The sequence below is a fragment of the Flavobacterium psychrolimnae genome (assembly GCF_003312425.1).
Taxonomy (GTDB): Bacteria; Bacteroidota; Bacteroidia; order Flavobacteriales; family Flavobacteriaceae; genus Flavobacterium; species Flavobacterium psychrolimnae.
This window is the reverse complement of sequence record NZ_QNUX01000006.1, coordinates 173,015-227,682: the sequence shown is the minus strand read 5'-3', so window position 1 is coordinate 227,682 and position 54,668 is coordinate 173,015. Positions and strand designations below refer to the sequence as shown.

Below are 54,668 nucleotides of genomic sequence, written 5' to 3'. Positions count from 1 at the left end.
GAATAAAACTGAATTTAAAAGGAATGAGCCCGATACAATATCGAGCTCATTATTATCAAAATTAATTATAAATTTGTCTAAACTTTTGGGGGCAGTCTATTTACTAGCGTTTCCCTTTTTCTATTTAAAACCATTTACAAATCAAAAACAGACGTCCGTTTTGCTCTTATCAAATCCTTTAATCGTATCCAGAAAGCAAGTGTTAAATAAACTGCAAACCATAATCCAGCCGTAACAAACGATAAATAAATAAAAAAAAGTCGGACACTACTAGCACGCATTCCCAAAGTATCTGCTAAACGGGAGGAAACATGGAAACCGTGTTTTTCAAAAAAAAACTTGAGCTTGATAATTGCTGACATTTTATAAGTTTTAAATGATAAGCGAAATTACAAAATTATCTAATTGACACCTTAGCTAAACCACTAATTGTTTTTTTGAGTAATTCTATTCCTACGCTGCACTCCAAACATTTACTTTTGTTACAATATTCATTCTTGAGTTGAAGCAATGATTGCGTCTCAAACGCACTTTTAGAAACAATTCCAAAAGAATGAAACTTATCAATAATTGCATTTTTTTCTGGTGAAACTTCATTTAAGAGTTGAATCAAATCCTCGGAGATTTCTTTTCCCTGACTTTTTGCGAAAGCAAACTGTAGCGGAATTATAGTATTTATAAGAATCAAATCTACAAATGATCTAGAAAGCGCTTTCTTTTTTTTGGGACTTTCTTTATCAAATTGATAATGATTCAGCCAATATTCAGAAGTTGAAACTTGAAACAAATCATAGGTGCTTTTTAGAGAATTAAGCGTAGTGATTTTCGAAAATAGATTTTGATGCGTATGATATAAATTAGCTAATTGAGAAAGCCGAATCGTTGGAAAATTGTCTGGACGATGCTTGAAAAACTGAACCGGTTCAATGCAACTTTTTTCTTGCTGATATTTATGCAATAAATATAAATACCTGAATTTTAAATCTTTAAAATAATTATCTTCTTTCTCCGAATCCAATAATCCAGCAGTTCCAAAAATTAAAGCTTCCAGATTCTCAACCTCAAAACTTTCTTTTCTTACAACAGAAAAAGGAATGCTTTTTGCGATTTTCAAAAAGATTTCACCGTTAGTATTTAATCCAAAATTCCTCGCCAAAAGACAAAATAAAACCGCTTCCCAATCTTGATTAGTTTGTTCTAATAAATCAAATATCGGTTTTGATTTTCTTTCCAAGCGTTCAAAAAATAAGCGCTCCTGCCAATTTTTGAATACAAATTCATCAACATGTTTGATTTGTTTTTCGCAGAAAATCCAAGATTTTGGAGCCATTAAAGATTGGTAGTTCTCAACGGTACTTTTATCAACGTATTTTTTAAGTTCTAAAACCGGTATTTCAGTATTGTTTTTTCTAAAAATTTCCGCGTCGTGTTCCCATACCACATGAAGAATCACGTTTTCATAGGCTTCATCTCTTTCGTGATGATGCACATACCAATCTGAAGATTTAAGATGAATTTCTACATTTCCAGCCCATTTTTGATTCCCAATAGTTATTTGGGCATTAAAAAAATCAGGTCCGGCAAGTTCTAAATATTGACCAACATTAATGATTGTGATTTCCTCTCCATTGAAGGTTTTCAAATTCAAGGAATCAAATTTCTTGAATTTCCACAGGTAATGAAGGAAATCTTCTTTCATATTGGACATATTATATTGAATACTAATGTAGTAAAAAAAGAAACAGTAAATTATCTAAAATAAAAAATTCAGAAATTTCCCTAAAAAAAATTAGGACAATTGATGAAATCTAAGTGTTTTTATTTCATCAGATACAATTTGGCGCAAGCCCGAGCATCCGATAAAGCTTCATGATGATTTAAAGAGATGTTCATTTCTCGGCAACAATCACTCAATTTGGTTGGCTTCAATCCTTTAGCTTTATAAATTTTGACGGTACATTCCCAACGAGAAGCGATATTCAAATCAGCGTAATCCAGATTATAAAGCGCCATTGATTTCGCCAAAACATTCCTGTCAAAACTTTCATTGTGCGCCACTAATACTCTATTTTGGAGTCTTTTTTGAATTTCAGGATACACTTGAGCAAATGATTTAGCATTCACTGTATCGCGAGGATATATCCCATGCACTTGAATGGTAAAAGGAGAGTATAAATTGTTTGGCGGTTTTATTAAGGTAACAAACTCGTCGACAATTATTCCGTTTTCTACGGTTACGATACCTACGGAACAGGGATGATATCCAATTGCGGTTTCAAAATCTATAGCAGTAAAGGTCAATTTGATTCAGGACTAAAGGTTAACGGTTTAGATAATAGATTTACAAAAGTACTATCAATTACAAAAGTTCAAAGCATTCGATAACTTTCTTTTTATTTCTTGTTGCAAATTTTAGTCTCCAAAATTTTTACAGCAACAAACTAATTAAAAAAAATCCTGCAAGGTTAAAAAACCTTGCAGGAGTATAATTAAAAAATAAATTTTTGTTTTAAATTTATTTTATAGAACCAATAATATCATATTTGGTAATAATATGGTGACTTCCATTTTCTAATTCCACTAAAACAGCTTCATTTTCTTTAGTAAATAATTTAGAAACTTCTTCAATGGGTGTTCCGTGTTTCACAATTGGAAAAGGTTTCCCCATTACGTCTTTAATTGGTTTATCGGCTACATCTTTGTCAGCTACGTAACTTTGAAACAAATCACTTTCATCAACAGAACCTACAAATCCTGTGATATCAATCACCGGAATTTGAGAAATCTTGTATTTACGCATTCTCTCAATAGCATGCGAAACTAATTCTTCTGTACGAACCACAATCAATGGTTTATCTATATGATCTTTGATGACATCTTCAGCCTTTGTGATTTCTTCTTCCAGAAAACCACGTTCACGCATCCAGTCATCATTGAACATTTTACCTACATAACGGCTTCCTGAATCATGGAAAAGTACCACAACAACATCTTCGGGTTTGAAATGTTCTTTAAGTTGCAATAATCCTTTTATTGCTGCTCCAGCTGAATTACCTACAAATATTCCTTCTTCGAGCGCAATTTTACGAGTATAAACCGCAGCATCTTTATCGGTTACTTTTGTGAAACCATCAATTAGAGAAAAGTCTACATTTTTTGGTAATATATCTTCTCCGATTCCTTCAGTAATATACGAATAGATTTCATTTTCGTCAAAAATTCCAGTTTCATGGTACTTTTTGAACACAGAACCATAGGTATCTATTCCCCAGATTTTAATATTAGGATTTTTCTCTTTCAAATATTTAGCTACTCCTGAAATTGTTCCTCCAGTCCCGACACCAACAACAAAATGAGTGATTTTACCTTCCGTTTGCTCCCAAATTTCAGGACCAGTTTGCTCGTAGTGCGCTATTGCATTTGAAGGATTATCGTATTGATTTACATACCAGGAATTAGGTGTTTCTTCTGCCAATCGTTTAGAAACCGAATAATAGGAACGCGGATCAGTTGGTTCTACATCCGTGGGACAAACCACAACTTTGGCTCCAACGGCACGAAGAATATCCATTTTTTCTTTGGACTGTTTGTCTGAAATCACACAAATCAGTTTGTATCCTTTAATAATGGCTACTAAAGCCAATCCCATTCCGGTATTCCCCGAGGTCCCTTCGATAATGGTTCCACCTGGCTTTAAACGTCCATCAGCCTCAGCATCTGCAATCATTTTTACGGCCATTCTGTCTTTAACAGAATTTCCAGGATTGAAGGTTTCGACTTTTGCAAGTACCAAAGCCTCTACTTCGGCAGTTACTTTATTGATTTTTACTAATGGTGTATTGCCTATTGTTCCTAATATATTTTCTGCGTAGCGCATTATAGTTTTATTTTAAGATTGTGATTTGTTGTAAATACTGCTGCAAAGATAGTATTTTGTTATAAAATATTATGATTTACGGGATTTTGCGTTCGTGATAAAAGCGACATCCTTTCTTTGCTTCCTTTAAGCAAGCGGCAGCTATAGCGGATAGCACGATAAAAAGCCCCAGAAAACATTATTGGCACCCTATAATTCTAAGAAGAAATTAATTGAAGAAGTTCCAAATCAAACCAAATCGAATCGTGAAATCACGAGATGGATTGTTGGGAGAAGCATAAAAATTGTTTCCAGTTAATGCCGAATTAAAATGTTCTACTTTAAAATAAATCCTTGTTCGCTGCACTTTTGCATTGATGAAAAAATCCAGGTTCGGATGATTACCAATTTGTTTATCATTTTGCACAAAAAACTCTCCTATTACAGGATTATAATCATTTGTATAATACTTGGAAAAATAATTCAGTGAAATCCCGGTTTGAAGAAATAGCGCATTTTTGAACAAATAATTGGAATAATAAAACGTGTTTCGGGTGACAATTTCAGGAACGTTTAAAACAGCTTCGTCTTGCTCCGTTTTTTGATATAAAATTGTATTATCCAAAGCAAAATTTCCAAATTTTAATTCTCTGCTGATTTTAACCGATAAATAATTGATAGTTCCATCGTATTGCGTTGGTGCCAAAATTTGTGTTTTGGCAAGGATTTGCTCTGAGTTTGAAATGTTACTAAAATACAAATGATCATTTAAAACTGAAAACTGTACCTCGGCATCAACCCAAGGGGAAATGGCATTTGCTTTTATTGTATTGATTTTTTCATTTTTGAAGTCATTTGACCAATTGTATTGTACAAAACTGCTTTGATGCAAATTATAATTATTATTGGGTAGTTTATTAATATTTTGATACTGAAAAGCAAGTTGAATTTCATCATTCAGCTCGTATTGTAATTTAGCATCTAAATTAGACAGCGATTGTGCTGTTACCGATCTGGAGTATAAAAATTTACCATTCCACTTATTGCGTCGATATTCATATTGTCCACCAGCGCTATTGATTTGCTGACTGAAAGAACTAGGTATCGTTCGATTGTCAAAAATAAGGATTTGATTATAATAATAATTTGATCTGAAATCATCTACAAAAAACTGGAAAGTTCCCAAAGTAGTATTCTCATATATAAGTCCAACTTTGTTATACATTTTGTTATATCGAGTTTGATCATTTATACCACTGTCCAAAAATGATTCTCCAAAACGGAAGACTGTCTCCGAACCTACTATTGATGGAACCGTTGCCTGATTGTATTCAAAAAACTTATTCTCGTAGTTAAATTGATGTGTCAAGTACAAATTATTATCACCCTTTTTAGGATTAATTCTAAAATTGTGATCCAGAAAAATCCTTTTGCCTTTTAAAAATGATTTGGCGTCATTAAAATAGACTTCAAAACGTTGTCGGTTGTTGTAATTTGGATCCTCGCTTTCAAAATCTTCAATAGTTGTGATTCCGCCATTTTCCTCATTCAAAATATCTTGAAAAGTGTAATGTGCTTTCGCAAAATAGCGTTTGTTTTTAGTGTTGTAATTTGTGGTGAATCTAAAATTACCGGTACTAGACAATTGATTGATATACTCACCCTCTGAACGCAATCCTTTGTAGGCTATCGAAAAATTAAGATTTTCAGAAGTATTTAATGTAATAAAAGCATCTACAGACTGCCCTTTTCTGACAGTAGTTTTAAAGTATAATTCGGTAACGGGTGTAGCAACGGAATAATAGCGTATTTGATTTGCTTCTAAAAAATTAAAATGTTTTGCTTTAAAACCAAATTCCGGATACGGTGAAAAATCAGTTAAACTATACTGCAGCGTATTGTAGGTTTGCCCATCATTTGCAAAAGGCAAAAGTCCAAAAATGTCTTTTCGCAAATAGTTGTGGCTGTATTCTTTTTGAATGCTAAGAGAAGTATCAATATAAGTTGTGTCGTTTTCAATAGTGATAACCTTATAGAGATCGATGGGAGCTATTTTAAATTTTGTTGTAGTAGTTTGTGATTTTTTGATAGTATGACCATCTACTGGGCTTTTAACAAAATTATTGTTAGGTACATTATTTATAAGAGGTTTTCTTTGTGCGAAACAAAAGATCGAAGAGAGAAGAACCACAAAATATAAAAAAAATTTGAGCATTACTTAATTTTAGTCGTCAAAGGTAAGCTTTTTTTGAACAAATGGACAACAAAAAATATGTCTCCCGGTAGATAAAATTTCACTACAACTATATGAAATCAAACAGAAGTGTACCCTTCTTTTAAATATCAACAATAGACAAAAAAAACGGTTATCGAATAACTACGATAACCGCTTATTACTAAACAACAGATTTATTTCTTAATGAACTTTTTAACGATAATTCCATCGCTTGTAGAAAATCTAATAAAATAAAGTCCACTATTCAATTTAGATACATCAATAGATTTTTGACTTAAATCTGAAATTCTATCAATTACCTTTCCGCTAATGTCCAAAATTTCAACACTTGTAATTTCATTGAAATTACTACTATCAATACTTAATTTAGAATCCGTAGGGTTAGGAAAAATGCTACTTACATCTTTGTCAGCTGCAAAATCTAGAGCAGAAAGTGTTACGGGTGGTCCAGACACAATTAATGAATACTTCTGTTTACCTCCGCCTCCTAGGACACCTTTATGACTTACTGTAATCGTGTAGGTCCCATTCGGATTATCTATTTGGACTTTTTCGTAATTATCACGAAAGTTATCAGAACTACGAACGGCTGGATCGGTAGGAACAATAGGATTTAATGTCCATGGATAAAAAATTTCTTCACCTTTAGTAACTCTAACATCTAAATCGTTCACTAAATCCAATTTTGTCGGATCTACAACAGAATTATTAGCACTCCCAAACCTATCAGTCCATGAAATTGATATTAAGAGTGGGCTTGAGCCTGAGGCAGCAATGGTTTTTGTATAAGTTTCTCCTTCTACCAACTCTAACTCTTCAATCGCAGCTACTGCTTCATTATCCGACTTTATTAAAGAAGCTGCTCTTTCTGCATTTACTAAACCCCATCCAAACGCATAATCTGGACCCTCAAAATCTCCTGCCTCATCAGTAGTGTGAAGCATCAAACCTTTCAGAGTAGCAGCCCTCATAAATTCATTATTTAATGAATAATAATATTGCTGTAATAGAAGTGCCACCCCTGCAATACCAGGTGATGCCATGGATGATCCTGATAAAATTCTATTAGATTCATCAGTCTGAACTGTTGTGGATCTTACATTTTGTCCTTTAGTTACTAAATCAGGTTTAATTCTACCATCATCCGTAGGCCCAAAACTACTAAACGCGGTCATAGTAACATTGCCAGCAGAACTATAATTTGATACTTGATTAACTGCACCTACAGTTAAAATGTTCTTAGCATTTGCCATTCCTTTTATCAAGTTATAACCACCTTTTTCTTCTAAATAGGGCCTAAGATCATCATCAAAAAATTCGTTCCTATCATTACCAGCTGCAGCAACAGCAAGGTAATAAGGAGCTGCAGAAGCTATATTATCAAACGATCTAGCAGTTGAATTATAGGCACCTAGAAGATATCTAGGATTCTCTCCAGGCCCATACGAATGATTAGACACTAGCATACCATTAGCAGCTTCAGTAGCCATTTCATTTAAGTCATCATCCCATTTATAAGAAACACCACTGGCATCAAAAGCAATACCTCTTAAACCAGCGTCAATTCCCTGAGCAACAATCGTACCCATCACATGACCAGCGTGCTCCAATTGCGTCGAGCCGTCGGCATTAATTACTTTCCCATTTGGATACTCTTTATGCGTAGTCCTAGCAGAACCACCATCCCAAACGTAAGCTACCATTCCTTGACCTTGCAAATTCAAACCTAAATTACCGCCGGAATACAAGGCGGTTGCTCTAGCGGTTGTAGCAGCACCATCATTATAGGTCTTGTAGTATGCAATTTCCCCGACTGGAGAAATATCATAAATCTCTTCAAGAACGCCATCACTACTATTTCTAGGTACTACTTGAGGATTTCTAAGTAAAAATCTATCAACTCTTTCTTGCCGAGCTAAAAATGCAACGTGAAATTGCTCAGACAACTGCTTTAATGTAGGGATATCAGATTTTTCAATTACAGCTTTTCTCTGTTCTATAGACTGAGAGTAAGAAAAAACCGAATAAAAAATAAATAAGTAAAAGTATTTATTCATAATATAATTGTTAATAAACAAATCTAAATTAAATATTCTAAAACGAAATCAAACAACTATAAAAATAATGTTAAATATTAGAATGAATAGAAAAAGAAGTCGTGTAATTAAAAAAAACCGTTTCATTACTGAAACGGTTTTTAAAATTTGAAAATAATATTTATGTTCTGGCGAATATCTCATTATACCCAGCCGCACGATATGTTTGGTTAGTATTAGGAAGCCAGTACTCAATCCATAAAGAAATTCTACCAGTGCAACCGTCTATTGAAGAGAAATTTGAACCTGAAGTAGGAACACGAATGGAAACAGGTCCATTACCAAAGTTAATACCTAAGGCTTTTGGAACGAAAGTTACTCTATTGTTACTAGGATCATAAGTAATCGTAAGATCTGGACTCGTAGCACCCTCAAAGAAATTACGAATGATAAAAGTGTTAGGTTGTGGACCAGCAACAACTTGATAAACTGTAGATATACCATCGTTATAAAAATTAGCTGAACTAAAATTACCAGGGAAATTTACCGAATTGACTGGGCAAACCTCAACAATATTAATTACAACTTTATCGTTATCAAAGCTTTCGTTAGCTCCAAAACCAGATATTTTCAGCGTTAGTTTTTTAATAGTGGAATTAATTAAATTGTTATCTGTTCCGGTAATAGTTAACGTTCCTGTATAGCTATCCGCAGGAATAGTGAAAGTTGCAGGGAAAGAATACGTTGCACTATTGGCATCAGTTTGTGCTGCGATTGCTGCAACATTGTATGTACGGGCTACGTTAGATTTATTACTAGCACGCAATACTAAGTCTACGCTACTTGTGGAATTGATAGGCACTTTCAAATCGACTGCACTACTAACAAAACCAACATAAGCTAAATCGTCCTGATAAGTAGCTTGCTCATCGGCACTACAGCCCGCAAGAACCGCTATAACAACGAGAGATAAAATAAATTTTTTCATTTGTATAAATATTAATTATTGATTATACCCAGGGTTTTGCTGGATTGTAGGATTAGCAAAAATCTCGGTTTGTGGGATTGGAAGAGTAAATCTATAATCCGTTGGACTTAATGCTACGTCAGCAGCAAAAGAAGCAGCGTCACTCGGATCTCTGTTAATTCCGACATTTATCTCAGCACCAATTCTCTTGATATCAAGGTATCTATGCCCTTCAAAAGCAAACTCTTTTCTTCTTTCTAACAATATATCGGTTAATGCGGCATTTAAATTAGCATAAACTGGTAATGGAACAGTGGGAGCAATTCTCAACACTCTCAAATCCCTAACATCCGCTGCAGCACCAGTTAAATCGCCATTTCTAGCCTTACACTCCGCTAAAATTAACTTAATTTCCGAAGTTCTAAAAACTTTAATATCATTAAGAAGGTTCGTACTAGTACCTTTTCCTTTATATTTATTAAGTTGATAACTACCCGCGTTGACATTTACAGCTCTGTAGTTAACGGAACGACGAACGTCCGCTGCATCATACAAATTGTACAATTGTCTAGAACCCTCGAATATTGGCGTCGTAGGGCCTGCGTTAAAGTAATACAACGAACCTATAGTATTGTTTCCTGCCAATCGTGAAAGCGTGAAAAAAGATTCACCGTCAGCGGTATCTAAAAACATATTTGGATACGCAGTTTTAATGGTCAAAGCAGGTACGCCAGGTGCAGTGATAAGTGTCTGCGCAAGCGTTTGTGCAATAGGATATTGTCCTTTTAGTAATGCAATTTTTAATTTAATGAAATTGACTGCATTAACCCCTAAATAAAACTTACCTGTATAAGCCGTTGAAGTTGGATTAAATAAAGTCAAAGCTTCATTCAAATCAGCAGATACAAAATCTAAAATCTCACTAACAGTATTACGTGGATATACCAACGCATAATTTGCAGGAACAAAATCCATTTTGATTACAGATAATCCATCTGGGTTTTGATATTCCGGAGTAAAGTACTGAAAGAGATCAAAATGACACAAAGCTCTCAAAGCTAACAAATTTGCTTTAGTATGAGCTGCAGCATTTTTGTCTGCAACTGTAGAAAGAGTTGGAAAAATGCGATCATATGCCGCAAGAGTACGGTTAATTCTATTTATAGCAGCATATCTATTACCCCAAATCTGCGTAGGCGTAGCTGAATTTGGCTGTATAAGCCACTGATATGTTTCTGTACCACCACCAGTGTTACTGGCCCCACGTATCATGTTGTCAGTGAAAAGATCGTTGAATAAAATTGAGCCATTTCCTGCATCAGGGCTGTAAGCAGCATAAGCTCCATTAAGGCCCGTATTTAAATCTTTTAATGTGATGTATGCATCTTCTTCAAATATGATCCCCTCCTGAACTATATCAGTAGCATCATTACAAGAAAACATTGTAGCGAACAATAGTAAATAAACTATTTTACTTATTTTTTTCATAATTGTGTATTAAAAATTAATTACTGTACCAAAAGTTACAATTCTAGGCGTTGGATAATTCCCTCTATCTGTTCCTCTAAATCCAGCTTCAGGATCCCAACCTCTCCATTTTGAAAAGGTTACTAAATTTTCTGCTTGTACATAAAATTTCAATCCTTTTAGAAAAGAAATATCTGCCAACGTTTTCTTATCAAAAGCATAAGAAAAACTTACGTTTCTCAATCTTAAATAAGATGCATCATCTAAATATCTGTCAGTACTGTTGATATAACTGATCTCGTTTAAACCGTTACCAATTCTTGGCATTGATGTAATTTGACCTGGAGTAGTCCACGCGTTTTGAATAGAAACAGCACGGTTACCACCATCTGCAATATTTGTAACATTCTCTAATGTTGCTAAATCTAAGTTATTTCTAGCAAGATCTGCAACGAAACTCCATTGTGTATAAAGGTTAAATCCTTTGTAAGAGACACTAGAAGTAAAACCACCTTGCCAAATAGGATAAAGTTGCTCACCATTGAAAACTCTATTTGCATCTGCTAAAATTTCGGTTAATCCACCATTTGCTGTTTTGAATAAAGGATTACCGTTTGCAGGATTTACCCCTGCATATTCATTCACATAATATGCGCCAACTGGCTGACCCTCAGCGATTGCTGTAGACCCACCTGCAAAAATTAGTCCATTAGCAGATTCTGGCAACTCAAGAATTTTGTTTTTGTTGTAAGACACATTACCTCCTACACCAATTTTCCAAGAATCTTTACTATATACATCGTAGTTAAGAGCCAATTCGACTCCTCTGTTTTCTAAAGACCCTACGTTAGCATCAATTGATGATGTACCTTGGACAGGAGAAACCGGATTACTTTGATATAGATCTTCAGTAAGTTTTCTGTACACATCTAGACTTCCGCTAACTTTAGAATTAAATAATGCAAAATCAAGACCAATGTTAGCCTGAGAAATTTCTTCCCATCTTACATCAGGATTAGCGATTTGCGACAATACTGTTGAAGCTGTACCGTTATAACCTGTTCCTACTGCATAAGTTGTATATGGTAATAAAAGTGCACTATACTGTGCATTATTCACACGTTGATTACCAGAAGTACCATAAGAAGCACGTAATTTCAAGGCACTAAAAACTTTAGAATCCTCTAAAAACTCCTCTTTGGATAAATTCCAACGACCTCCAACTGACCAAAAAGTACCCCACTTATTATCCTCAACGAATCTAAAAGAAGCATCTCTTCTTACAGTTAAACTTAAACCATAAGTACTATCGTAGTCGTAATTGATTGCACCAAAATAAGAAAATAAACCTTCCTGAACTTTAAAAGAACCAACAGTAGGAATATACTGGGTTGCAACCGCATCAACAGCAGGCTCTATTACAGGAGTAATAAAAGCTGCACCTGTACCTAACGCTCTTGGATCTAAACCACGCTTTTGGTAGTTAAATCCGTTAAAATGAGCTTTGTAATACTCTAAATATAGACCCGCATCAAAAGTGTGTTTATCAGCAAAAGTTTTGCTATATTTAAGGTAAGTATTACTGTTAAATCTAAAGTCACGTGAATATGACTCTCCAAAGATACCACCATACTGTGCATTAATATTCACTTGGTATGGACCAAGGAAACTTCTTGGGTCAGTAACACTAAGAGTAGTAAATGATGAATAATCAACACCTAAGTTAATTCCAGCAGTAAGATTTTTTGTAATTTTATAATCGGCAGTGAAATTTGCTAATATCTTAAGCTCATCATCAAAATTGTCATTAAAAGCAAGTGAATTTAAAAGAATCAATGGAGCATTATCAACAATCGGAGCTCCTGTTAAAGTTAACGCGGTAGACGGATCTAAGTAAGGTAAACCTCTAATTGCAGCAGTAAACGGTTGGAAAAAGGTAGAATTTCCACCAGCACCAGCAACGTTGTTACTTCTTGTAAAGTTTGCACTTAATCCTGAAGAGTAATTAAATTTACCATTACTACTTTTCCCTGTAAAATTATTTCTAAAATTAAAACGCTTAAAAGTAGAAGCAATAAAAATACCTTGTTGATCTAAGAAACCAATAGAAGTATAATTTTTAGTGTTTTTAGATCCTGAAGAAAAAGATAGATCGTGCTGCTGTGTTGTACCAGTTCTGAAAAACTGATCTCTCCAATTGATATCTAACTGAGATGCAATTTGCGCATCTGTTAAAGGTTGTCCTGGTTGATCAGGATTACCTGTACCTCCAAATCCTCTATTATTAGCTCTTTGAAAGTTTAGTAATTGAGAAGTATTCATAACATCTATTCTAAAATCTTGTAAATTAGAAATACCATATTGAGTTTGGTATTTAACATCAAGATCTTGATCAAATTTTCCTCTTCTAGTCTCGATGATTATTACACCGTTAGCACCTCTATTTCCGTAAATAGAAGTAGCTGCAGCATCTTTCAACACAGAAGTAGATACAATATCCGTTTGAGTGATAGATCTAAAACCATCCTCGTCAACAGGCATACCATCCACAATAATAAGCGGTTCAATATTACCATTCAAAGAACCAACACCCCTTAATAATATAGTACTATCTGATCCAGGCTGCCCTGAACCTGTAGCAATATTAAGTCCAGCAACCATCCCTTGCAGGTTTTGAACAATAGATGCCTGCGCTCTTTCTTCAAGTTCCTCAACATTTACAGATGCGATTGAGGAGGTTGCTCTCTCTTTTTTCAGTGTTTGATAACCAGTAACCACAACACCTTCCAATTGTAGAACATCATCTTCCATCTGAACATTGATGGTGCTGGAAGCACCAACAATAACACTTTTAGATTTGTATCCTATAAAAGAAAACTCTAGCTTTTCGCCAGCACTAGCCCTAATAGTATATTTTCCGTCATAATCGGTTTGAGCACCTCTCTTAGTTCCCTTTACAGATATTGAAACACCAGGCAATGGAAGTCCATTATCAGAGACAACACCCTGAACTGTTTTTTCTTGTGCAAACGAAAACTGAATAAAGAACGCTAAGGATAGCGTTAGAATCCATGTAAACTTTGATTTCATATGTAATAATTTGAGTTAGTTATTTAGCAAAAATCATAAATAAATCTTAAAAAAACAAATCTTTAAAATAATTTAACAAAAAACAATTGACAAAGTATTCCCATAAAAAAAACATATATGCTTTTTATTTTCAAATAAAATTACTTAATAAGTAAGCATTTATACATAAAGCGCACTTTTACATCAAAACCATGTAACAAATTATCTTTTTTTGCAAACAATATCTGATATATTTATATTATTCCCGATTATATAATTAAGAAAAATATTTTTCCTTTATATAAAACATCATCTAAAAGCCCCAAAGACGTTAAACAAAATAGCAAAACTAAAAGCTAAAAATATGCAAAAGCATCCAATTAGAATAACATTTAAATAGATACGTACCTGGATTTGAACAAAAAAATAGTTAGTTAAATGAACTTTAAAATCAATTCCAAAGTGATTTCTATCATCAAAGGGACATTTTATTTAAAATCTTAGAAGAATAAAACAATTGATTTTCTTAGTATCACCAAAATAAAATTTGAAATCATTTACTAGAAAAATGTAAGTCTAGGGAAATAAATAAAATCTCATTAGCCCATTAGCTATCGGTCATTATTATTTCGAATTAATCAAATTCTCAAGATTAAAATGCAAATTTTCATGAGAATCTCAATACTGACTTCCAGAGAAAAGCAAAACTTCGAAGCACTTTATGCTATAGCATTATTCTTAAAATTATTTTTACTTGAAATAGTAATTTCGATAATCCTTTGTACAAAAGCCCGCGTGATTAAGTATAGAGCGTACATTCAACCAAAATAAAAACAACGTGAGATTCAAAAAAAACTGGCTCAAGATAAATAATAGATAGTCCATAAGGGCTAAAATCTCAGTATTTGATAAAAAAAATTGGCAAAGAATACAAATATTTACAATTGTACCTATTGAGAATTATTTGTTGTTTCTGAAAATACTCAAAAAACAAAACAACTTATTTAATTTCAACCAAAGAAACTTCGATAAATTAAAGACTACGAAAATATCCATCAAAAAATAACATAAGTACTTATAATAATGATACTTAGAAATATCAAACAGAAGTTTATCTTATGTTACGACATAACAACAACTGTAATTGATAAAAAGATAATTAGTTGGCATTACAGCACATGCCAAAAAAAAGAAAAAAAATTGAAATATCATTAAAATTTACAGCTCAAAATAGACGATAAATAACTTGAACAACGATGAGGCTAATTTAAAAATATAAGAGAAAAAACATTTTAGCAAAAGCGACACCAGAAAAGGTTTTTGCCTCGTACAAAATTAACTGAAAAAGAAACAGAATCGATCACACTCAGCAAACACATGCATACAACAATGTAATTGATTTAAAAGACCACCAAGAAAAAACTATAAATTAATACAAGCTTGCTAAAAGCACTATGGTGAAAGTTTTCGCGACAACACGCTACGTACAAAAAAAATGACAAACAAACCACAATTCAAAAAGCGAGGACTAAACTCATATTTTCAACATATCCGAGTAAAAAAATACCTTATAATTAATTGATGCAACGACATTTTTATTAGATTACAGAAATATGGCACAATTAACATTTTCTCTTTGTTACAGAGAAGAGCAGGGATGTTAATGTAAAAGATTGACTAATATCTCATACACAATATCGCTTAATTATTAAATAAATTAAGTGAAACTTTTTAACAGCAGCACAAACCAATTCTACTGCACATATCAGTGTAAAACAAAAAACATACTAAAAGAGCGAGGATGAGAGAGTTCTAAAAAACCGACTTTTTCACTGGTATATTAGTTGATAATTTAATTACTTACAAACTGTTGGACTTAAACTATTAGATAACAATCATTCTAAAAATTTGCAAACAAAAAAAAACAGCTAGAAGATAAAATCTTCTAGCTGTTTTAATAAATTATAAAAATAATTATGGCCTAGTATCCCAAAATACTTTTGTATTCATACCAGCTTTTTGAGTTGCATTTTCTGGATTCAAATCAATCTCAGATTGAGGATAGAATAATGATCTAGGAACAAAAGCAGTCACGGCGTTTGCAGGTAAAACTAAAGTAGGATAACCAGTTCTTCTCCAATCAGCCCAAGGCTCTGATACAACTCCATAACTTGCAATGTACTTCTCATTTATAATTTGCTCTAATTGTTGAGTTGCCGAACCAGTTAAAACACCATTAGCTCCTAAATAAGTTGTAATATCAGCAGCAGCAACACCAGCGCTTTCCATTGAAGCTCTAACACCCGCTTGAAAGAACGTTTGAGCCGTACCCGGTGAATTAAATCTCAAAGCAGCCTCAGCTCTAATAAAATTATATTCCGCAAAAGTTAACATTCGAATTGGAGCTGCACCAGAATAGGCAGTTCCGGTAAGAATACCTCTTAAGTATGTATGTATTTTTGAATAATTAGCAGGAGCAGCAGGCGCACCAGATACAGCTCCGACGTATAGACCAGAGTTTGCTGGTAATTGTGTGAAATAAAATTGTCTTCTTGGATCCGCTTTTTCATTCATCATAGAGACCAACTTAGCATTAGCTACTAAGTTATTTGCTCTATTTGTTTCAAATTGATCAATAGGGTTTCTTGCATTTCCAGCATTAATAAAATTCATTTGAAAACTGTCAGCGTTACCCGTCATAAATACCGCACTTGAATTTACCAACTCATCAATTTTAGTTTTGGCAAATGTTGGATTTTTTTCACTATAATGTAAGAAAATTCTTAATTTTAATGTATTAGCGAATTTAACCCAATTAAGCTTCGATGTAGCAAATGCACCCGGGTAAATAGTGCTATTCATTCCTGGTGAAATGTTTGATGTTGTAGCATTAACCTCTGCAATACCTTCATCAAGCAACTTAATTAAATCGGTATAAATAGTTTCATCTAAATCATACTTAGGTTTAACATTAGAAGCTAATTTTTGAGTATCTGAATACGGTATACTACCCCAAGTATCTACAGCTAACTGATAAGTGTAGGCCTTAAGAATTTTAGCAACACCTGAATAATGTGGACTATTAGTAGATTGAGCACCCCTAATAATATTCTCGGCATCATTCAAAATAGTAGCATAAATACTTGACCATACATTATTTAAATCAGATCCAACTATTTGATACTGTTCAAAAAATTGTGTTTGAGTTGTGGCTCCAGTGGACTGTCCTGAGTACTGTTGCATGATTAAAGATGAGTACCTATTCAAATCACTGCCTGCTAGAAAACCAACATTTGTGGTTAATGAGGTCATCTGTAAATTTATAGGAGCATCTATTACACTGCTAGGATCAACATTAGTACCTTCAAACTCACAACTACTCATAAAGAAAGCAACTATGAATAGTGCCGACACTATTTTATTTTTTATATTTTTCATATTATAAATTATTACTAAAGTACTACTTTAAGATTAAAACCAACTGTTCTGGTATTTGGCAAAGAGTTGAACTCAAGACCTTGCGCGTTGCTAACTCCCAAGGCATTTTGTTCTGGATCAAAATGTGGATAATTAGGAGCACTTAAAAATAAGTTTCTTCCAAATGCACCAATTTCAAACTGTTTAAAAGGTGAATTTTGCAATAACTTAGAACTTAATCTGTAAGACAATGAAACTTCCCTTACTCTAAACCATGAGGTGTCATAGATAAAACCTTCAGCAGCTATATACTTACCATTATTTCCGTAATATGCCTGTGAAGTAACACTGGTTGTATTAACCTGACCTGCATTTGGTCCTGATGCATAAACACCTTGAAATAGATAAGGAGTTGTTGGCGTAACGTTATCAGCTTCAAACCTTGGAAACTCAGCAGTCTCAGCTGTAACTCCATTTCTTTGAACATCCGCAATGTTTCTTGAATACTGATCACCACCTTCACGGATATCAAGTAAAACATACAAACTGAAATTTTTGTATGAAAAAGTATTTGTAATACCCATCGTGAAATCTGGATTTGGATTTCCAATTTTTTCTACTCCGGCTGTTTGAAGAGGCAAACCTGTAGCTGGATTAATCAACATTTGCCCGTCAGAATTTCTCTGATAAGCAGATCCATAAATTTGACCATACTGATCCCCTGCAACTAAACGAATGTTTGGAGTTGTAAAACCGCCCAAAAATATATTGGATACACCTGGTGCAAGTTCATCAACAGTAGATTTAAATTGGGTGTAATTTACTCCTAAATCCCAAGAGAAATTAGGAGTCTTTATTGGTGTTCCAGATAACGCTATTTCAACACCTTTAGTAGAAAGCTTCCCAGCATTTTGCAATACATTAGTTACTCCAGAAGCGGCAGAAACTGGCACACTTAAGATTACATTTCTTGTGTTACGCTTATAATAAGTAGCATCAATATTTAATCGGTTATTAAAAAATCCCATTTCAGTACCAACTGCAAACTCTCTTGTAAATTCTGGAGTCAGCGCCTGGTTTCCAGCTACATCTGAAAGAGAAAAACCAGCATTACCATTAAAAGGGAATACAATTTGAGGCCCAAAGCCATCAGCAGCACTTGCTCGAGCAAAATATGAATCAGTAGCATAAGCGGGCGCACCTTTACCAACTTCACCTAAACTCGCTCTAAATTTGATTAAATTAATTTTACCATCAAGTTTAATTCCAGGAAATGCCTCTGTTAAAACAAAACTTCCTGAAACAGCAGGATAAAATATAGAATTATTTGCTGGCGCCAATGTAGAAGACCAATCATTTCTTGCTTTAACATTCAAAGATAAGAAATTTTTATACTCAATAACAGCATCTGCAAACACTCCAAATAATTTAGTATTACCTATTGCAGAAGAAGGGTTAAAAGTAACAGCATTAGATAAATTTGCAAATCCTGGAATAACCAAACTTATACCAGTAACAGTTGAAGCAAAGCTGTAGTTATTATTGAACTCATTACCTAGCGATCCTGACAATGTGAAGTCCCCAAACTTTTTATTAGCATTTAAAGTAAAATAAGAGTTCAAATTGTGTACATTAGTAGTGCTTTCAACTAATCCTCCTACAAGAGTTGATCCTTGAACATTACCAGCGCCTCTGTTTCCAACTTCGTCAAATCCGGCACTATTTAGATTATAAAAATCTGTTCCAATTCTAAAATCTGCATTCAACCAGCTAGTAAAATCATATTTTGCATTAAAATTAGCTAAAACTCTATTTACCTTATCCTTATATGTGTTATTCTTGATTGTCCAATATGGATTATCTTCACCACCAGCATACAACTGTTGTCCATTTGCATTTTCAAAAGGCAAACCAGATAAATTATAAGATCTTGGAGTAAAATATCCTCTAAAAAGGGGATTTGATAAATTATTACCCTGCAAGGTTCTTCTAGAACTTGTATTCGTATAAGTAATATTAGCTCCCACATTTAATTTGTCTGTCATTTGAGTATTTCCTGAAAAAGATATATTGCTACGAAGTAACTTGTTATTATCAATAACGTAGGTCTCCTCAGTATTACCAAGAGCAAGTCTAAAAGAAGATTTTTCAGAGCCACCACTAAAACTTAAGTTATTTTGAGCATTGTAAGCTGTTTGAAAAATATCTTTAACATTATTTCGGTAAGCCTGCAAAACTTCTGACTGACCATAAGAATTCACAATAGTTTGCCCCATAATTCTTGGACCCCATGATGAGGCTGTCATTGTTCCAGGAACATTAGCAGTAGCAGTACCTATCTGAGCGGGTGTTAACGTCCCATTTAATCCTTGAGCATATTCATTTTGATAATCTGGCAAGCGATTTACATTTCCTACATTGTAGCTTGAGCTAAAGGTGATTGAAGATTTTTCACCTTTTTTACCTTTCTTAGTTGTAATTAAAATAACTCCTGAGGCTCCTCTTGAACCATAAAGAGCTGTTGAAGCAGCGTCTTTTAAAACAACAACACTTTCAACGTCTTCCGAATTAATATCAATAGCACGATTTGATGGTGACGCTCCTCTTTGTAAAGCTGCACCTCCACCACTATTATCAATAGGCACCCCATCCACAACGTACAGAGGCTGGTTACTTCCTGTAAAAGTTGTAAATCCCCTTATGATAACACTTGAACCTGTAAATGCACCTCCAGAACCAGAGACACGTAGACCTGCAACTTTTCCAGCTAGTTGGTTTGTTACGTTAGTAGATTTTGCAGCAGTTAATTCAGCTGCATCAATTTTGGGAGTAGAATAACCAAGTGATTTCTTATCTCTTTTTATTCCAAAAGAAGTAATAACAACCTCATTTAATGTTTGAGAACCTGATGTCAACTTTACATTAATTGTATTAGAAGCTCCTATCGTAACAGATGTATTATCCATCCCAATAAAAGAAAACACCAAAACATCTCCACTTTTCGCTTTGATAGCATACTTACCATCAAAGTCTGTCTGGACACCTAATTTAGTACCCTTAATTAAAACATTTGCTCCAGGAACTGGCCCAGAAGCATCAGAAACGACACCACTAACCGTTTTCTCCTGTGCAAACGCAAATTGCATTGACAACGCCAACAGCAACGAAAAAATCCATTTGAATTTTGATCTCATATTAATTTGTTTTGAATTAGTTATTTAGCAAAAATCATAATAATTTCTTAAAGAACCAACTATTTATAAAAATTAATACATTTAATTTTTATCAACATTCTTTACCAAAATAAACAGAAACCATCAATTTTTAATTTCTATTATTAATTATAGCTAGTGAATTAGATATTTTACTATATTTTTGCCAAAATTAATTTAATGTTAAGCTCCTTTTTTTTAACACAATATTTAGAGACTGGAACTGATGAAGCCGGCAGAGGCTGCCTTGCAGGACCTGTTACTGCTGCCGCTGTACTATTACCAGAAAATTTTCAAAACGAGCTACTGAATGACAGTAAGCAATTATCAGAAAAAGCGAGAGAAAAATTAAGACCTATTATTGAGCAAGAATGCATTTCATTTGCAGTAACACATTTGGAACCTTTAGTTATTGACGAAATAAACATTCTGAATGCCTCCATAAAAGCAATGCAGGAGAGTATTTTAAAATTAGATCCGAGACCTGAATTCATCATTGTAGACGGAAATAGTCCTTTAATTCCTAAAGGTGGAATTAAAAACCGTGGAGGAAAAATATTTACCGATGCTGAAATTGAAATTCTAAACTCGATTCCGAATGCGAGTATTATTAAAGGAGATTCAAAATACATGAGTATTGCAGCCGCTTCTGTGTTGGCAAAAACGTATCGGGATGAATACATGAACCGTATTCATGAGGAATTCCCAATGTACAATTGGAAACAAAATAAAGGTTATCCTACCAAAGAACACCGAGAAGCAATCCGAATCTACGGGGTTACAAAATACCACCGAATGACATTTCGGTTATTGCCGGAACAATATTCTTTTGATTTTTGATTTATGATTTCTCAAATGTAGCTTCAAACAAATGAGAAAAATGTTTCAGGATTTTTTCTTTGGCTTCTTCTTCATTAACTTTTTCTACGCCAAGTTCTACATTTAAAGAAGTTACGGCTTTCCCGCGAATTCCACACGGAATGATATTGTCAAAATAACCCAAATCAGCATTTACGTTTAAAGCGAATCCGTGCATGGTTACCCAACGCGAAGCGCGAACGCCCATAGCACAAATTTTTCTGGCAAATGGAGTTCCTGCGCCTAACCAAACTCCGGTTTCACCTTCGCTTCTACCGCAAGCAATTCCATATTCATTAAGAGTAAGAATGATAGCTTCTTCCAGAAAACGCAAGTATTTATGAATATCAGTAAAGAAATTTTCCAAATCTATAATAGGATAACCTACGATTTGTCCAGGACCGTGATACGTAATATCTCCACCACGATTGATTTTATAGAAAGTCGCTCCTTTGGCTTCCAATTGCTTTTCAGATAATAGTAAATTACTCAAATCACCGCTTTTTCCTAGCGTATACACATGCGGATGCTCCACAAAAAGAAAGTAATTAGGCGTTTCTATATCGAGTTCTTCTCTGCGATTTCGAATTTTCAAGTCAACAATTTCTTTGAACAATTCTTCTTGGTATTCCCAAGTTTCTTTGTAATCTTTAGTTCCTAAATCTTGAAGTTGGATTGTTTTGTTCATTTCTTGAAAGATGCAAAGGTTAAGTGCGGCAAAGGTACAAAGTTTTTAAGAGAAGTTGCAGACAAGAAAAGCTTCCAATGAATTACTCTAAAACAACTTCCAGATTAGTGCTCTCCGGATTTACCAAACAATCCGCTATCAGAAATTGTAATTCCAATGATTTTTTATCTTCACTAATTTTTGCTTTTGGATTTGATACCGCCTTTATTTTTCTGGGAAAATGATACTTTAAAACATAAGGCTGCGTGATTTTGAATTTAGAAACTTGCGTTTTATATCCTTCAATCTTATCCTGTTGTTTCTTTAATTCTACGGAATCAGTAATTTTCACTATTCTTTTGAAAACACTTCCGTTAAAAGCATAGTTCACACTATAATAATGTTCTTCGGCAACCAGTGCATAATTATTTTCTATATCATCCGCATATTCTTCGGTTTTGTATAAATCTGCAACTTCCTCTATTTTATTGAAATTTTGACTGATTGTTGTGCGAAATTCTTTCTCGAATGAACTTTTCTTGATATGTACTTTTACCGTAGCAAATTTTTGAAAAATGGCTTTTTCGGATGCTGGCAATCTGGAAAACGTTTCGGAATGTTTTGTTATAAAATCCTTGAAAACATAAGTTGTATCACGAAAAACTTCTTCTTTGGAGTAATTTTCACCCATCAATTGCATAAAACTGTGCTCGTCTCGCAACTCATTTATTTCAATTTTTCCAGTTCCATCTTCGTTTAAATGTATGGTTTCTGTGACTTGACAGCTTGTAGCGAGTAGCCCTAAAAGCAAAAAAGTGTAAATTTTATTTTTCAATTTTATGATTTTGAATCGTTATTTTTACCAAATGTAAAATAATAACTACAATTCATAGCCCAGATTAAAGTAAAAATCCTTTTTATTTTTTCTTTAAAAATAAAAAGATTGCAACGGAAAGCTGGAAATAGCTCCAAAAAACCTTTAGCACTTTGCTACTTTGCTACTTATACAGTATCTTTGCACTCTTAAAAACAGCATAAAATGGCATTATCCGAACAAGAAATATTACGCAGAGAAGCACTTACTGAATTACGCAATTTAGGTATTGAGCCTTATCCAGCAGCCGAATTTATCACAACCGCTTATTCTAGCGAAATCCTAGCCGATTTCGAGAAGTACGAAGGAAAAGAAGTTGTTTTAGCAGGTCGTTTGATGGGTAAGCGTATCATGGGAAAGGCTTCATTTGCGGAATTGAAAGATGCCGAAGGACGTATTCAAGTATATGTTTCGAGAGATGATATTTCGACTGATGAAGAGAAAACAATGTACAATGTGGTTTTCAAAAAACTATTGGATATTGGGGATTTTATTGGGGTTCGCGGAACGGTTTTCAAAACACAAGTGGGTGAAATTTCGGTTCATGTTTATGGATTAACGGTTTTGGCGAAAGCCTTGAAACCACTTCCTGTAGTAAAAACAGACGCTGATGGAAAAACGCATGATGCTTTTGCTGATCCAGAACAAAGATACCGTCGTCGTTACGTAGATTTAACGGTAAACGATCATGTGAAAGAAACGTTTATCAAGAGAACAAAATTGTTTAATGCAATGCGTTCATTCTTTAATGACAAAGGATATTTAGAGGTAGAAACGCCTGTTTTGCAACCGATTCCCGGTGGAGCTGCAGCGCGTCCTTTTATCACGCACCACAACTCGCTTGACATTCCGCTTTATATGCGTATTGCAAACGAATTGTACTTAAAAAGATTGATTGTTGGTGGTTTTGAAGGAGTGTATGAATTTTCAAAAAACTTCCGTAATGAAGGAATGGACCGTACGCACAACCCAGAATTTACTGCCATGGAAATATATGTAGCCTACAAAGACTACAACTGGATGATGAAATTTGCCGAAGACCTTTTGGAACATTGCGCGATTGCCGTAAATGGAAGTTCAGAAGTAACTTTTGGGGAACATACTATCAATTTTAAAGCGCCTTATGCCCGCGTTACGATGACTGATTCTATCAAACATTTCACTGGATTTGATATTTCAGGAAAAAGTGAAACAGAGTTATTTGACGCCGCCAGAAGTATGGGAATTGATGTGGATGCCACCATGGGGAAAGGAAAACTGATTGACGAAATCTTTGGCGCTAAATGCGAAGGAAATTATATTCAGCCTACTTACATCACGGATTATCCAAAGGAAATGTCACCATTGTGTAAGCAACACCGCGACAATCCGGAATTGACAGAACGTTTTGAGCTAATGATTTGCGGTAAAGAAGTTGCAAACGCATATTCTGAATTGAATGACCCAATTGACCAAAGAGAACGTTTTGAAGACCAAATGAGATTGGCTGAAAAAGGAGATGATGAAGCTACCGGAACTATTGATGAGGATTTCTTGAGAGCTTTGGAATACGGAATGCCTCCAACATCTGGAATGGGAATTGGAATGGACCGTTTGATGATGTTCCTGACCAATAATTCTTCTATCCAAGAAGTATTGTTATTTCCGCAAATGAGACCAGAGAAAAAACAAGTTAAAATTGAACTGGAAGATGACGAGAAATTGATTGTTGTGTTATTGCAAACTAACAATAACCAAATGGAATTTGGTCTACTTAAAATTAATTCTGGATTGAGTGGTAAAAAATGGGACAAAGCCATGAAAAACTTATCTTCGTTGGGATTAACTGAAGTAGTTGTTGATGGAGATACTAAAGCGTGTAGATTGAAAGAGTAATTATTTACTTATTATAGCAAAAGAAACCCAATAGTTTGTTCAAAACTATTGGGTTTTCTTTTGAAAATAAAATACTACTTTTAGAAAATAAAAAAAATCTACAACATGATAACCAAATCAATTCCAAAAGTAATTTCTGTACTATTTACACTATGTTTCTTTTTAAATTCCTGTTCAAAAGAAGAAAACAGCCAAAATACTGATAAAATTGCAACTGCAAAAGATATCTATGTTTGTGGTAGTGATTTAAATGGAGTTGCAACTATCTGGAAGAATGGAAAAGCAATAACATTAGACGATGGATTAGACCCATCACTTAACACTGTTTCTCATGCAAATCAAATGTGTATCAACGGAAATGACATTTATGTTGTTGGCTTTAGAGTGAATAGTACTTCTACTAATGCTGGAACTATTTGGAAAAATGGTGTTCCCACATATATTGAAAGCAATGGTACATATTCTCACGCCAATGTAATCACAGTAGCGAATAATGATGTCTATATTGGTGGTGATATTTCTGGTGTAGCAACTATATGGAAAAATGGTGTACCAAATAGTAACATAATGACACCACCTGCTCCTACCTTTAGCACTGTAGAAGCAATTTCTGTTTCAAACAATATTATCTATACCTCAATTAGCACTTCAAAAACATCCGGTGGCAGCTTGCCAAATTATGATTACAGAACAAAAATTGTAAAAGATGGATTAGTTTACGATTTTACAAAAGGATCTAGTTATGAAGATATTAAGGCACTTTACACAACAAAATCTGACGTTTATGTAGCTGGGTATGCTCAAATTAATGGTTTTTATAAAGCAACTCTTTGGAAAAATGGAGTAGCTACTACTTTATCAGATGAGAAAGGAGTAATTTCTATGAATGCTATATGCGTAATAAATAATGATTGCTATGTAGGCGGATATACTACAATATTTGATAATAGTACACCAAACCCTGTCAAAATTGGTAATAAAGTTACTATTTGGAAAAATGGAATCCCGACTTATTTAATAAATGATAATGATCTAGGTTCTGTAGCTAAAGTATGTGATTTAAAAGCCGTTGGAAATGATGTTTTTGCTTTAGTGGAAGTAAAAGGAAAACTGAGTATTTGGAAAAACGGGAGTTTTTATCAAGATATAGCACCTAAAGCAGGATATAATTACACAAATACTATGTATATAACTACCAATTGATATATTCTAATTGAGACAAAGCCATGAAAAGGTATCTTCTCTTGGATTGACTGAAGTTGCCGTGAATGGCGATACTAAACCGTGTATATTGAAAGAGTAATTTATTATATTTAAGAATATTAAAAGGAACTTCGTAATGGAGTTCCTTTTTTTTATGCCTATTTGCCATTTCAAATACTTCCCTTTTGATAAAAAATTACACCGATAATTACACAAGGTTAAATAAGTCATAAAATTCATACGTTAATCAATTTTAAAACTATTTTTGGAGGAACAAAAAACAAAAAAACATGAAAAAAATTACTGTATCGATCTTAGCCTTATTTGCTTTTGCCTTTGCTAATGGTCAAGCCAAAGAAGGTCAAGTATCAAAAGGAAAATGGCTTATTGAGGCCAACACTGGTTTTGGTAGAAACGTAGGAACTACTGCAATGTATTTTAGTTCTTCGGACGGTATTACTTCCTACAATATTGGAGCTGAAGGAGGTTATTTTATCAAAGATAATCTGGCGCTTAAATTAGGATTAGGCTACGGTGAAATAGATGGAAATGGAGAACCGATTGCTTACAAAATTGGAGCAAAATATTATTTAAAAACGATGATTCCTATCGAACTTTCTTATAATGGAGTAGGTTTTGGTGACGCAGATGCCAATCCAACATACGTTGGCGCGCAAATTGGTTATGCAGTATTTTTAGGAAAAAATGTAAGTATCGAACCTGGTATTCGTTATAACCTAGCTACTCACAAACAATATTACGATAACAGTTTGCAATTTAATATTGGTTTTGCTTTGCATTTTTAAAATAGTAAGTGCAAAATCATAACAAAAAAAATCATTAACGATTATGCTTTTGTAAAACAAAAAAAGTCGGCTCTAATCAAAGAGCTGACTTTTTATTTAAGAATATTTTAGTTTTAGAATCCTAAACCAACAGCCATAGCTGTAGCTTGAATATTTATATCCGAAACTTTAGTAGCTGCGCCAGTTGCCAAGTTAATACTGTACACTGATGTAACATTATTTACTTTCAACAAAGCAAATGCAGCAGCACTGTTTCCACCGATATCAAATCCGCTATCAGCATCAACATTTACTCCTAAATTCCCAATAGCAACTAATGTCCCGTTGTTTGGTGGATCTTGACGATACATCATATCTGTTTGTGAGTCAATTACAAATAAAGTAGTTGTTGTAGCTCCAGCAATATTATTGGTGTAAGCAGCTCCATTCACAAATGGTGTTCCAGGATTTAGATTACCATCAACTAATACTACTGTTCCTAAATCTGGGTGTAAACGTAAGTTTTGACCTGTATTACTCACCAACCTGATTCTATCTACTGTTGGATTAAAATCAAAACCAAAAGAAGTACCTGACAATGCAGTTAACAAAGGAGACCCAATTATTGTTAATGCTCCGCTAGCTGTATTCACAGAAAACAATCTGCTTTGATTTGAAATAGCATATAAACCTCCGTTTGCAGGTCTAAAATCTAAACCTACAATACTTTCATTGGTAGCCAAACCAGTTAATGCAACAGAATTATTACTTCCGTTTGTAGGATTAAAACGAACCAACATATTTCCGGAAGTTGTAGCATAAGCAATTGGGTTAGTCTTAAACGCAATGCTTATTACTGGAGCTGTGAATTTACCAACATCAACCGCTTTTCCAGTAGTCAAATCAATTGTATATAATGTAGATACACTAGCATTGTTTGTTACAGCAAGAGCAGTAGAATTATCTGCTAAAATATCCATGTCACCTACACCTTGAAAGTTCACGCCTAAGTCACCAACAAGTTGCAATCCACCATCATTTGGAGGTGTTTGCATATACAATTTATCTTGTTCGAAATCTATATCATACAACATGGTTGCTGTTGCACCAGCCATACTATTTGTATAAGCTACTGCACCAATTTTAGGATTTGTACCACCATTAATAACTCCATCAGTTGATACAACAGTTCCCAATTCCGGGTGCAATCTTAAATTTTGACCAGATTCTGTTACCAAACGAATTCTATCTACTGTTGGATTAAAATCCAATGAGGCATTAGCTCCGGCAACAATAGGTGAAAACGACCCAGCGCCCAATGCTGTTGCAACTCCACTTTTCTCATTTATAAAATACAAACGACTAGACGATCCTACTGCATATAACTGTCCTGTTGCAGGTCTGTAATCAATACTTACGATACTCTCTGATGTAGGTAGACCAACAATTGGAGTGGTTGAAGTTGGAGTTCCTAAATTTCGTGCATTGAATGTAAGAATCGTATTATTACTGGCTAATGCAGTAAAATTTACATCTGGTGCCGATACAGGCATCATCATTTCATTACTATCATCATCATTACATGAAATTGCAGTAATAGATAACAGTGCTAGTCCAATTATGGACGCAAATCCCAAATTTTGTTGTTTGTTTTTCATCGTTTATTTATTTAGTTATGTATTTACATACGAAACATACTTCATTATGGTTTTAAAATTTTAAAAAAAACTTACATAACTACTAAATCGTAACGTATAACAAGAGTAAAAAACACTTTCAACTTGTACGGTATAAGCGGACTCAAGTCATTTTGAAAACATAATACCAATAACTAAAAATTCAATGAACTTTTATGATTTTACAAACTGTAATTGAAGTTTACACTCCACCTGTAATTCGCTTCTACATTGCCTCCGGTAAGATTTTGATTGATGGGCAACATGGCATTAGCTCCAAAAGAAAGTCTGTCTTTCCCAACCTCAAAACCAACTTTACCAAAAAGAATATCGCCGTTTGTATTCCTTAATTTTTGATTGTACTGATAATTACTTTCATAAACTTCACCGGCAAAACCGATTTGTGGAACAATAGAAAAACTATTTTTCTCGTAAAAATAGAAAAAAGTTCCGGCGTAATTAAGTTGATTTCCAAAACGATAACTCTTTTGGTTTTCTGTTTTTATTACATAATTCAGCATCGTGTTTAAACCAAATTGTTTTCTTTTAATAACATATTCAGTTGCCAAAAGATAATCCCAACTTCCTGTTCCTACCTGAAAACTTGGATTTATACTACCGGAATTTGCCTCATTAAACTTTCCTGTCGGCGCTTTGATTCCACCTCCCAATTGTAATGTATGTACTAAGAAAGTGCTGTCTTTATGGGTTTGATACAAACGATACATTGCCAAAACAGTAATATCACCTATCCCATTGATGCTTTTGTTGCCAGTTGCGGTTTCTCTTTCATGAAAATGATACGGCAATAATGCTGAAACCTGAACCTTTTCGCTAACCGGGATTCGGCCCCAAACCTGAACGGTGTTGAAATTTTCTTTGTACCAAGGCGAATTGCTGTACAAGCCATCCATGGATTTGTATTGTTGATTGAAATACCGAATCCCAACGAAATTAGAGTTCAACATCGAGGCGAATCCCATGCTTCCGCCACTGGCGGAGCAACCGCAGGCATCGCAGAAATCCTCTTCTTCAAGGAAGGAATGGTATTTTGTAAATGGATTTACGGTATTTAAACTGTCTTTTTCGGCGGCGTTTGCCAATTGAAAAAGAAGTACTAAAAGCAATGTGTATTTTTTCATGTTTGTTGTTTTTAGCCCTGATGGAAACGGAAAGCTCGGAGCGGTAAAAGCTTGTTTTTCTTGTCCTGAAAAAGCGACCGGAGGAAGCTCTTTTCAGAACATAGAAAAACGGCTTTTGTAGCGAGGACTTGCAGTGTACAGCAGGAAATAGCTTCTAAAATTAATATTCAGAAAAGCGCTTGTCTGTTAGGTATTGCGTGTCTGTCAATGTTTTTAGAAAAGCAATAATTTTTGATTTTTCTGTCGCTGTCAAAGGGATTCCGAGTGACCCGTATTTATTCAAAATGGGGTCTAAAGTAGCTGAATTGACTACACCGGAATTGTAATGATCCATCACGGCTTCCAATGTAAATAAGCGTCCATCGTGCATGTAAGGCGCTGTTTTTTCTATATTTCTTAGACTTGGCACTTTGAATTTATACTTATCCTGAGGCAACTCCGTCACACGAAAACGACCGATATCATTGTACGCGGGATCAATTGGCAAGCCATTGTTTCTAAAAGAATTGTCCGTAAACAAATCTGTGGCGTGACAACTGGAACATTTTTGGTTGAAAATTGCATAACCGTCCTTCTCGTCTTGCGTGAGCGTTCCGCCAGATTCATTTCGGCGGTACTTATCGAAACGGGAATTCGAGGACGTAACCATGACCATAAACTGTCCCAAGGCTTTGAGCATGTTTTCGGAATTGATTTGTCCATCCGTAAAAGCAACTTTGAATAATTTCTGATACACTGGATCGCCTTTCATCATAGCAATCGCTTTTGCAAAATCGCCATTCATTTCTACAGGACTTGTGAACGGAATAATAGGCTGTAAATCCAAATGCGATGCTGCACCATCATACATAAAAGTGGTTTGATAGGCCAAATTCTGGATTGGTGGCGTGTTTCGGGTTCCAATAGCGTCATCTACTCCATGACTCAAAGTATGGCCGTGATGCGTAAATGCATCTTCCTGAATGTGACAAAATCCGCAGGAAACAATCCCGTCCGAAGCCAATCGACCGTCGTAGAAAAGTTTTTTCCCCAGTTCAAATCCTTTTTCTGTAGGTGGATTATTCATCAGATCGTATGCCAAAGGCGGGAAATTTGCCGGAACTTGAAAGTTCAGAGGAATGTCCTGATAGTCTTCGCTTTCATCAGCAGAACAAGACCACAGCAACGGAAAAATGAGCAATATGATATATTTTGCTTTCATTTTATATTTTTTTAAAAAAGCGGTCGGAGATTTAATTTCCAACCGCTTTTTGATTAAAAATTAATCGTTGTGAACGTGGTCTATTTTGAACATAGAAGAAACGTTAGTAGTAACCAAAGCCAGTTTAGCGCCTCCCATAACAGTTGCCGCTTCCGTAAGATTGATTTTATTAGTTCCATCTATAACTTGAGACAAATCCGTCATGATGTGAACCTGAGGTGTAATTGTAGTTCGTACCAAAGCATTTTCAGGAAAACTCAAAGTAACTTCAGCATAATTATAATCAGTTCCAGTTTGTCCGGTATGTACTTTAAACTCTTTTGCCGTTGTTACCGTAGGAGCTGTAAAAGTACCTTCGAAAGCCACAAACTTATAACCTGCACTCCAAGACCACATCATTCCGGCAGTTTGGGCTGTTGCCAAGAAATCTCCTTGACCCGTTGCTCCTGCTTCCCACTGCGTTTTATCGACTCCAATTCCGTATTTTACTTTAGTGTAATTTCCAGCAGGAATGTTTGAAAGATTCAATACTAATGTTGCAGGCGTAGCTTCATCTACAATAAAATAGCTTTGACTTTTTGGGTATGTAAAGGTAGTTCCATCCTCTTTTGTCAAGACAATATTACTCACGATGTACTTCACTTTTGAAACCGCTACAACCTCAGCATTCGAATTGGTATAGTTCGTATTGAAAGCAAAATTAGCCGATTTATACACGTTGTCAAATTCTAATTTTAAATTTCCGTTTCCGGTAATCATTTCATTATCATAATCATTAGAGCAAGAAAACAAGGTAACTGAGATAGCCATTACAGCTAGTATATTTTTTAATTGAAATTTCATTTCTTAAAGTTTTTTATTTTGAATATAAGTACTGTTTCGCATGCCATATTTGGATTATTATTTCCAAAAAAAGCAAACAAATTTTCATCCGTTGTTTAGAACGGAAGAAATAAAGCATACTACATGCTTAAAAAATTTATGAAATGAAAGTGGGTGGGTGAAAAACAGAAGCACTATTCAAGCGAGCATATAAATTAGAATAATGCGGGTTTATTTTTTCTTTGGTATCAAAAAAAACTGTTACAATTTCGAAAGATTTAATTTCCTCAAAAATGATCACATCAAGTATAGGAGCATTTCCTTTTTTATCGGAAGAAAGTGGCTTTTCAGCCTCAGAAGCTTTGGCTAATTCTTTCATCAAATGACATTTTCCGTTACATTGCATTTTAGGTTTGTCCTTATTAATACAAAGTACTTTTGAAATGTATTCATAATTCACGACATACTCTAAAACCGGAAGAACTGGCTTTATAAGCATGATTAATACAATTATGAATATGATTTTTTTCACGGTGCAAAATTACTAAATGATTGTTTGATAAAAAATGTTTTTAAATAGAATAATCCTGAAAAAATCATTCTATTTAAAAACAAATATCTGAGGGCTTTATGCCAATTTCAATTCGGGAATTTCAATCTCGTTTAATTCCGTTTTATAGCAATCGAATTGACTGAAAATCTCATTTTTAGTGCTTTCGAAAAAAGGAGTTGTTGAAAATAAATCTTCATAATATCCAATTCCTTGCAGCAAATTATTTTTGAACGAATTCCATTTTTTAATCTGTCCCACAGTGATTTCTTCCGTAACCGCTGTGATTTCATTTTTCAGATAATCCAAATACATTTTTAACTCTTTCACAAATAGATTTGGTCGATTGGTAACCGTCAATACAGATGCGTTTCCATAAATGTGCTGCACCATTTTTAACAGTGAAACTTCTTTGTCAAAATAAGCCATATTAGGTCCTGGACAAATGATTACACCCTGCGCCTGCCCTTTTATCTTAATGTCATTTTCAAGATACGAAGCATTGGCTAAACCCACACAAAGACAGGCTTTCTCAGTAATACTATTTTTCTTTTTTTCAAAAATTTCTGCCGGTAAAATATCTTTTTGAAGTAGTAATTCTTCCAGTTTTAAGTCTTGATATTTCTTGGAAGATGTACAAATTCCTTTCGCATCGTATTCTTTGCTTAACGCCAAAAATCGTTTTGGACACGAACTTCCTGCTTTGCTTTCTTCAATTCGTTTCAATTTCAATTTTTCATTCGTCGTGCCTCGCAAAGTATTGAAAGGAATTCCCAACGGAGAAATATGACTTAAATATAAATCATCTTCTTTGGCTCCAGCCAATAAATCTCTGGTGTGTTTATCTACCGAAGTGGCTTCAGGAACCAATAAAAAAGGCGAACCCCAACCCACAGAATCCACCTCATAATGATCCAATAGAAAATCGTGTTCTTCAGCAGTTCCCACGCCGCCTTGAACCGTGATTTTTAAATCCAAAGGCTGTTCTGGAACATGCATTTCTTTTTGTCCCAATGCTTTCACCATCAACTCATGAGCAGATTGAATTAATTGTTCTTTTTTCTGTTTGAATTCTTCTAGAATCGGTCCCAACAAATAGCCTTCGGTAGCAAAAGCATGTCCGCCACAATTCAGTCCGGATTCGATTCGATATTCAGAAACCCAAAGTCCTTTTTTAGCTAAAAAATTCCCTTGAATCATTGCCGAACGAAAGTCGCTTACTTTCAGCGTAATTTTCTTTTTCAGTGCATTATTCGCATCCGGAAAGAAGGCCGAAAAACTTTCAAAATAGCTGTATAATCTTGGATTCATCCCAGCCGATAAAACTACTGAAGATTCTAATGTACTGTTCACAAACCCACGAAGCGCGGCATGTGCGTCATTAAAAATAATGGGTAATTGTTCCTCTTTGATGAAATTATCCTTATCTAATTTGGTCATAATATTGACATCAATATCGCCCGGATAAAGATTTTTCTCCAGATAATTTTTGATGTTTTCTTTGAAAGCGAAACCGTCTTCCATCAAGTTTTGCAGGCCTGCTTTAATGGCTGATTTGTTGGGTAGCATCGCGATGTAATTTTCCAAAGCTGATTTGCTTTCGGATAATTCCGTCTTAAAGTTTTCAAATTTTTCCTTCACGATTTTGTCTACCAAATTCAAATAAGAAGTAATGCGTTCTGCGCGGTAATCATGTATTTTTTGGGTAATTTCCTGATACGGCAAATCGAATTTCTTGCTATAAAAAGCATTCATTTTTTCGATAAGTTCATCATCCATAATTGAAATCACAGACGAAATTCCATACTTTGCCACTCGTATCGGACTATCAATCGTATAAGCAAGTCCCATAACGGGGATATGAAAAGTATGTAGTGGTTTACGTGTTGTCATGTTAAAATGATTTAAATAAATAAATAAACCACAAAAGTCGAGAAACTAAAAACTATAAAAACTGATAAATATCATACGCTATAATACTTTAATAAAATACTTTAGCCATTTTAGTCACTATTTTAAGATTATTTCAAAAACAATATATTTTACACTTCTCTAGTATGATTACAATCATAATATTGTTAAATTTATAGAAATTATATTTGCAGCAATTGCAAATATGCGTCCTAATTACTTGCAAAAAAAACACATTCTTAAATCCACTTTAATTATGCAAATAGACATAGATTTACTTTTTTCTTGGGGTGCTGTTGCGAAAAAATACAAAAAAAACGAAGTAGTTTTTAATGAAGATGAAGTGGCCCATTTTTATTATCAAATTATTGATGGAAGCGTGAGAATGTTTAATTCAAATGACGAAGGAAAAGAGTTCACACAAGGACTTTTTTGTAAAGGAGAGAGTTTTGGCGAACCTCCATTGTTTATTGACCAACCATATCCGTCAAAAGCAGTTTGCATTCAAGATTGTACCATTATGAAGTTATCAAAAGATAAATTTTTAAAAATTCTTGATGAATATCCTTTAATTCAAAAATCATTTTTGGTTTTACTTGCCAATAAAATTCATTCAAAATCCAATACTTCAAAAGAGATCATCAACCAGAAACCGGAGTTTAGAATTCTTGCTTTTTTGAACACACACAAAAGAAAATCGGAATGTAATGACCAAAAAGTATTAATTCCTTACACGCGTCAGGAAATTGCAAATTTTACCGGTTTGAGAGTCGAAACGGTGATTCGGGTTTTTTCGAAAATGAATGATTGCAACAAAGTTGACATCATCAATCACAAAATATTTTATTAAAAAAAAATGAAATTAAACATACAATTCTGGCTAAAATTTTCGTTGCTAAATCTATGTATTGTCGCCTCACTTGGGGTTTTAATGCGTTATAAAATTGGTTTTGAATTCCCTTATTTCAATCAAAAAAACATATTACATTCCCATTCCCATTTTGCATTTTCAGGATGGATCACCCATACTTTGATGACGTTGATGGTGTATTATCTTCAGAATAAAACTGCCAACTTTCAAGTACATAAATACCGAAAAATACTCATAGCCAATCTAATTTGTTCTTACGGGATGCTGATTTTCTTTATCTTTCAGGGCTACGGAATGATTTCCATCTTTTTCTCAACAGCATCGATCTTGGTTTCCTATGTTTTTGGCTATTATTACATCAAAGATTTAAGAAAACTGGATGCTGATTTTGCTGCAATAAACTGGCTTAAGGCCGCCTTATTTTTTAATATTATTTCTTCTTTCGGAACTTTTTACTTGGCTTACATGATGGCAAGTAAAAATGTCATTCAGGATTTGTACTTATCATCTATCTATTATTTTCTCCATTTTCAATATAACGGTTGGTTTTTCTTTGGTTGTATTGGTTTGTTTTTTGGCTTTTTAAATCTAAAAAAATCAGAACATTCCTTTTACGAAACTTCCTTTAAGCTGTTTGCTGTTTCTTGTATTCCTGCCTATTTTTTGTCCACACTTTGGTTGGATTTACCCGTTTGGCTTTACACAATCTCTGTCTTTGCAGCAATAATTCAGGTTTTTGCATGGTTTAAACTTCTTTTAATTTTAATACAAAAACAAAAAGAGTATCTGAAAAATTTCGCTTCATTGTTACGCTATATTTTACTCTTTTCCTGTTTGGCATTAAGCATAAAATTCATTCTGCAATTGGGTTCAACAATCCCATCTTTAAGCCAGCTTGCCTTTGGTTTCAGACCAATTGTAATCGCCTATTTACACTTGGTTTTATTGGCGGTAATCACGTTGTTCTTGTTGTTTTACATCTATGCCAGTCATCTGATTATTATCAATAAAAAGATAAAAATTGGCTTGGTTCTATTTTCCATTGGCGTTCTATTAAACGAGTTGGTTCTCGCCATTCAAGGTATTGCATCGTTCACTTATACTATTATTCCGTATGTAAATGAACTTCTTTTCGTTGTCGCCTTACTCTTGCTTTTAGGAATCGGGTTTACTACTTATTTTTCTATCAAAAAAGTTAAAAACAACCCGCCTTTATGATTGAACGCATAGAATAAACAATTGATAATTAAGTACTTTGCTATATAAAACCAAAGTAACCTTAATTATGAAAAAATCAATTCAATTAGTAGCCGTCGTTTGTTTCTTTACCATTTTTGGCTGCAAACAAAATAGCGAAGCTCCATCTGAAACAACAACAGAAAATACAGCAACCCAAGGTCCTGGACAGTCTGCCGTGGTCGACGAAGCTTCTAGTCCAAATATCGTTCAGACAGCCTCCGGAAGCAAAGATCACTCCACACTTGTAACAGCCGTAAAAGCAGCAGGATTAGTGGATGTATTGAGCAATGCCGGACCGTTTACCGTTTTTGCACCAACAAACGCTGCTTTTGATAAACTCCCAAAGGGAACCGTTGAAGAACTATTGAAACCCGAGAAAAAAGATGATTTGAAAAACATATTAGAGTATCATACTTACGTAGGAAATCTAAAAACAGAGTACATGCAAGACGGGCAGGAATATGAACAAGTAAATGCCGGAAAAATAAAAATCACCAAAGTAGGTGATAAAGTATTTGTAAATGGTTCCGAAATAGTAACTTCAATCCCAACATCAAACGGAATTATACACGTAATCAATGATGTTTTACTTCCAAAAAAATAATATTATTAATTCATTTTGCCAGATTGAAAAAAGCGTAAACTAAAATAGTTCACGCTTTTTTTATGCTTTTCAACCTATTGTTTTGTACATCAATACACCCGAAATATTCATCGCTCTTTGTTTGATTTCTTCAGCTTTTTCTCCTGTGAATAACTCATCAACAGTTTCATTGAACAAGGCATTCCAATGCTTAAAATGAGCTTCTTTCATTTCACTTTTTTGATGTAATTCTTTATGCTTAGTCATCGGGTTTCCGGTATAATTCCCTTTCGAAAACATAATATTCTCCCAGAAATCATACATTTTCGGCAAGTGCTCTTCCCAATTCAACTTGGCTACATCCGTAAAAAAATAACCGATTTTAGTATCTGTTTTTATTTTACCGTAGAAAGTGTTTATCAGCTTCTCAATGTCGTTTCTGTTTTTTATATCTGTTTTCATTTCTAGATTTTTTAGCCTTTAAACAATAAACACAAACTGTCTTCCAATGCTTCTACGGAATGCAAAACTGCTACCGGAATTTCTTGTTCGTCATAAAGAAAGAGTTCGTTTTGTTGGTTCTCCTCTTTATAAATCACGTTACCTTTTATCACTAATAATTTAGCAGGAACATCAGTTTTATGCTCCTTGAGAATCATTCCTTTTTTGAAAGCAATTACCATTACTTTACTGCAAGAAGTATTTTGAACCACTTGCGCCACTGGATTAGCAGCATTTTCTAGTTTTTGAAGTATATCTTTAAACATTATAAATCTTTGTTTTTAAATTTAATTAATGAAATGAAAAATGGAATAATAATCCACAAACACAATAACGAAAAAGAAAGAAGCAGTCCCAATGATGTCCCGAAAAAATCTTTAAAAATTGCTCCGGTATATCCCATCATTGCCGAAACATCCAGATGCAACAGGATTTGAATTCGGGCTAAATCAATTGGGCTGAACGCCGTAACAACAATCATTGCTTTCTCTATTGGGTAATCTGAAAATTGAAACAGCAAATACAAAATTATTCCATCAAAAAGCAGTGCAAAATACAACCAACCCATGATGGCAATACCTATTCCTTTTGCCTTGTCTCTGGTGAGTATCGAACTTAAAAATGCCAAAGCCACGAAGACCAACGTAATCAGACAACCTATGACGAGCATCATAATGCCTACGCTATCCGGCGCATTGATTAAAAGCGGAATTCCGGCACCAATAAAAAAGGCTAAAACCATTGCTAACGAAAGTCCGAGAAACAGACTCAACCAAATTTTCTTGCGTTTAATGGGCTGGCTTAATAAAAGCTCAATAAACTCTGTACTATTGTACAAATAAATCGTGGCAAAAAGAATGGAAACTAGCGGAACCGTGAATAAAATTATATTCAAAATGGTAAGTAATCCTTTGGCAGAATTGTCTTCCAGCCCAAATGAACTCCACGAAAGAATGGCTAAAATAAGCGTGTACGCCAATATAATCTTGTTCTTCAGAATGTCTAGAAAAATGATTTTAATGATTCTGTTCATTGCTTTTGTTTTTTAGAATTTTGGCAATTGCTTTGGATATTTTTTGTTCGTTTGTTGTTTCCAATAAATCGGCGATGGTTTGATGAAAATGCACTGTTCCGTCTTGCATGTAAATAATTTGCGTAATCAAATCATCTAATTCGCTCAAAAGATGGGAAGTAATCAAGATTAGTTTTCCCTTTTCTTTTTCTTTTATAATTTTCTCTTTTAATATTTCGGAAGCCAATGGATCTAATCCCGCTGTAGGTTCGTCTAAAATCAACACCTCAGGATTAAACAAAAAAGCCAACGTAGCACTTACTTTTTGCGTTGTTCCACCCGAAAGTGTCCGCATTTGTTTGTCTACTATTTTTTCGAGTTGAAATGCATGGACTAAATCCTCATCTAAAACCTGATCCGAATTTCGAATTTTCTTTATCATTTCGATGATTTGCCCAACTGTCATATAATCCGGATAACGCCCTATTTGCGGCATGTAGCCTATTTGTTCCCGATATTTAAATTCCCTTAAAATTGATTTTTCATTGAATAAAATATCGCCTTTAGAAGGAATGACCATTCCCAAAATACTTTTTATCAAAGTGGTTTTTCCACAGCCATTTGGACCAATTAGAGCAATGCATTCTCCTTTTTTAAAAGAAAGATTGACATTATTTAAAACCTCTAATTTTCCAAATTTTTTATATATATTTTTTATTTCAATCATAATGGTAATGAATGCATTAATGGCGAATTGTCAATAAAATTATCTGGGGTTATACTAGGCAACACTTTTTCGGATTTATCCAAAAGTGTGATCATGAAACTCCGGAACAGCAACATCGCCGAGGGATTATTTTCAACTAAAACGGCAAATAAACTCAACGGATGATACGGCACATCGCCAACTCCATTTTTGTCCAAATCGTATCCTTCGTATTTATCCCAATAATTGGTATCGAACTTGTTTAAAACTAAACTTCCGTTAGTTCCCATATCAAAAGTATTTCCAATAAAATTATTATTCACGATTTCATTGTCTACGCAACTGGCCTGGATTTTCATGGCCCAACCATTGGCTTCAAATACATTTTTTTCAACCCGAATCCGATTGGTTCCTTCCATATGAATTCCAGAAGTGTTTTTAGAAAATTTATTTCCAATGATGTGACTGTCCGTGATTTCCTTGAGGAATAATCCATAAGCGCCATCGCCCCAATTTTCTTCGAAATAGTTATTGAACATCTTGACATTTTTGGTAAACATTACCGCAACGCCGGCACCGTTATTCTTGAAAATATTGGTAATATAAGCGTCGTCATTAGAGAACATAAAATGCAAACCATACCGAATATTGTTAGTTGAAATATTTCTCCAGATAACGGAATTGGTCACAAATTCAAAATAAATCCCATCCCGGTGACCAGAAATAGTGTTGGCGATAATTTGGAGATTTTCACTTTTCCAACAATGAATTCCGTTGCCTATTTGCTGTTCTTCTTTGCCATACGCTACAATGGTATTGTTTTTTATCAGGCAGTTTTTACCATTTTGGATATAAATTCCAAAGAAATTATCATCTAGAATATTGTTCTGAATAATAACATGGCTTTTATTGTACACTTTAATCGCACAGGGATCTTCGAGTGAAGCATACCCTGATTTTATCACTTTAAAACCTTGCACAACCACACTATCCGCTTTAATGGAAAGTACTTCATACTTTTTTTGTCCATCTAAAACCGGATATCCTTTACCCAGAAAAACAATTCTTTTATCAATAACAATATTGCCTTCTCGATAAACACCTTTATGAACTAAAACCGTGTCACCAATTTTAGCCAGACTAATGGCTTTTTTTATTGATTTTACAGGTTTATTAGCGCCAACTTCAATCACATGCGCATGAAGGAATGAAGAAAAAAACAGAAATATGTAGATGAGTTTTTTCATTATTTTTAAAATTAAACCATCTGAATTTAATTAAGAAAACACACTTTTCTTAATTTTTTACTGATTCAAAAAACGACTGGTTTATTTTGTAATTACAGCTCCCCAAGTAACTGGTTTTGCTTTTAATTTTATTCCAAATTCCTTTGCCTCATTTTCAGAAGAAAAAGCAATAATTCCGCCCCTCATAGGGCTTTGAATCGTTCCTTCGGAAAGGAAGAAAGCAGTTTTGGCAGGAATTAAAACATTGTCTTGCGTATAATCATTCACATAATGAGCCGCCATTTTTGTGTTGGCATTTTCTTTTCCATAATGTATCATACACATGATGTCGTCAAATTTGAAAACTCTTCCTTTTTCACTAATCACTTCTGCCGCATATTTACCATCGGCGATTGTCATTTTGCAAAAATCGCACGTATCAACGTTCAATTTAATGGGAACCACTTCTGTTTTCGCACAAGAAAAAAAAGATAAAGATAAAAAGACAAACAAAGCTGTTGTTGGATTTGATTTTTTGAATTTCTGTAACAGATTAGTCTCTTTGATAACCAATAAAAACAATAAAAATCCCGAAGCAATTAACATCCATCCTCCAATATCCGGAATAGAATACGCTCCAAAATTCAGGAGTTGTTTGTATCCTATTAATGGTGGCTGATACGACATTCCGGGTACTTGAATAGCAGCATTAGGATCCAGATTATGCCCATATTCATAGTTCCATCGGTAAAAATCGATTCCTGCTAATATTCCAAAAAGAATAAATGAAATGAACAAAGCATAAAGTCCTTTTTTCTTAGCAATTACCGCAACTGCCAAAGCACACAATGCAAAAAAACCAATAATATAAGGCAATACGGTAAACTCTATAAAATCTTCTTTATGCAGGGTTTTCATGCCAATGTAATGGTTCAATCCATTAATAATCTCGACATCACCACCAATTTTATTAGCATGTAACTGCAATACTAAACCTTCGGGATATTGAGGAGCTGACAATTCAATTCTCCACATTGGAACAAAAACAGATGACACTAATAGCACCATCACCAACAAAAGCATCACTTTTGAAAGCGTTGAAATTTTTGGATTATTCATGATTTTTTTATTAAAAAAGGGAACAAACTAGATAATTTGTTCCCTCTTGAATTTGAAGTGATTCTTATTTAGCCGGCATATTTGTTCCTAAGCTAAACGTTAAAGGAACACTACTTCCCGCAGGAGAAACTCTTAGATATCCTGACATTTCCTGATGCAACGCACTACAAAAATCAGTACAATAAAAAGGAAATATCCCGATTTTTTTTGGTATCCATTTCAAAGTGGCTGTTTCACCCGGCATGATTAACAACTCGGCATTATCAGCACCTTTTATAGCAAATCCATGGGGTACATCCCAATCTTGTTCTAAATTAGTGACATGAAAATACACCTCATCCCCTACTTTGACCCCTTCGATATTATCAGAAGCAAAGTGAGAACGTATGGAAGTCATGTAGACATGAACTTGGTTTCCTTTTCTGATTACTTTAGCTTCCTTTTCTCCTTTGGCAACAAAAGGGTGATTATTTTCTTCGATTTTATAAAATTTCAGCTGACCATTGTTTCTAATCAAATCAGCTGGAGCAGATTGTGCATAATGCGGTTCTCCAATAGTTGGATAGTCCAGCAAAAGCTTCATTTTAACACCGCTAATATCAAACAATTGTGCACTTTGAGCTAATTCAGGACCTGTTGGTAAGTATCTGTCTTTTGTAATTTTATTATAAACTACCATGTATTTTCCAAATGGTTTTTTACTGTCTCCACCAGGAATAGAAAGATGTCCAGGAGAATAATAAACAGGTACTCTGTCCAAAATTTTCAATGATTTAATGTCCCATTTCACCACTTCTGAAGAAACAAAGAAAGTGGTATACGCATTCCCTTTTCCATCAAACTCAGTGTGCAAGGGTCCTAATCCCGGTTTTTTTACCTCACCATATAAAGCAGCCTCATATTTGATAACAGGAATACCTTCATATTCGCCATCAAATTGTTTTTTTGCAATAGCATTTTTTATTTTGTCAAAACTAAAGACAGGAATTAAAGCCGCTAATTTTCCGCTGCCTATGATGTATTCTCCAGTAGGATCAACATCACATCCGTGAGGTGATTTTGGACAAGGAATCATGTAGCAAATGTCTTTTAACACTTTAGAATCCAAAACTAATACTTCAGTTCTCATTTCAGATTTTGCAGTATGCGTTTTTTCGTCCCAAGTATTGTGTACATATTTAGTTTTCACTTTTTTTCCTTTTCCAGCTTTGATATATTCTTCAGCTTTTTTCCAGTTTACCGCCATAATATAATCTTTGTCATTCTGTGAAGCATTCACTTCCAGCAAAGTATTGGCTTGTTCTGTATTATAACAAGAGAAGAAAAACCAACCGTGAGATTTACCTTTACCGGCATGACTTAAGTCGAAATTTACTCCCGGCGCTTCAATTTGGAAAGCAATATCCATCTCACCTGCCTTTCCTACTTTTACAAAACTCAAATAGGCTTTGAAATTTTTTTTGTAGGTATTAATAGGCACATCACCGTTAGCTTCATCAGTAGGAACGCTGAATCGGGTTCCAGCTACCACATATTCTGTGTTTTCAGTAATAAATGGAGAAGAGTGGTTTCCTGCACTATTCGGTAATTCAATTATTTCAACTGTTTTGAACGTTTTCAAATCAACACGGGCAATTCTGGGTGTGTTATTGGCATTAGCAAAAATCCAACGACCATCAACTTCACCATTGGTTTGAGACAATTCTAAATGGTGCTGATCATCCCAAGGCACATAACCGTGAGAAGTATTCAACATTGGTTTCGTTTCTTCGCTGTATCCGTAACCACTTTGTGGATCTTGAGAAAATATTGGAACTACTCTCAACAATCGTGCACTTGGCAAACCATACACGCTCATTTGTCCGCTAAAACCACCTGAAACGAAATTATAGAATTCGTCATATTTTCCCGGAGCAACATAGACTTTTTGAGCTGCGTCACCACCTACGGCATCAGCTGTATCTTTAGGTCTGCAAGAGCCAAAAAATGCACCAACCAAAACTATGGCAAGACTTGTTTTTATAAAAATATTGTTCATTTTATTTTGAATTAAATTATTTTACCCCATCGTTTTTACGCATGTATTCCAACAAGTTTCTTGCATCAACATCTGTCAAAGCTTGATTTGGCATACGAACCAAGCAAAGTTCTAATTGTGCTTGAAGTTTTGGGTCTTTATCAATCATTGGGTCAGGATTGGTGATAAAGTTCATAATCCATTCTGGTTTTTGTCTTTGAGTAACTCCTTTCCATCCTGGACCTACTAATTTCTCATCGGTCAATTTGTGACAAGAAGAACATTTAACGGATTGGATTTTTTCTCCTTCGGCAGCCATTGCCACATCCAATTTATCGCCTAAATCTACTGAGGTGTGTTTTCCAATACCTCTATTTGGATCATACGTAACTGCATCTGTTGGGTTTGTCGCAGATTCCTCAGAAGGCGCAGCAGTATCTTTTGAAAAGTCATCATTAGTTTTGGTTTTATCACCACATGAAGTCAACATTACGAATGCAACTACAAAAAAAGTTAATTTGTACATAGAAATTGTTTTTAGAATTGTTTAACAAATTTGCGATTAGATTAGCGCATTAATTATGACTGGAATCATACTTAATCAAGTATTTTTTGTCATTTTTATACTTTTAATCAAAAAACCAAACGATAAACTTTTGTTAACGATTAAACTTTTCAAACCAATCCTTATCTTATATCTATAAAACTTAAAACAATACACATGAAAAAATTATTTATCGTTGCATTATTAGTTGTCGGAATGACAAGCTTTGCACAAGAAAGAAAAGCAAGACCAGAGAGAGCTCAAATGGAGCAAATGACTCCGGAGCAAAGAAACCAATTGCACTTAAAAAAGATGACTTTGGAATTAGATTTGAATGCTTCACAACAAAAAGAAATGAGTAAAATCATTGCGGAACAAAGTGCAAAAAGAGAAGCTAGAATGGCAGAACGAAAAGCAAGTAAAGATTCGGCTAAAAAACAACTTACTGCTGACGAACGTTTTGCTAAAAAAAGTAAAATGTTAGACGAGCAAATTGTGATGAAAGAAAGAATGAAAAAAATTCTTTCAGCAGACCAATACAAAAAATGGGATGACATGAAAGGGAAAAGACATCACGGAATGAAAAAAAGAATGATGCACCATAAAGATGGAAAACCTGCAGAAATGAGTGATAAAAAATAATCCGTTTACTTAAACTATTTCATCTTAGTTCATAAAAAAGCCCCAAATTTGGGGCTTTTTTTATTAAAATGTTTTCGAAACTTTATCTATCGCTCGAATGGTAAAATCTAAATCCTCATACGTTAATGCATCGGTAATAAACCACGTTTCATAAGCGGATGGCGCAATATAAATTCCTTCCTGCAATAATCCGTGGAAGAATTTCTTGAACGTTTCGTTATCGCCATTTGCAGCGGTTTGAAAGTCTATAACAGGAGCAGCGTCAAAATGAACTGAAATCATCGAGCCAATGCTGTTGATTGTAAAGGTAACATTATTTGCTTTCAACACTTTATCAATTCCTGCAGCCAAATACGCTGTTTTTTCCTCTAATCTTTGAAAAATAGCACGATCAGTATCTAAAGCTTGCAGCATTGCTAATCCTGCAGCCATTGCCAACGGATTTCCAGACAATGTTCCTGCCTGATAAACAGGACCTAACGGAGCTAGATAATTCATAATTTCTTCGCGGGCGGCAAAGGCACCAACAGGCAATCCTCCACCGATTACTTTCCCGAAGCAAACGATATCAGCCGTAATATTGAATAATTCCTGAACACCGCCGGCAGCGAGTCTGAAACCAGTCATAACCTCATCAAAAATCAACAGAATTCCGTTATCGGTACACAATTGGCGTAAGCCTTCCAAAAAGCCTTTATTGGGCGGAATACAACCCATATTCCCCGCAACAGGTTCTACGATTATAGCTGCAATTTCATTTTTATTGGCTTCTATTAAAGTAGCTACATTTTCTAAGTTATTGTATTTTGCAAGCAAAGTATCCTTGGCTGTTCCTGCCGTAACTCCAGGGCTGTTTGGTGAACCAAAAGTAATGGCTCCACTTCCGGCTTGGATTAAAAACGAATCCGAATGACCGTGGTAACAACCGGCAAATTTTATTATTTTATCTCTTTTGGTAAATCCGCGAGCTAGTCTTACAGCACTCATACAAGCTTCGGTACCCGAGTTTACAAATCTAATTTTATCAATATTTGGAACCATCGCAACGGCTAAAGCAGCAATTTGTGTTTCCAATTCTGTTGGCATTCCAAACGAGGTTCCTAACTTCGCTTTCTCTATCACGGCATGTACTACCGGTTCGTAAGCATGTCCTAAAATCATTGGCCCCCAAGAATTGATATAGTCAATCAAACGGTTTCCATCTTCATCGTACAAATAAGCACCTTTGGCACTTTTGACAAAAATTGGAGTTCCACCCACTGCTTTAAAAGCTCTTACTGGTGAATTTACACCTCCCGGAATTACTTTTTCTGCTTCAGCAAAAAGCTGACTGCTTCTTTTATACAACATTTATGAATTATGAATTATAGTTATTTAAAATTATTTTACTACCAATTTTTGTCCAATAGAAAGGGCATTGTCCGAAAGATTATTTCTTTGTTTTAAATCCTCAACCCTTAACTCAAATTTTTTCGAAATAGAATACAGCGTATCTCCTTTTTGAACCACATATGAAGTTAAACCTTGATCTATTGGCTTTTTAGATTCTATTGTTAATTCCTGCACCATTTGTTTTTCATTCGACACGTAATTTACATCTAAAACCTGATTGTCATACTCGTGCAAATTATACCGCTCAATATAAGAAATTAATTTGTCTGGATATTTTGGATCAGTAGCATATCCCGCAGCTCTAAGCCCCTTTGCCCAAGCTTTGTAATCTCCTTTTGAAAATCCAAAAAGCTTAGCATATCTGCTTCTGCCAGTTAAAAATAACGCATGATCTTTGTACGATTCTGATGGATTATCGTATTTTCTAAAACATTCCTGTGCGGCATCATCATCGTGTTTCACACTTTCTCCTGTCCAGCCAGCATGGCATTTTATTCCAAAATGATTATTGGAGTTTTTGGCTAAATCACCTCTTCCAGCGCCAGATTCAAGAATTCCTTGAGCTAAAATAATACTTGCAGGAATTCCATAATTCTTCATGTTTCCCATTGCAATATCCTTAAATTGATAAATATAAGTTTTAATTACATCATTCGTGACAAGTGTTTTTGAAGTTGAAACGATTACCTCCGTTTCTTGATTACTCTGTTGTTGCTGTTGTTGTTTTACTGGTTTTGAAAGTATTTGTTTCGTTGTGTTAGAACGTATAGCAGCAGTTTTTTTGGTAGTCTGAACTATTTCTGTTCTTTGTTTTAAAGGCGCTTTTTTTGAAGTTACAATAACCGGCTTTGTGGCATTACAACCAATCAAAGAAATTATTGTAAAAGCTAGTAGGATTTTTTTAAACATAGATATCTATTGTTGGTAATTGTTTGCTTTTTAATTTAATGTTCATTCCTTGGATTCCCTGAATTCCACCCGTATGAATTAGTAAAATTTTTGATTTAGCCGGAAAATAGTTTTTTTTGATTAAATCTATAACGCCAAAAACCATCTTTCCCGTATAAATGGGATCCAAGGGAATTTGATTTTCGGTATAAAACTGATTGATGAATCCGATTAATGCTTCATTTACTTTTCCGTATCCACCAAAATGATACTCGGTAATTACCTCCCAATTCTCATTTTGGGTGAAATTATGAATTTCCTCTTTTAAAAAATCACCTTTTAAGGCGGGAAAACCTAAAACTTTTTGATGCGGTAAAACGCTGTTAATAATTCCCGAAATGGTTCCGCCAGTTCCAATTGAGCAACAAATATAATCAAATTCAGCATCATCTTCAGTTAGAATTTCCTGACAGCCTTTGATAGCTAACGCATTAGTTCCACCCTCTGGAATATGATAAAAACTGCCAAATTTTACTTTTAAATTTTCTAAAAATGAACTCTCACTTTTCAAACGGTATTCTTCTCTTGAAATAAATTCCAGTTGCATGCCGCAATTTTGAGCGAATGATAACGTGGGATTCTCCGCGATTTTACTACCTAATTCATCTCCACGAATAATTCCTATGGTTTTAAATCCTTTCTCTTTTCCTGCAAAAGCCACTGCGGCAATATGATTTGAAAAAGCGCCGCCAAAAGTCAACAGCGTTTCGTAATTTTCTGTTTTTGCCTGAAGCAAATTGTATTTTAGCTTTCTGAATTTGTTTCCCGAAACGAAAGGATGTATCAAATCTTCCCTTTTGATTTGGACAGAAATAGCCTTCGGAAATGATGTTAGTACCTTTTGATTCAAACCATTTTATTTTTTACAAAGGTAAAATTAATCTATAATAAAAAATGCAACCTCTACAGATTGCATTTTTGGTGCTTTTTTTAAATACATTCTAGTTTTTAATAATCACTTTTTTACCAACAACCAATTTGTCTTTGGTACTCAATTTTACAATGTATATTCCATCTCCTAAACCTGAAGTTGAAAATTTATACGAGGCATCAACCCCTAAATCTTGTTTAACAAAAATCAATTTACCCGCTACATCGTATAAACCACAAGTCTCAAGATCCATCAATAAAGGATTATCGATTGTTAAATTTTTTGTTGAATTATTTTGAAAAATCACAAAACTTTGCTTGGCTGTTTCCTCTACTCCTAAAGTAGTGTTCGTTTTAAAAGTAATTTCAAACTGAGTATTATTTTCTCCTGCCGGCAATTCTAATTCATGAAAGTCATTTGTAATATCATAATATAAATCCCTTACTTTATCGTGTAGATAAACGGTGTTGGCAGCCGTGAAATTAATCATTTCCTGAACCGTAATTTTGTAATTGGCTGCTTTTGCATTTCTAAAACCAATTGGGATTTTTTTATCAATGTCAAAATTTACAGCATTAATCACAAAATCTGATCCTTCTAAAACAAAGTAAACATCAGCCGGAGTGCTGTCACTTGAAGACATGGCATCCATCGCACGATCAATCCCATCAGTGGCTTCAGGAATCAACGCCAAAGCCAATTGACGCACCCCTTGATTGTTCATCAACGTATTGAACTTTATTTGTGGCGTAGGTGCTAAACTTACTGTTGTGTAGTCAAATCCCGATACCGCTTGCACCGGCTCCATGAAACCAGTATTGTTTCTTGTTTTGGTAGATTTTATCATTTTTTCAGGTGCAGGACTGCTTGCTGGCTCTTTGACAAACATTCGGTAACTGTTTTTCATCTCGACAAAACCGTTTGCGATGCCATCGATTAGAAACCCCTGACCAATCGGTGAAAAACGTCTTTCATAAGTTCCTCCAGTTCCACCTGCACTGCCTTCATTTCCTGAGCCATCATACGAATAAAAAGTGGCAGGAACATAAACTCCTGTGCTTCCCAAATTACCAGGGGCAAAAGTAGAATAACCTCCTTTGTAATCCGCTATATAATGCGAATTCACAGTTTTATCCTGCTCCCAAAAATAAGCTATTCCGCTACAATTTGTTTGTTCAATTAAAAAAGCAGATAAATCGATTGCTGATGGATACGGATTCCCTGTCAATGTAAATTGCTCAATTGCAACAGGAATACTTATGGTCCCATCATTTGGTTTTCCTCTAAAATCATAACGCTGTTTACTTCCGGGATTATTCTGAACTCCGTTTATAGTAAATCCATTTGTGCCTGACGTACCTTTCATAGTAAATCCTTCTCCAGCATTCAAACTGGAATTAGATCCTACCTGAATCCAACTTGAATATTGTGATGAAACTGTTAATTTATTAATCCAAAACGGTGCTATCGCTAATGGACTTGCGGTACCGTTATAATTATTCATTGACAATATCGAAGGTTCATTAAAAGTTACTAAACCACTCACATCCTTAAGTTGAGTCACTCCAAAAGGAGAATTTCCAGCCGCAGCAATAGTTCCTCCCACTGGAGAACACCAGTAATCATATTGAAAATTATTAGTATTCCCTTCTTGAAAAACAGACAAACTTCCCAGACCTTTATTTGCCCCAGCCGTAATTGAACCCTGCAACAACTGCGCATTTTCCCTTAGATAAAAATTGCTGGTTGCCGCATTTAACTCTAGTTGTTGTTTTATAAAAACAACTTCATTACTTGCAAAAACGTAAGTATTTGGACTTACATACATTTGTGCATTTACATTACTCTGAATTAAAAAACCAGTCACAACTAGCAGTGTTTTTTTAAGTATTTTTGAGTTCATAAGCGGTTGATTTAAATTAATTTGTAACCAATATTTTATTTATTAATCCTATGTTTTTCCAATTATCATAAAGCATTTAAAAAACTTACTATGAATCTATTAGACATAATTTTTTATAGTTTTTAAGCCTTTTTCTTCCCATTTTCAATGAAACTAATAGAATAATTCCTTTTATGGGTTAAATCTACGAAAAAAACACATTAGCAAACTGTACAAATACCGATAAAAAGTACAAATAATCGTTTAAATACATCTTTTTGTATTTTAAATATATAATTTCTTACATAATTAAATTTAAAAACAGAAGAAAATAATCCTAATTGTTAAACAGTGATTTTTTGTAAAAAAAGTGCTTTAATTTTGAAGTGATTGTCTTTTAAAATAGAATAAGATCTAGCTGTGAGAAAAGTATTTTTTTTTGATTAAAAAAAAATTAGATTCTTCCAACAAAAAATTCAGTTTGTGTACAAAAAGCTATTTTTTCAAAAACAAGTAGTTACAAAATTGAAAAATAGATCGGTTTTTTAAATAGTCTAAATTTGATTCATTCGAATACGCTTCCCGCTCGAAACTGATATTTCTATAAGCCAAATTTGCATTTTGATACTGAACCAAGCGAAAAAGATATTCCAACAGATACCAAATAAAAAAAGGAAGTATTAATAATTCAAGCTGTTGTCGAAGATGGATTTTTTCGTGATTGACTAAAATTATATTTTGTTTGTCTTCCGGATATTTTACCAATACAAAAGGAAATAGTGTGAATCCACGAAATCCTTTTGGAATTAAATATTTAGCAACAATCAGAAACATTCGCTATAAAATTTATAAATTTGTAATGATAAAATGGTTCTATTTAATGAAATACTCAATCGTTTGAGTTGACGTCGCTGAATCATAAAAACTAAATGAATTTTACAATAGAACATTCCCAAATATGATTGACCAAAGTAATGAAAATAAATTGATAGAAGGGGAAGATTTCTATTACACACCGGAAGGATATAAATGTTTTACCGAAAAACACCATTTAAAGCGAGGATATTGCTGTAAAAGTGGTTGTCGTCATTGTCCGTATGGTTTTGATAAAAAAACAGGAAGTAATAAAAAGTAAGCAGTGTTAAGTCGTATTATTCAGTATCATTAATTGGATAAATTCGCATTTACAACAACACAATACACATCTAAAACATGACTTTTCAAGAACAAATACAACAGGGAATTCCTTCGGTTTTACCAAAACCAAAACCATACGAAACCGACATCAATCACGCACCAAAGCGTAAAGAAATACTTTCTACAGAAGAAAAAAAACTGGCTTTGCGCAATGCTTTACGGTATTTTGAACCGCAACATCACACTGAATTAATCAAAGAATTCTCAGAAGAACTAGAAACCTACGGACGTATTTACATGTACCGTTTGCGTCCGGATTATAAAATGTATGCAAGACCAATTACTGAATATCCTGGAAAATGCGAACAGGCAAAAGCGATTATGCTGATGATTCAAAATAACTTGGATTATGCCGTGGCACAACATCCGCATGAGTTAATTACCTATGGTGGGAATGGCGCCGTTTTCCAAAACTGGGCACAGTATTTATTGACGATGCAATACTTATCGGAAATGACCGATGAGCAAACCTTAACCATGTATTCCGGTCATCCAATGGGATTGTTTCCTTCACATAAAGAAGCTCCGCGAGTTGTTGTAACAAACGGAATGGTAATTCCTAATTATTCTAAACCGGACGATTGGGAAAAAATGAATGCCTTGGGCGTTTCTCAATACGGACAAATGACGGCAGGAAGTTACATGTACATTGGTCCGCAAGGAATTGTACACGGAACAACCATTACCGTTTTGAACGGTTTTAGAAAAATAAAACGCAGCCCAAAAGGCGGCTTATTCGTCACTTCTGGTTTAGGCGGAATGAGTGGCGCACAACCTAAAGCAGGAAATATTGCGGGTTGTATTACCGTATGTGCCGAAGTAAATCCAAAAATAACGCACATTCGCCACAGTCAAGGATGGATCAATGAAGTGATTGATGATGTGGATAAACTAGTGAAAAGAGTTGCTTTGGCACAAGCCAATAATGAAATTGTTTCCATCGGATATCTTGGAAACGTGGTTGATGTTTGGGAAAAATTTGACGAAGAAAACATCCATATCGATTTAGGCTCTGATCAGACTTCGTTGCACAATCCTTGGGCGGGCGGTTATTATCCTGCTGATATTTCCTTTGAAGAAGCGAATATAATGATGGCTGATAATCCTGAATTATTTAAAATAAAAGTTCAAGAAACATTACGCCGTCATACGACTGCTATCAATAAACATACTGCGAAAGGAACGTATTTCTTCGATTACGGAAATGCTTTTTTATTGGAAGCTTCCCGCGCCGGTGCTGATATAATGGCGGAAAATCACATCGATTTCAGGTATCCTAGTTATGTACAGGATATCATGGGGCCCATGTGTTTTGATTACGGGTTTGGTCCTTTTCGATGGGTTTGTGCTTCTGGAAAACCGGAAGATTTAGCCAAAACAGATTTAATTGCTTGCCAAGTTCTAGAAGAAATGGCAAAAACGGCTCCCGAAGAAATTCAGCAACAAATGCAGGATAACATTCACTGGATAAAAGGCGCTCAGGAAAATAAACTGGTTGTAGGTTCCCAAGCCCGAATCCTTTATGCTGATGCTGAAGGACGCGTAAAAATTGCAGAAGCTTTTAATCAGGCTATTGCCAAAGGCGAAATAGGAACTGTCGTTTTGGGTCGCGATCACCATGATGTTTCCGGCACTGATTCGCCGTACAGAGAAACTTCAAATATTTATGACGGCTCCCGTTTTACAGCAGATATGGCGATACAAAACGTGATTGGAGACAGTTTTCGTGGCGCCACTTGGGTTTCCATTCATAATGGCGGAGGAGTTGGCTGGGGCGAGGTAATTAACGGTGGATTTGGTATGGTTCTTGATGGTTCAAAAGAAGCGTCAAAACGTTTAGCATCAATGCTTTTCTGGGATGTCAACAATGGGATTTCCCGAAGAAGCTGGGCTAGAAACGAAGGCGCACTATTTGCCATCAAAAGAGCAATGGAAACGCAACCTTTGTTGAAAGTCACCATCCCTAATATAGTTGCCGACAATTTGTTGGATTTTTAAAAATTTGAACGTATCTTTAATAACATTTAGTAATCTAATAATCAAGCCATGAAAGCAATTAAACTCCTCCCAGTACTTTTACTTTTCGTAGTTGCATCTTGCAGTTCCGTAAGAGTATATTCCGATTATGATAACAAGGTAGATTTTAGTCAATATAAAACATACGCTTTTCATAAAAAAGGCATCGATAAAGTTGAGATTTCAGAATTAGATAAAAAAAGAATACTCAATGCAATAGACCGAGAATTAAGCTTAAAAGGCATGACCAAAAGCGAAAATCCAGATTTGCTGATTAATATACTTACCAAAGAAAGAGAACGAATTGACGTAAACCAATACAACGCAGGATGGGGTTACGGTTGGGGATGGGGATGGAATCCTTATTTATGGGGAGGCCGTAGCACTTATGTTTCTTCATCAACAGAAGGAAGATTATACATCGATTTAATTGATGCCAAGAAAAAAGAATTAGTTTGGCAGGGAGAAGGCGTTGGTTATTTGACGGAAAATCGCAGTGAAAAAGAAAAACGAATCAACGAATTTGTTGCTAAAATTTTAGAACAATTTCCACCTAAAGCAAAATAGTTTCCCATCAGATTCAAACATAAAAGTCTACCTTTGCGTAGGCTTTTTTTATACCCCATCATGACACCACAAACCGACATTACTACATTCGACGATATCAAATTACTGGTTGATACTTTTTATTCTAAAGTTCAAAAAGACGAATTTATTGGACCTATATTCAACGAAAAAATAGGCAACCGCTGGCCCGAACATCTGGAAAAAATGTACCGTTTTTGGCAAACTATTTTACTTGAAGTGCATTCGTATTCCGGAAGTCCATTTCCGCCACACAAACAATTACCAGTTGCCAAAGAACATTTTGACCGCTGGATGGAAATTTTCACTAAAACTACTGATAGTCTATTTGTAGGTCCATTAGCCGAAGAAGCAAAGCTTCGCGCTAAAAATATGGCTGAAATGTTTAATTACAAAATTGACTATTTCCGCAATCTTGAGAAAAATCAAACGAACAATTCCTAGTTTTTGAAGTGGGTTTTTAATCCAAAATCAGTTCTTTTTTGCAAACAGCAACACATTCCTTTATGCGTAAATTATTATTTCTTGCAGTATTTCCAGCTTTTCTATTTTCTTGTTCCAATTTAAAACAAACCGCTGAAAACAATGCAACGCCAAGTTTAAAGCTAATCAGTTCGATTGAAATTCCTTTTGAGGAAACATTTCAGAATACAAAAGTGGGCGGATTATCCGGAATAGATTATGATGCAAAAAATGATTTATATTATCTGATATGTGACGATAGATCTGTCTTTAACGATTCCAGATTTTACACCGCTAAGATTAATTTGTCTGAAGACAAGATAAAAAGTTTTGCTTTTCAAAACGTAACTTATTTGAAAGATGAAACTGAGAAAGCGTATGGCAATTGGACCACAACACCAACTACTTCTGCAGATCCAGAAGATATGCGTTATAATCCAAAGACGAATTCTTTAATTTGGAGCACCGAGGGCGCGCGAGTGATTACCGCAGAGAAAGAAGTTCTAGAAAATCCTTCTTTGAATTTCATGGATTTAAAAGGTGACTTTCTAGGCAATGTTACCTTACCTGAAAATTTAAAAATGCAAAAACTAGAAAAAGGCCCGAGAAACAATGGGACTTTAGAAGGAATTACTTTTGACAAAAAGTATAAAAATATCTACACCAACATTGAAGAACCTTTATTTGAAGACGGCGACCAGGCCAATACAAGTAAAGGAGGTTTAATCAGATTGTATCAATTTGATGCCAAAACAAAAAAGAACACCGCTCAATTCGGCTACCAACTAGAACCAATTGCACTTGAACCCAATCCTAAAGGAGCTTTTGCTGTAAATGGAGTTTCAGCGATTCAGTATTATGGTAAAAATCAGTTATTGGTAGTAGAACGTTCCTACTCGACCGGAACACAAGCCTGCACAGTAAAAATATTTTTGTGTGACTTGAAAAAGGCAACTGACGTTAAAAATTATCCTTCATTGCAAAACCAAGAACTAAAATTGGCTTCTAAAAAACTGATTCTAAACATGGAT

46 protein-coding genes (1 of these 46 cut by a window edge) are annotated in these 54,668 nt (G+C 34.6%); 14 read left to right on the top strand and 32 right to left on the bottom strand.

The window, feature by feature from the left end; all coding sequences use genetic code 11:
• Positions 1-134: 134 nt before the first annotated feature.
• From DR980_RS08590 to DR980_RS08550, 9 genes are all read right to left on the bottom strand, one after another.
• A complete protein-coding gene (locus tag DR980_RS08590; protein ID WP_066082307.1) occupies positions 135-362 on the bottom strand; it encodes a PspC family transcriptional regulator in 228 nt (75 codons plus the stop codon).
• 35 nt (positions 363-397) lie between these two features.
• Positions 398-1,699: a DUF2851 family protein gene (locus DR980_RS08585; protein ID WP_113635080.1), complete on the bottom strand. Its 1,302-nt coding sequence runs from the start codon at positions 1,697-1,699 to the stop codon at positions 398-400.
• 119 nt (positions 1,700-1,818) lie between these two features.
• Positions 1,819-2,301, bottom strand: coding sequence for a 3'-5' exonuclease (locus tag DR980_RS08580; RefSeq protein WP_113635037.1), 483 nt, complete (start codon positions 2,299-2,301; stop codon positions 1,819-1,821).
• Positions 2,302-2,515: 214 nt separating this feature from the next.
• On the bottom strand, positions 2,516-3,877 hold the full coding sequence (locus tag DR980_RS08575; RefSeq protein ID WP_113635035.1) for a pyridoxal-phosphate dependent enzyme: 1,362 nt from the start codon (positions 3,875-3,877) through the stop codon (positions 2,516-2,518).
• Between the two features lie 208 nt (positions 3,878-4,085).
• Positions 4,086-6,071 (bottom strand): putative porin, encoded by a 1,986-nt coding sequence (locus DR980_RS08570; RefSeq protein WP_113635033.1) that lies wholly within the window; start codon positions 6,069-6,071, stop codon positions 4,086-4,088.
• A gap of 194 nt (positions 6,072-6,265) precedes the next feature.
• Positions 6,266-8,149 carry a S8 family serine peptidase gene (locus DR980_RS08565; protein ID WP_113635031.1) on the bottom strand — a complete coding sequence of 628 codons (1,884 nt, stop codon included), beginning with the start codon at positions 8,147-8,149 and terminating at the stop codon, positions 6,266-6,268.
• Between the two features lie 160 nt (positions 8,150-8,309).
• Positions 8,310-9,116 carry a hypothetical protein gene (locus tag DR980_RS08560; protein ID WP_113635028.1) on the bottom strand — a complete coding sequence of 269 codons (807 nt, stop codon included), beginning with the start codon at positions 9,114-9,116 and terminating at the stop codon, positions 8,310-8,312.
• A gap of 15 nt (positions 9,117-9,131) precedes the next feature.
• Complete coding sequence (locus DR980_RS08555; protein ID WP_113635026.1) at positions 9,132-10,583, bottom strand: RagB/SusD family nutrient uptake outer membrane protein; 1,452 nt, start codon at positions 10,581-10,583, stop codon at positions 9,132-9,134.
• Positions 10,584-10,592: 9 nt separating this feature from the next.
• A complete protein-coding gene (locus DR980_RS08550; protein WP_113635023.1) occupies positions 10,593-13,652 on the bottom strand; it encodes a SusC/RagA family TonB-linked outer membrane protein in 3,060 nt (1,019 codons plus the stop codon).
• 648 nt (positions 13,653-14,300) lie between these two features.
• On the opposite strand from DR980_RS08550, the gene DR980_RS16345 reads away from it, so the two are divergent.
• The gene (locus tag DR980_RS16345) at positions 14,301-14,462 is read left to right on the top strand and encodes a hypothetical protein (protein ID WP_167400551.1); all 162 of its coding nucleotides are present in this window, start codon (positions 14,301-14,303) and stop codon (positions 14,460-14,462) included.
• Positions 14,463-15,605: 1,143 nt separating this feature from the next.
• Here the strand turns inward: DR980_RS16345 and DR980_RS08545 are convergent.
• Both DR980_RS08545 and DR980_RS08540 read right to left on the bottom strand, forming a co-directional pair.
• Entirely contained in the window at positions 15,606-16,943 is a 1,338-nt protein-coding gene (locus DR980_RS08545) for a SusD/RagB family nutrient-binding outer membrane lipoprotein (RefSeq protein ID WP_167400550.1), read from the bottom strand.
• Positions 16,944-17,083: 140 nt separating this feature from the next.
• Positions 17,084-20,242 carry a SusC/RagA family TonB-linked outer membrane protein gene (locus DR980_RS08540; RefSeq protein ID WP_113635018.1) on the bottom strand — a complete coding sequence of 1,053 codons (3,159 nt, stop codon included), beginning with the start codon at positions 20,240-20,242 and terminating at the stop codon, positions 17,084-17,086.
• 198 nt (positions 20,243-20,440) lie between these two features.
• On the opposite strand from DR980_RS08540, the gene DR980_RS08535 reads away from it, so the two are divergent.
• Positions 20,441-21,100 (top strand): ribonuclease HII, encoded by a 660-nt coding sequence (locus tag DR980_RS08535; RefSeq protein ID WP_113635016.1) that lies wholly within the window; start codon positions 20,441-20,443, stop codon positions 21,098-21,100.
• A 1-nt stretch (position 21,101) separates the two neighbouring features.
• Here the strand turns inward: DR980_RS08535 and lipB are convergent, their stop codons facing one another.
• Positions 21,102-21,806: a lipoyl(octanoyl) transferase LipB gene (gene lipB / locus DR980_RS08530; RefSeq protein ID WP_113635013.1), complete on the bottom strand. Its 705-nt coding sequence runs from the start codon at positions 21,804-21,806 to the stop codon at positions 21,102-21,104.
• Positions 21,807-21,888: 82 nt separating this feature from the next.
• Entirely contained in the window at positions 21,889-22,620 is a 732-nt protein-coding gene (locus DR980_RS08525) for a hypothetical protein (protein WP_244199284.1), read from the bottom strand.
• A 204-nt stretch (positions 22,621-22,824) separates the two neighbouring features.
• On the opposite strand from DR980_RS08525, the gene lysS reads away from it, so the two are divergent.
• Positions 22,825-24,534 (top strand): lysine--tRNA ligase, encoded by a 1,710-nt coding sequence (lysS, locus tag DR980_RS08520; protein WP_113635011.1) that lies wholly within the window; start codon positions 22,825-22,827, stop codon positions 24,532-24,534.
• Between the two features lie 105 nt (positions 24,535-24,639).
• Positions 24,640-25,737, top strand: coding sequence for a hypothetical protein (locus tag DR980_RS08515; protein WP_113635009.1), 1,098 nt, complete (start codon positions 24,640-24,642; stop codon positions 25,735-25,737).
• On the opposite strand, the gene DR980_RS16255 is transcribed toward DR980_RS08515, so the two are convergent.
• Positions 25,727-25,906, bottom strand: a complete 180-nt coding sequence (locus tag DR980_RS16255; protein ID WP_146779230.1) for a hypothetical protein — start codon at positions 25,904-25,906, stop codon at positions 25,727-25,729. The two genes, DR980_RS08515 and DR980_RS16255, sit on opposite strands and share 11 nt — an antisense overlap.
• A gap of 121 nt (positions 25,907-26,027) precedes the next feature.
• Here DR980_RS16255 and DR980_RS08510 point away from each other — a divergent pair, with 121 nt between their 5' ends.
• Complete coding sequence (locus DR980_RS08510; protein ID WP_113635007.1) at positions 26,028-26,543, top strand: hypothetical protein; 516 nt, start codon at positions 26,028-26,030, stop codon at positions 26,541-26,543.
• Positions 26,544-26,656: 113 nt separating this feature from the next.
• Here DR980_RS08510 and DR980_RS08505 read toward each other — a convergent pair whose 3' ends face one another.
• The 6 genes from DR980_RS08505 to DR980_RS08480 form a co-directional block, all read right to left on the bottom strand.
• Positions 26,657-28,180, bottom strand: a complete 1,524-nt coding sequence (locus DR980_RS08505; RefSeq protein ID WP_113635005.1) for a DUF4394 domain-containing protein — start codon at positions 28,178-28,180, stop codon at positions 26,657-26,659.
• 200 nt (positions 28,181-28,380) lie between these two features.
• Positions 28,381-29,340 (bottom strand): transporter family protein, encoded by a 960-nt coding sequence (locus DR980_RS08500; protein WP_113635003.1) that lies wholly within the window; start codon positions 29,338-29,340, stop codon positions 28,381-28,383.
• Between the two features lie 160 nt (positions 29,341-29,500).
• A complete protein-coding gene (locus tag DR980_RS08495) occupies positions 29,501-30,541 on the bottom strand; it encodes a cytochrome-c peroxidase (RefSeq protein WP_113635076.1) in 1,041 nt (346 codons plus the stop codon).
• A 60-nt stretch (positions 30,542-30,601) separates the two neighbouring features.
• Positions 30,602-31,384: an MbnP family protein gene (locus tag DR980_RS08490; RefSeq protein ID WP_113635000.1), complete on the bottom strand. Its 783-nt coding sequence runs from the start codon at positions 31,382-31,384 to the stop codon at positions 30,602-30,604.
• Positions 31,385-31,520: 136 nt separating this feature from the next.
• Positions 31,521-31,895, bottom strand: coding sequence for a hypothetical protein (locus DR980_RS08485; protein WP_244199283.1), 375 nt, complete (start codon positions 31,893-31,895; stop codon positions 31,521-31,523).
• Between the two features lie 96 nt (positions 31,896-31,991).
• Positions 31,992-33,806 carry a hypothetical protein gene (locus DR980_RS08480; RefSeq protein WP_113634997.1) on the bottom strand — a complete coding sequence of 605 codons (1,815 nt, stop codon included), beginning with the start codon at positions 33,804-33,806 and terminating at the stop codon, positions 31,992-31,994.
• 274 nt (positions 33,807-34,080) lie between these two features.
• Between DR980_RS08480 and DR980_RS08475 the strand changes: the two genes are divergently transcribed.
• The 3 genes from DR980_RS08475 (at position 34,081) to DR980_RS08465 (ending at position 36,538) form a co-directional block, all read left to right on the top strand.
• Positions 34,081-34,674 (top strand): Crp/Fnr family transcriptional regulator, encoded by a 594-nt coding sequence (locus tag DR980_RS08475; RefSeq protein ID WP_091166511.1) that lies wholly within the window; start codon positions 34,081-34,083, stop codon positions 34,672-34,674.
• Between the two features lie 6 nt (positions 34,675-34,680).
• The gene (locus tag DR980_RS08470; protein ID WP_146779229.1) at positions 34,681-35,913 is read left to right on the top strand and encodes a hypothetical protein; all 1,233 of its coding nucleotides are present in this window, start codon (positions 34,681-34,683) and stop codon (positions 35,911-35,913) included.
• A 67-nt stretch (positions 35,914-35,980) separates the two neighbouring features.
• On the top strand, positions 35,981-36,538 hold the full coding sequence (locus DR980_RS08465; RefSeq protein WP_113634992.1) for a fasciclin domain-containing protein: 558 nt from the start codon (positions 35,981-35,983) through the stop codon (positions 36,536-36,538).
• A 69-nt stretch (positions 36,539-36,607) separates the two neighbouring features.
• Here DR980_RS08465 and DR980_RS08460 read toward each other — a convergent pair whose 3' ends face one another.
• From DR980_RS08460 to DR980_RS08425, 8 genes are all read right to left on the bottom strand, one after another.
• Positions 36,608-36,979 carry a group III truncated hemoglobin gene (locus DR980_RS08460; protein WP_113634989.1) on the bottom strand — a complete coding sequence of 124 codons (372 nt, stop codon included), beginning with the start codon at positions 36,977-36,979 and terminating at the stop codon, positions 36,608-36,610.
• Positions 36,980-36,990: 11 nt separating this feature from the next.
• Positions 36,991-37,284 carry a cupin domain-containing protein gene (locus DR980_RS08455; protein ID WP_099714515.1) on the bottom strand — a complete coding sequence of 98 codons (294 nt, stop codon included), beginning with the start codon at positions 37,282-37,284 and terminating at the stop codon, positions 36,991-36,993.
• Positions 37,284-38,051, bottom strand: a complete 768-nt coding sequence (locus tag DR980_RS08450) for an ABC transporter permease subunit (protein WP_113634986.1) — start codon at positions 38,049-38,051, stop codon at positions 37,284-37,286. Before DR980_RS08450 ends, DR980_RS08455 begins: the two co-directional genes overlap by 1 nt.
• A complete protein-coding gene (locus DR980_RS08445) occupies positions 38,035-38,757 on the bottom strand; it encodes an ABC transporter ATP-binding protein (RefSeq protein ID WP_113634984.1) in 723 nt (240 codons plus the stop codon). The genes DR980_RS08450 and DR980_RS08445 overlap by 17 nt, the downstream gene beginning before the upstream one ends.
• Positions 38,754-39,983: a nitrous oxide reductase family maturation protein NosD gene (locus DR980_RS08440; RefSeq protein ID WP_113634981.1), complete on the bottom strand. Its 1,230-nt coding sequence runs from the start codon at positions 39,981-39,983 to the stop codon at positions 38,754-38,756. Before DR980_RS08440 ends, DR980_RS08445 begins: the two co-directional genes overlap by 4 nt.
• A gap of 81 nt (positions 39,984-40,064) precedes the next feature.
• Complete coding sequence (locus DR980_RS08435; RefSeq protein ID WP_244199282.1) at positions 40,065-41,081, bottom strand: nitrous oxide reductase accessory protein NosL; 1,017 nt, start codon at positions 41,079-41,081, stop codon at positions 40,065-40,067.
• Positions 41,082-41,145: 64 nt separating this feature from the next.
• Positions 41,146-43,119 (bottom strand): Sec-dependent nitrous-oxide reductase, encoded by a 1,974-nt coding sequence (gene nosZ / locus DR980_RS08430; protein ID WP_113634978.1) that lies wholly within the window; start codon positions 43,117-43,119, stop codon positions 41,146-41,148.
• A gap of 16 nt (positions 43,120-43,135) precedes the next feature.
• Positions 43,136-43,624, bottom strand: coding sequence for a c-type cytochrome (locus DR980_RS08425; RefSeq protein WP_113634976.1), 489 nt, complete (start codon positions 43,622-43,624; stop codon positions 43,136-43,138).
• 195 nt (positions 43,625-43,819) lie between these two features.
• Here DR980_RS08425 and DR980_RS08420 point away from each other — a divergent pair, with 195 nt between their 5' ends.
• Positions 43,820-44,284, top strand: coding sequence for a hypothetical protein (locus tag DR980_RS08420; protein WP_208630801.1), 465 nt, complete (start codon positions 43,820-43,822; stop codon positions 44,282-44,284).
• A gap of 63 nt (positions 44,285-44,347) precedes the next feature.
• On the opposite strand, the gene hemL is transcribed toward DR980_RS08420, so the two are convergent.
• The 4 genes from hemL to DR980_RS08400 form a co-directional block, all read right to left on the bottom strand.
• On the bottom strand, positions 44,348-45,634 hold the full coding sequence (gene hemL / locus DR980_RS08415) for a glutamate-1-semialdehyde 2,1-aminomutase (protein ID WP_091164963.1): 1,287 nt from the start codon (positions 45,632-45,634) through the stop codon (positions 44,348-44,350).
• Positions 45,635-45,664: 30 nt separating this feature from the next.
• A complete protein-coding gene (locus tag DR980_RS08410; protein WP_091164966.1) occupies positions 45,665-46,585 on the bottom strand; it encodes a glucosaminidase domain-containing protein in 921 nt (306 codons plus the stop codon).
• Positions 46,578-47,474 carry a 1-aminocyclopropane-1-carboxylate deaminase/D-cysteine desulfhydrase gene (locus DR980_RS08405; RefSeq protein WP_113634974.1) on the bottom strand — a complete coding sequence of 299 codons (897 nt, stop codon included), beginning with the start codon at positions 47,472-47,474 and terminating at the stop codon, positions 46,578-46,580. The genes DR980_RS08410 and DR980_RS08405 overlap by 8 nt, the downstream gene beginning before the upstream one ends.
• Before the next feature lie 91 nt (positions 47,475-47,565).
• The gene (locus DR980_RS08400) at positions 47,566-49,398 is read right to left on the bottom strand and encodes a T9SS type A sorting domain-containing protein (protein ID WP_113634971.1); all 1,833 of its coding nucleotides are present in this window, start codon (positions 49,396-49,398) and stop codon (positions 47,566-47,568) included.
• 937 nt (positions 49,399-50,335) lie between these two features.
• On the opposite strand from DR980_RS08400, the gene DR980_RS16340 reads away from it, so the two are divergent.
• The 5 genes from DR980_RS16340 to DR980_RS08375 form a co-directional block, all read left to right on the top strand.
• The gene (locus tag DR980_RS16340; protein WP_167400549.1) at positions 50,336-50,512 is read left to right on the top strand and encodes a DUF5522 domain-containing protein; all 177 of its coding nucleotides are present in this window, start codon (positions 50,336-50,338) and stop codon (positions 50,510-50,512) included.
• A 77-nt stretch (positions 50,513-50,589) separates the two neighbouring features.
• Positions 50,590-52,572, top strand: a complete 1,983-nt coding sequence (locus DR980_RS08390) for a urocanate hydratase (protein WP_113634967.1) — start codon at positions 50,590-50,592, stop codon at positions 52,570-52,572.
• A gap of 48 nt (positions 52,573-52,620) precedes the next feature.
• Positions 52,621-53,157, top strand: coding sequence for a DUF4136 domain-containing protein (locus DR980_RS08385; RefSeq protein ID WP_113634965.1), 537 nt, complete (start codon positions 52,621-52,623; stop codon positions 53,155-53,157).
• Between the two features lie 60 nt (positions 53,158-53,217).
• The gene (locus tag DR980_RS08380) at positions 53,218-53,619 is read left to right on the top strand and encodes a group III truncated hemoglobin (RefSeq protein ID WP_113634962.1); all 402 of its coding nucleotides are present in this window, start codon (positions 53,218-53,220) and stop codon (positions 53,617-53,619) included.
• Positions 53,620-53,681: 62 nt separating this feature from the next.
• Positions 53,682-54,668, top strand: the 5' portion of a protein-coding gene (locus DR980_RS08375; protein ID WP_113634960.1) for an esterase-like activity of phytase family protein. The gene runs 147 nt beyond the window's last position; the window shows 987 of its 1,134 coding nt (coding positions 1-987); its start codon is at positions 53,682-53,684; its stop codon lies beyond the right edge, outside the window.

What these genes read in the sequence shown, in the direction of transcription:
- DR980_RS08510 (WP_113635007.1), top strand. Translation starts at nt 26,028, where the DNA reads ATGAAAAAAATTACTGTATCGATCTTAGCCTTATTTGCTTTTGCCTTT.
- DR980_RS08455 (WP_099714515.1), bottom strand. Translation starts at nt 37,284, where the DNA reads ATGTTTAAAGATATACTTCAAAAACTAGAAAATGCTGCTAATCCAGTG.
- lysS (WP_113635011.1), top strand. Translation starts at nt 22,825, where the DNA reads ATGGCATTATCCGAACAAGAAATATTACGCAGAGAAGCACTTACTGAA.
- hemL (WP_091164963.1), bottom strand. Translation starts at nt 45,634, where the DNA reads ATGTTGTATAAAAGAAGCAGTCAGCTTTTTGCTGAAGCAGAAAAAGTA.
- DR980_RS08515 (WP_113635009.1), top strand. Translation starts at nt 24,640, where the DNA reads ATGATAACCAAATCAATTCCAAAAGTAATTTCTGTACTATTTACACTA.
- DR980_RS08460 (WP_113634989.1), bottom strand. Translation starts at nt 36,979, where the DNA reads ATGAAAACAGATATAAAAAACAGAAACGACATTGAGAAGCTGATAAAC.
- DR980_RS16255 (WP_146779230.1), bottom strand. Translation starts at nt 25,906, where the DNA reads ATGGCAAATAGGCATAAAAAAAAGGAACTCCATTACGAAGTTCCTTTT.
- DR980_RS08435 (WP_244199282.1), bottom strand. Translation starts at nt 41,081, where the DNA reads ATGAATAATCCAAAAATTTCAACGCTTTCAAAAGTGATGCTTTTGTTG.
- DR980_RS08565 (WP_113635031.1), bottom strand. Translation starts at nt 8,149, where the DNA reads ATGAATAAATACTTTTACTTATTTATTTTTTATTCGGTTTTTTCTTAC.
- DR980_RS08545 (WP_167400550.1), bottom strand. Translation starts at nt 16,943, where the DNA reads ATGACCTCATTAACCACAAATGTTGGTTTTCTAGCAGGCAGTGATTTG.
- DR980_RS08540 (WP_113635018.1), bottom strand. Translation starts at nt 20,242, where the DNA reads ATGAGATCAAAATTCAAATGGATTTTTTCGTTGCTGTTGGCGTTGTCA.
- DR980_RS08390 (WP_113634967.1), top strand. Translation starts at nt 50,590, where the DNA reads ATGACTTTTCAAGAACAAATACAACAGGGAATTCCTTCGGTTTTACCA.
- DR980_RS08505 (WP_113635005.1), bottom strand. Translation starts at nt 28,180, where the DNA reads ATGAAAAACAAACAACAAAATTTGGGATTTGCGTCCATAATTGGACTA.
- DR980_RS08550 (WP_113635023.1), bottom strand. Translation starts at nt 13,652, where the DNA reads ATGAAATCAAAGTTTACATGGATTCTAACGCTATCCTTAGCGTTCTTT.
- DR980_RS08445 (WP_113634984.1), bottom strand. Translation starts at nt 38,757, where the DNA reads ATGATTGAAATAAAAAATATATATAAAAAATTTGGAAAATTAGAGGTT.
- DR980_RS08400 (WP_113634971.1), bottom strand. Translation starts at nt 49,398, where the DNA reads ATGAACTCAAAAATACTTAAAAAAACACTGCTAGTTGTGACTGGTTTT.
- DR980_RS08380 (WP_113634962.1), top strand. Translation starts at nt 53,218, where the DNA reads ATGACACCACAAACCGACATTACTACATTCGACGATATCAAATTACTG.
- DR980_RS08560 (WP_113635028.1), bottom strand. Translation starts at nt 9,116, where the DNA reads ATGAAAAAATTTATTTTATCTCTCGTTGTTATAGCGGTTCTTGCGGGC.
- DR980_RS16340 (WP_167400549.1), top strand. Translation starts at nt 50,336, where the DNA reads ATGATTGACCAAAGTAATGAAAATAAATTGATAGAAGGGGAAGATTTC.
- DR980_RS08440 (WP_113634981.1), bottom strand. Translation starts at nt 39,983, where the DNA reads ATGAAAAAACTCATCTACATATTTCTGTTTTTTTCTTCATTCCTTCAT.
- DR980_RS08385 (WP_113634965.1), top strand. Translation starts at nt 52,621, where the DNA reads ATGAAAGCAATTAAACTCCTCCCAGTACTTTTACTTTTCGTAGTTGCA.
- DR980_RS08425 (WP_113634976.1), bottom strand. Translation starts at nt 43,624, where the DNA reads ATGTACAAATTAACTTTTTTTGTAGTTGCATTCGTAATGTTGACTTCA.
- DR980_RS16345 (WP_167400551.1), top strand. Translation starts at nt 14,301, where the DNA reads ATGAGAATCTCAATACTGACTTCCAGAGAAAAGCAAAACTTCGAAGCA.
- DR980_RS08495 (WP_113635076.1), bottom strand. Translation starts at nt 30,541, where the DNA reads ATGAAAGCAAAATATATCATATTGCTCATTTTTCCGTTGCTGTGGTCT.
- DR980_RS08410 (WP_091164966.1), bottom strand. Translation starts at nt 46,585, where the DNA reads ATGTTTAAAAAAATCCTACTAGCTTTTACAATAATTTCTTTGATTGGT.
- DR980_RS08575 (WP_113635035.1), bottom strand. Translation starts at nt 3,877, where the DNA reads ATGCGCTACGCAGAAAATATATTAGGAACAATAGGCAATACACCATTA.
- DR980_RS08500 (WP_113635003.1), bottom strand. Translation starts at nt 29,340, where the DNA reads ATGAAAAAATACACATTGCTTTTAGTACTTCTTTTTCAATTGGCAAAC.
- DR980_RS08490 (WP_113635000.1), bottom strand. Translation starts at nt 31,384, where the DNA reads ATGAAATTTCAATTAAAAAATATACTAGCTGTAATGGCTATCTCAGTT.
- DR980_RS08420 (WP_208630801.1), top strand. Translation starts at nt 43,820, where the DNA reads ATGAAAAAATTATTTATCGTTGCATTATTAGTTGTCGGAATGACAAGC.
- DR980_RS08585 (WP_113635080.1), bottom strand. Translation starts at nt 1,699, where the DNA reads ATGAAAGAAGATTTCCTTCATTACCTGTGGAAATTCAAGAAATTTGAT.
- DR980_RS08480 (WP_113634997.1), bottom strand. Translation starts at nt 33,806, where the DNA reads ATGACAACACGTAAACCACTACATACTTTTCATATCCCCGTTATGGGA.
- nosZ (WP_113634978.1), bottom strand. Translation starts at nt 43,119, where the DNA reads ATGAACAATATTTTTATAAAAACAAGTCTTGCCATAGTTTTGGTTGGT.
- DR980_RS08555 (WP_113635026.1), bottom strand. Translation starts at nt 10,583, where the DNA reads ATGAAAAAAATAAGTAAAATAGTTTATTTACTATTGTTCGCTACAATG.
- DR980_RS08450 (WP_113634986.1), bottom strand. Translation starts at nt 38,051, where the DNA reads ATGAACAGAATCATTAAAATCATTTTTCTAGACATTCTGAAGAACAAG.
- lipB (WP_113635013.1), bottom strand. Translation starts at nt 21,806, where the DNA reads ATGAACAAAACAATCCAACTTCAAGATTTAGGAACTAAAGATTACAAA.
- DR980_RS08465 (WP_113634992.1), top strand. Translation starts at nt 35,981, where the DNA reads ATGAAAAAATCAATTCAATTAGTAGCCGTCGTTTGTTTCTTTACCATT.
- DR980_RS08475 (WP_091166511.1), top strand. Translation starts at nt 34,081, where the DNA reads ATGCAAATAGACATAGATTTACTTTTTTCTTGGGGTGCTGTTGCGAAA.
- DR980_RS08470 (WP_146779229.1), top strand. Translation starts at nt 34,681, where the DNA reads ATGAAATTAAACATACAATTCTGGCTAAAATTTTCGTTGCTAAATCTA.
- DR980_RS08535 (WP_113635016.1), top strand. Translation starts at nt 20,441, where the DNA reads ATGTTAAGCTCCTTTTTTTTAACACAATATTTAGAGACTGGAACTGAT.
- DR980_RS08590 (WP_066082307.1), bottom strand. Translation starts at nt 362, where the DNA reads ATGTCAGCAATTATCAAGCTCAAGTTTTTTTTTGAAAAACACGGTTTC.
- DR980_RS08570 (WP_113635033.1), bottom strand. Translation starts at nt 6,071, where the DNA reads ATGCTCAAATTTTTTTTATATTTTGTGGTTCTTCTCTCTTCGATCTTT.